The following is a 45,710-nucleotide window of genomic DNA, read 5'->3' as shown; positions in this document are numbered from 1 at the left end:
AGCAGCGCCGGCAAGGCGCCCATGCTGTGGCCCACGACGACGGTGGGGCGGTCCAGCGCGTCCAGCGCGCTGACGACGTCCTGTCCCAGGTCGACGATGGTGACGCGGGCGAACGCGGCGTCCTGCGGCAACGCGCCATGGCCGCGCATGTCCAGCGCCGCGCAGGCCAGGCCGGCCTGCGCAAAGTAGCCGAGATAGTGCGCGTAGCTCCAGGCGCCGTGATAGGCGCCCGGCACAAACAGCAGGCCGGGCCTGTCGTCCAGCGGGTCCGCGCCGATCAGCAGGCGGCCGCGGCCCGCATCGCGGACGGGCAGCCGGTCGGCCGCGCCGAAATCCAGCGGATCGGTGATGGGGGAGGGGAGTGTCTGGGCTGTGCTCATATTGCGGCCATCTTAAAAGCCGCCCTATGATGAGAAAACTTTATTTTTCATATGGTTTGATAAGTTTTCCAAATTTCTGACTCATGCGCCCGCTTCCCGACCTTTCCATCTCCCACTACCGGCACTTCCTGCTGGTGGCCGAACTGGGCAGCTTCCGCGCGGCGGCCGCCCGGGCGTTCCGTTCGCAGCCCGCGCTGTCCCTGTCCATCCGGGAAATGGAGCAGCGGCTGGGGCAACCCCTGTTCGAACCGGGCAACCGCGGCACGCTGACGCGCTTCGGGCAGGACTGCCTGCCGCTGGCGCGCGAACTGGTGGAACACCACGACCGCGTCGCGGGGGCGCTGTCGGGGCTGGCCACCAGCGGCGCCGGCAGCCTGACGATGGCGTCGGTCGCGTCCGCGGCCACGCATTGGCTGCCCGAACTGGTGGCGGCCTACCGCGAGCGCTATCCGGCCGTGGCGCTGCGCCTGTTCGACGACAACTCCGAAGGCGTCGAACGCATGGTGCTGGCGGGCGAGGTGGAACTGGGCGTGTGCAGTCCGGTGTCGCGCGACCGCCGGCTGTCCTTCGAACCGCTGCTGCGCGACGCCTTCGGGCTGGTCTGCCATCGCGGCCATCCGCTGGCCGGCCGCAAGTCGGTGACCTGGCGCGAGATCGCCGGCCTGCCCCTGGTCGGGACCATGGCGCATCGCCAACTGGCGGGCTATCCGCAAGCAGCCTTCATGCTGGACCGCCAGGTGTTCGTGTCCAACATGATGTCGCTCCTGGCCATGTTGGAGCGCGGCGTCGGCGTCACGGTGCTGGCCCGCCTGGGCGTGCCGCCGGATTCGCCGGGACTGGCGTTCGTACCCCTGTCGCGGCCGCGCATCGAGCGCGAACTGGGCATCACCCGGCTGGCGGGACGCAGCCTGTCGCCGGCCGCCGCGCGCATGGAGGAAATGCTGCGCGCGAAGGCGCGTCGCAGGTAGCGCAGTGTCGCTTGAATCCAACGCATTTTTGCGGTTTCCGGCCGGATGCCGGGCGCGTTCGCGGCAACACTGTTGCGCAATTGCACATGGCGCGGATCGTCGTTGATTCTTCCCAGGCCGCTCTTTAGAGTGCGTGGTGTCTGCCGCGCCAGGGGCGCGCCGGGGTGATCGGGGCGACGCGTCGGCAGGCGACTTGAGGAAGTCATGAGCAGTGTGTTTTTGCGTTCGGCAGGCATCGCCTGCACCATCCTGATCCTGGCCGGCTGCGCCGCCAGGAAGCCCGCCGCCATCACCGAGGCCCAGCCCGCGGAGCCGCCCAAGCCGGTGGCGTGCCAGCCCGCCAAGGCAGGCGACCCGATGATCGGCACGTGGCTGTCGAATTCGCGTCCGCGCGACGTCAGCGGCGACATGCAATCGCTGATCGTCCTGTCGGCCGACGGCACGATGTCCTACGAATCCCTGCTCAAGATCGGCCGCAAGACGCGTCCCGCCCTGCGCGAAACCGGCTGCTGGAGCGTGGCGGACGGGATCTACACCATGCGCACCACCAAGTCGGCCGGCGAGCCGGTGGACGCCAATGATCCGATCTACCTGAACCGCTATCGCATCGAAAAGGTCGAGCAGTCCAAGCTGGCGATGCGCGAGTTGAAGAGTGGCGGCATCCTCCTGACGGCGCGCCGCATGCCCGCGGGCTACCGGCTGGCTTACTGACCGTTGCGCCGGGCGGACACTTCGTCCGGCGGTTTCACCAAGATGGCCGGGCTGCGGTAAGGTGCGGGCTTCGACTTTCGCCCCGCCGCCGGTTTCCCATGCCCGCCATGTCTTCCGAAGCACGCGCAATCGCGCTGCTTGCATTGGCCGCTTTCGTCAGCGCCAGCGCTTTCCGTATCTGTGATCCCATGCTGCCGCAACTGGCGGCGGAGTTCGGCACCACGACCGGCCAGGCCGCGCGCGCCGTGACGGCGTTCGCCGTGGCGTACGGCGTCCTGCAGATGTTCTTCGGACCCGTGGGCGACCGCTACGGCAAGTACCGCGTCGTCAGCGTGGCCACGGTGGGGTGCGCGCTGGGCAGCGCGGGGGCGGTAATGGCCGGTTCGCTGGACATGCTGGTGTTCTGCCGCGCCCTGTCGGGCGCCGCGGGCGCCGGTATCGTGCCGCTGTCCATGGCCTGGATCGGCGACAACGTTCCGTACGAACGGCGGCAGGCGACGCTGGCGCGCTTCCTGACCGGCACGATTCTGGGCATGTCCGCGGGCCAGCTCGCCGGCGGACTGTTCGCGGACACCGTGGGCTGGCGCTGGGCGTTCGCCGCGCTGGTGGCGGGTTATCTCGTCGTGGGCGTGCTGCTGCACCTGGAAGTGCGGCGCCAGCGCGCGGCCGGCTTTGCGCAGGTGGACCCGAACGCGGTCAGGCAGGGCTTTGTCGCCCAGGCGCGCCTGGTGCTGGGGGCGCCATGGGCCCGCGTGGTGTTGGCGACGGTGTTCATCGAGGGCCTGCTGGTGTTCGGCGCCCTGGCGTTCGCGCCTTCGTACCTGCATGAGCGCTTCGATATTTCCCTGACCGCCGCGGGCGCGCTGGTGGCGGTCTACGCGGTGGGCGGGCTGATCTACACGGTCGTGGCCGGACGCATCCTCAAGCGGCTTGGCGAGCGCGGCCTGGCTGTCGCCGGCGGCCTGGTGCTGGGCGTGGCGTTCCTGTCGTACCTGCTGGGGCCGGTCTGGATGTGGAGCCTGCTGGCCAGCGTGCTGGCTGGTTTTGGCTACTACCTGCTGCATGCGACGCTGCAGACCAACGCGACGCAGATGGTGCCGTCGGCGCGCGGCACGGCGGTGGCGTGGTTCGCGTCCTGCCTCTTCATGGGACAGGCGGCCGGCGTGGCGCTGGCGGGCGCTGTGGTGGACGAGATCGGGCCGGCGGCGCTGTTCGGCGGGTCCGCGGTGCTGCTGCCGCTGCTGGGCGCGTTCTTTGCCCGGGCGCTGAAGGCGAGGGCGGCGATCCAGCAGGGGTGACCCCCAAGTCTGCGGCACGGCGGGGCGGCAGGATGCTGGCCTGAAAATACCAAGGGCCCTGTTCATCCGAAGATGAACAGGGCCCTTGTCTTGGTGTCTGGGTTTAGATGGCGGCCAGGCGCTTGAGCACCGTGTCCTTGCCCAGCAACGCCAGCACCGCATCGACGGCCGGCGTCTGGGTCTGGCCCGTGACCGCCACGCGCAGCGGGATGGCCAGTTGCGGCATCTTCAGGCCGCGGTCGGCCAGCACGGCCTTGATCAGGGCGGACAGGGACTCGCGGGTCCAGTCGGCGTCCTGGGCGCGCTGCGCGAAGTCCGCCAGCGCTTCGCGCGCGGGCGCGGTCAGATGCTGTTCGGCCAGTTCAGCCGGGGCCGCCTTGAATTCGGCGCAGAAGAGCATCGCGCCGTCCGCCAGTTGCTCCAGCGTTTCGGCGCGGTCCTTCAGGAGGCCCATGACGCCCGGCAGGTCGATTTTCTCGGGATGGCCGCCGCGCGTTGCCACGCGCGTCGCCACGCGCTCGGCCAGTTCCGCGTTGTCCATCTGCTTGATGTAGTGGGCGTTGACCCAGTTCAGCTTCTTGGGATCCCACTGCGAGGCCGACTTGGACAGGTGCTTGGTGTCGAACCAGGACACCAGCTGTTCGCGGGTGAAGAGTTCGTCGTCGCCGTGGCTCCAGCCCAGGCGCGCCAGGTAGTTGATCATGGCCTCGGGCAGGTAGCCCTCGTTGTCGTACTCCATGACATTGACGGCGCCGTGGCGCTTGGACAGCTTTTCGCCGTCCGGGCCCAGGATCATCGGCACGTGGCCGTATTCGGGCAGGTCGGCGCCGAGCGCGCGCAGGATGTTGATCTGGCGGGGCGTGTTGTTGACGTGGTCATCGCCGCGCAGGACGTGGGTGATGCCCATGTCCCAGTCGTCGACCACGACGCAGAAGTTGTAGGTGGGCGTGCCGTCGGGACGCGCGATGATCAGGTCGTCGAGTTCGGTGTTGTCGAAGCTGATCGTGCCCTTGACCATGTCGTTCCAGGACGTGGCGCCGTCTTGCGGGTTCTTGAAACGCACGACGGGCTTGCGGCCTTCGGGGATAGCCGGCAGCGTTTTGCCGGGCTCGGGGCGCCAGGTGCCGTCATAGCGCGGTTTGTCGCCGCGGGCGCGGGCGGCCTCGCGCATGGCTTCGACTTCCTCGGGCGAGCTGTAGCAGTGGTAGGCGGTGCCGGCGGCCAGCATCTGCGCCACGACCTCGCGGTAGCGGTCCATGCGCTGCATTTGATAGAACGGGCCTTCGTCGGGCTGCATGCCCAGCCAGTCCATGCTGTCCAGGATGGCCTGGACCGCTTCCGGCGTGGAGCGCTCGACGTCCGTGTCTTCGATGCGCAGCACGAACGTGCCCTGATGATGGCGCGCGAAGGCCCAGGAGAACAGCGCGGTGCGCGCGCCGCCCAGATGCAGGAACCCCGTGGGCGAAGGCGCGAAACGGGTACGAATGGGTTTGGAGGCGTTGGAAGTCATAGGTGGCTATGTTAGCGGCTGCGGCGCCACAAATCGGCGTCGGGCAGTGTCCTCATCAAGCGGACAGCGGGCTTGTCTTGATACGATGAACGGTATTTTAGATTAGTGTGAACAGGCCCTGGCCCGCCCCTCCTATGCTGCGACACGCTCTTGCGCCCATGTTCGAACCCGGATCGCTGGTGATCGTGGCCGACCGGCCGCTGCCTGCGGCCACGTCTCTGTCGCCCGCCCTGAAGGCGAAAACCACGATCGTCGCCGCCGAAACCGGCGCCGCGCCCGAGCTTCCCGCCACCCTGCAGGGACTCGCGGCCGGCGAGCGCCCCGATCTGGCCCTGGTTTGCGTGTCGCCCGCCGTCCTGCCGGAAACGCTGCGCCGCCTGTCGCCGCTGTCGCCGCGCGCGGTGATACTCCTGCCCCACGAACTGCCTGATCCCTATCCGCGCGGCACGCTGGCGCTGTGCCGGGCCTGGGCCGAGGAAAACCGCTGCGAATTGCTGGGGCCGCGGTCCTTCGGCGCGCAGCGGCCCCATGCCGGCCTGAACTTCAGCCAGCACCCGGTGCTGGCCCGATCCGGCCGCGTGGCGCTGGTGGCGCAGTCCCGCTCCATCATGGCCGCCGTCATGGACTGGGCCGAAGATGTGCACATCGGCTTTTCCACTGCGGTGTCGCTGGGCGACGAGGCGGTGGTGGGCCTGCCCAAACTGCTGGACTACCTGGCCAGCGACCCCCGCACCGACAGCATCGTGCTGTACCTCGAAGACGTCGGGCCTGCCCGGGAATTCATGAGCACGTTGCGGGCCGCTGCCAGCATCAAGCCCGTCATCGTGCTCAAGGCCGGCCGTTCCGATGCCGACGGCGCCGACGCCATCTTCGACGCGGCGCTGCGCCGGGCCGGGGCCGTCCGCGTGCGCTACTTCGTGCAGCTGTTCTCGGCGGTGAAGGTGCTGGGGTACACGCGGCGTCCCAAGGGCCGGCGCGTGGCGCTGATCTCCAACGGCAGCGGGCCCCCGCAACTGGCCATGGACCTGATCGGCCCGGACGCCGCCGTTCTGCGCGCGGACCTGGCGCCCGCCACGCGGCGCGCGCTCGCAGACATGCTCGAACCCGACGCCGCCACCGCCAATCCGGTCATCACCTATTTGCCCATGACGCCCGACCGCATCCGCGCCATCCTGGACGCGGTGCTGGACGACGCGGGCGTGGACGGCGTGCTGGTGCTGCTGGCGCCCGACGCGCTGGCCGACATGCCGGCCGTGGCGCGCGAACTGGCGCAGATCGCGCCTTCCGCCAAGAAGCCCGTGGTGACCTGTTTCATGGGCGACGCCGGCATGCGGCCGCTGCGGCGCATGCTGGACGACGCGGGCACGTCGGCCTTCCGCACGCCGGAATCGGCCGCGGACGCCTTCGGCGTGCTGGCCTCGCATCACTACAACCAGCAATTGCTGCTGCAGACGCAGCCGCCCGAGCCCGCCAGCCACGTGCCGGACCTGGCGGCTGCCCGCGAGATCCTGGCGCGCGTGCGCGCCGATTGCCGGCGCGAACTGAACACTTCCGAAATCCGGGTCCTGCTGGCCTTGTTCTATGTGCCGGTCCGCGACCTGCCGGCGGATGCGCCTCGCATCGAGTCCGAATCCCGCCCCATGGCGATCCGCGTGCGGCGCGATCCGCAGTTCGGTCCCGTCATCCGCTTTGGCGCGGGCGGTCCGGACGCCGTGCTGTCGCTGGCGGACCGGGGCATGGACCTGCCGCCGCTCAACGGCTACCTGGCGCGCCAGCTGATCGAACGCAGCCGGCTATGGCGCCGGGTGCTGGCGCCGCGCGTCGGCCATATGGCGGCCGAGGCCCTGCAGCAGGCGCTGGTGCTGGTGTCCGAGCTGGTGTCGGAACTGCCCGACATCGAATCCCTGGATATCGACCCCCTCTACGCGGGCGAAACCCATCTGCGCGCGGGCGGCCTGCGCATGACGCTGACCGAGCAGCCCGGCTGCGAATCGCCCCAGACGGCGGGCTATCCGCACATGGCGATCCACCCGTATCCGGCGCGGCTGGTGCAGGTGCGCCGTTTCGCGGACGGCATCCCGTGGGTGCTGCGCCCCATCCGCCCCGAGGACGGGGAAGCCCTGCAAGAGTTCATTCGGGGCCTCTCGGAACGGTCCCGCTACATGCGCTTCGTGTCGATGATGCGGGAACTTACCCCGCGCATGGTGTCCCGCTACACGCAGGTGGACTACCACCGCGAACTGGCGCTGGTGGCGGCCACCCAGGTGCCCAACCCCGCCAATCGCGGCCATCCGCGGGAAGTGCTGGTGGGCTTTGCCCACTACCTGCGCAACCCCGACGGCCGCGGCGCCGAATACGCGCTGGTGATCGGCGATGACTGGCAGCGGCGCGGGCTGGGACGCCAGCTCATGACCGCGCTGATCGACGCCGCGCGCGAGCAGGGCCTGGAATACATCGACGGACTGGTGCTGTCGACGAACCGGCCCATGCTGTCGCTGATGACCAGCCTGGGCTTCACCAACGACGCGGACCCCGAAGACCCGACCATGCGCCGGGTCTGGCTGAACCTGTCCTGACGCCCGCGGCGGCAGGCGGGTTCAGGCCGTCTTGCGGGGCGCCTGGGCAGGCTTGAGCCGTGCGGCGGCTTCGTCCACCGACAGCACGTCGCCGAAGAACAGCATCCAGCCGTGCAGGGCATTTTCGTGCTCGGCCGGCGTCACCGCGGCCAGCGCGTCGTCCACCATGATGGTCCGGAAATCGCGCATCATCGCATCGCGCGCCGTGGATTCGCAGCACACGTTGGTGACCGTGCCGGCGATCAGCAGCGTGTCCACGCCCAGCCCGCGCAGCAGCGGCTCCAGTTCGGACGAGCCGGGAGCCATCGCGCTGTAGTAGCGCTTGACCACGTGCAGGTCGGTCGACCGCGCGCGCAGGTCAGGATGCAGCTCGAATCCCGGAGCATCGCGCCGCAGCGTCTCCAGGCGCCGGGCGCTGCGCTCCGGCGTCAGCATGACGCCGTGATGGTGCGACCAGAACACGTCCGCGTTGTCGGACGCCGTCTGCACCCAGACGACGACCCCGCCGGCATCGCGCACGGCGCCGCACAGGCGGTTGATGGGGGCGATGATCTCGCGCGCCGGGGCGCATTCGCCTTGGTAGCCTGGCAGCGTGAAGTACTGCTGCATGTCGATCACGACCACCGCGGTGCGGGCGGCGGGAAGTTCGTCATAGGGGTGCAGGCAACCCTGGCGGGCTATGACGCGGTCCTGCACCCATTGCGGGAATTCCATGCTGCCTCCTTAGCCGTAGCGCCGCGCGACGGCGGCTTCGATGCGGTAGACGATCAGGTACATGACGCTGGAAATCAGCGCCAGCATTGCGATGGCGGTCATGACGATGTTCAGCTTGAACACCTGGCTGCCGTTCATGATCAGGAAGCCCAGGCCCGAGTCCGCCGACTGGAATTCGCCCACGATGACACCCACCAGCGCCAGGCCGATGTTCATCTTCACGGCCGCGATCAGCGTGGGGACGCTGCCGGGCAGCACCACCTTGGTCAGCACCTGCCAGCGGCTCGCGCCGAAGGTATGCGCCAGCTTCACCTTGTTCAGGTCGATGCCGCGAAAGCCCGCGTAAACCACCATGATGGTCACGAACACTGCGATGGCCACGGCCATGCCGTACACCGCGTAGTCCGAGCCCAGCCACAGGTAGAAGATCGGCACGAAGGCGATCTTGGGCATGGCGTTCGCCACCACCAGGAACGGGTCCAGCACTTTGTACAGGAAGTCGGACCACCACAGCGCCGCCGCGACCACGATGCCGATCAGCATGCTCAGCGCAAAGCCGACCAGCGTCGCGGACAGGGTCGTCATGATGTGCTTGCCCAGGTTGCCGTTGTTCCACAGTTCGATGAACGTGGGCCACAGCGCGCTGGGATAGCTGGTCAAGAGCGGGTTGAGGATGTGCATGCGCGGCAGGATTTCCCAGGCGCACAGGAACACGGCCAGCAGCAGCGCCTGCGCCACGCGGATGTTGCGGCGGCGCGCGCGGTCGCGGCGCAGGTAGTCCAGGTACTTCTCGCTGGGCGCGCGCACGGCGCGCAGAGGAACGGTGTTGGCGATCGGCGCGTTCATGGCTCAGCCCTCCACATGGACGTCCAGCTCGTCCCAGAGCTGTTTGAAGTACGTATTGAATTCCGGGCGCGAGCGCGCCTGGAAGGGCGTGGGCCGCACCTGGCCGTCGCCGTAATTGATGCGGTACTGGCTCTTGAGCCGTCCCGGCCGGCGCGACAGCACGATCACGCGGTCCGTCATGGCGATGGCCTCGCCGATGTCGTGCGTCACCAGCACCACCGTCTTGCCTTCGCGGCGCAGGATGTCCACCACTTCGTCGGAGATCGCCAGCCGGGTCTGCGAATCCAGCGCCGAGAACGGTTCATCCAGCAGGATCACGTCGGGCTCGGTCACCAGCGTGCGCGCCAGGGCCGCCCGCTGGCGCATGCCGCCGGAAAGCTGGCGCGGCGTGTGCGAAAGGAAGGCGCCCAGGCCGCATTTTTCAAGCAGGTGCACGGCGCGCGCTTCACTGCGCGCATCGCGCCGGCCCTGGATCTCCGCGCCCAGCATGACGTTGTCCAGGATGGTGCGCCATTCGAACAGGTAGTCCTGCTGCAGCATGTAGCCGATGCGCGCATTCGGTTTGGTCACCGCGTGCCCGTCGACCAGCACCGAACCCGACGTGGGCGGGATCAGCCCGGCGATCAGCGACAGCAGCGTGCTCTTGCCACAGCCGCTCTGGCCGATCAGGCTGACGAATTCGCCGGGCGCCAGCGAGAAAGATACGTTCGACAGGGCCTCGGTCTCGCCGTCTGGCGTGAAGTACGACAGGCAGACTTCGCGCAGCTCGATCTTCGCCGTGGCCGGCGCCGGCTTGAGGTTGTGGATGGCGGCTCCCATCATTGGGCCTTCTTGGCGAAATCGGCGACGACCACGTCCTCGTACTTCACGCGGGCGCTGTCCTTCATGACCGCGCTGGCGATGAGCATGTCCTGCAGCTGGTTCATGGCCTGCGGCGTCACCAGCGGGGACGTCTTCCAGATTTGATATTGCTTGTAGCGGTCGATCGCTTCGGCCACGGCCGCCTGGTCCATGCCGGGGAAGAAGGTCATGATCTGCGGGGCCAGCGTGGCGGCGGGCGTGTCCTTCACGTATTTTTCGGCGCGCGCCACCACGTCGGTCCAGGCCTGGATGACCTTGGGGTTGTCGCGGATGTATTTATCCGTGGCGGTGAAGACGGTGTAGTCGACCTGGCCCACTTCATGTCCCACCGAGGCGACGATGTGCCCCTTGCCGTTGCGCACCAGTTCGCCGGCTTCGGGCTCCAGGAAGATGCCGTATTCGCCCTGGCCCGCCATCCACGCCCCGGCGCGCGCCGGAATGCCGATGTTGTTCAGCAGCTTCACGTCCTTCTGCGGGTCCAGCCCGTGCTTGCGCAGCGCCGTTTCCAGAAAGACGATGGGGTTGGATCCGGGGCGAAAGCCGATGACTTCCTTGCCCTTGAGCATCGACCAGTCGAATTTCTCGATCGGCTTGCGCGACAGCAGGAAGAAGCCGTCGGTGGCCGTCAGCCCGGCGAAGATCTTCGGTTTGACCGGCGATTCGCTGTTCTGCACGTAGATGGAGGCCTCGGGCCCGATCAGCACGATGTCGGCGCTGCCCGACAGCAGGGCCGTCATGCCCTTGTCGGTGCCCTGCGAGGTCTTCATGGACACGTCCAGGCCGGCGTCCTTGAAGTAGCCCTGCGACAGCGCAACATACTTGGGTACGTAGAGAATGGATCGCACCACTTCTTCGTAGCGGATCTTCACGGGGGGATTCAGGGCTTCGGCCTGGGCGGCCAGGGGGGCGATCAGCGCGAGCAGCGCCGCGCCTGCCAGGCGGGGCAATGGCAAGGTCTTCACGGGACTTTCTCCTGCGTCTTGAATGTCGCGCCGATGTCCGGCGCAACACGGCCAATGGAATGGATCGACTACAACAACAGGGAAGCCCGAACGATGAGGCCCGGGCCGGTAAGGCTTGGATCGAATACTATATTCAAGACAAACAGGCGACAAGCATTTTAGGATTGGCGTTTTTCTCTATGGACGAGCGTAGCCGAACGCCAGAAAATTCTAGGCTGGAATACCAGTTGGTATACAAAATGGATTTTTAGGCCGGTAGCTGGCCTTGTCCATCGTAGGCGCGGAATGGCTTCGCGCCCATCGGCCAGGAACACGGACCGCGCCTTGCGCGCAGCCCGCCATCGTCCCTAGGCCGCAGGCCCCGTCACACCAGGACTTCGTTCAGGAACGCAGAGATGTCCGCCACTTCTTCGGCGCAGACCGAATGCGGCATCGGGTACGTGCGCCAGCGCACGTCGTAGCCCAGGCGCTTGAGTTCGGCCAGGGACGCTTCGGCGCGGGCCAGCGAGACGACCGGATCATATTGGCCATGGGCCATGAAGATCGGCGTGGCGTCGTTGGCGTGATTGCGCTCGGCCTGCGCCGTGTCCAGCAGCGGCAGGTAGCCCGACAGGGCCATCATCCCCGCCAGCTTTTCCGGCAGGCGCAGGCCCGTGTGCAGCGTCATCGCGCTGCCTTGCGAAAAGCCCGCCAGCACGATGTTCGACGTCGGGATGCCGCGGGCGTTCTCGCGCGCGATCAGCTTGTGGATGGCCGCTTCCGAGGCGCGGATGCCGCGGCCGTCTTCAACGCGCACCAGGTCCATCACCAGGATGTCGTACCAGGAACGCATCGCCATGCCGTTGTTGATCGTCACGCGCTGCACGGGCGCGTTCGGGAACACGAAGCGCACCCCGCGGCCGGCCGGAAGCCGCAGTTCCGGCACGATCGGCGCGAAATCGTTGCCGTCGGCGCCCAGGCCATGCAGCCAGATCACGGCGTGGGTGGGATTGGGGGCGGTTTCGATCTCGATGCAATCGAGCAGGTCGGACGGTGCGTTCATGGGCCGGTGGCGGAAATATCAGAGGGTGAGGGTTTTCAGGGCCTGGAACAGCGCGCGGTAATGCTTCTTTTGCGGTTCCTGGCCTTGCAGCAGCGCGGCGTTGGAGAGCTTTTCCTTGCGGGCGGCGCGAATCAGCGTGCGCAGTTGCTGCACGTCGGCCTGCGGATTGTTGTTCAGCAGGCGGGTGAGGGCGTCGTCGTCGTCCAGCAGGCGGTCGCGCAGCGCTTCCAGCCGGTGCATGGCGGCGGTTTCCTCGCGCGACCCGTTTTCCCAGATGTCGAGCTGCTTGCGGATGTCGTCGGCGGGCGCGTCGCGCATCAGCTTGCCCACGAAATGGACCTGGCGGCGCAGGCCTTCGCGGCCGGTGGTGCGCTGCGCCATGCGGATGGCCTCGTACAGGCGCTCTTCGAGCGGCAACTGCTTGAGACGATCGGGGGACAGCGCAATCAATTGCTTGCCCAGGTCCAGCAGGGCATGCATTTCGCGCTTGACCTGGGACTTGCTGGGACGGTCGTAGCCGTTCTCGTCGTAACCGTCGTCGACGGATTCTTCTTCAGGATGGGAATTCATGGAAAACTGCGCAATGACAGACTTGGCTATGATAACCGTCTCTGCAAATTGGACTGCAATGGTTAAAACCTCATCTTCCTTGCCGCTGGCGGCGAATCACGCGCGTTTTTCCGAACTCGTCGAGCAAACCCTGGCCTACGCCCGCCAGATCGGCGCTTCCGACGCCGCCGCGGAAGTCTCGGAAAGCCTGGGCCTGTCGGTCTCGGTACGCAAGAACGACATCGAAACCGTAGAGCAGACGCGCGACCGTTCGCTGGACCTGACGGTCTATGCGGGCCAGAGCCGCGGCTCCGCCTCGACGTCCGACTTCTCCGAGGCGGCGCTGCGCCAGACGGTCGAAGCCGCCTGGCACATCGCCCGCCACACCGCCGCCGACCCGGCGGCCGGATTGCCCGACGCCGACCAGCTGGCCACCGAATTTCCCGACCTGGACCTGCACCACGCCTGGGGCGTGTCCACCGAAGAGGCTGCCGAGCTGGCGCTGCGCGCCGAACGCGCCGCCCGCGACGTCGACCCGCGCATCACCAATACCGACGGCGCCAGCGTAGGCACCTACGAAGGCCAGTTCGTGATGGGCAACACGCGGGGCTTCCTGGGCGGCTATCCGTATTCGCGCCACAGCCTGTCCGTGGCGCCCATCGCGGGCCGCGGCAACGGCATGCAGCGCGACTACTGGTACAGCTCGGAGCGCGATCCGGCCAAGCTGGCTTCGCCCGAGGCCATCGGCCGCTACGCCGCCGAGCGCACGCTGTCCCGCCTGTCGGCGCGCCGCATCCGCACCGGCAAGTTCCCCGTTCTGTTCGAGGCGCCGCTGGCGCTGGGGCTGGTCGGCGCCCTGACCCAGGCCGTCAACGGCGGCGCGCTGTACCGCAAGGCCAGCTTCCTGGTGGACTCGCTGGGCAAGCCCATCTTCCCCAAGCACATCAACCTGACCGAAGACCCGCACATCCGCGGCGCCATGGGCAGTTCGCCCTTCGACGACGAAGGCGTGCGCACGCGCCGCCGCAATGTGGTGTCGGACGGCGTCCTGGAAGGCTATTTCCTGTCCTCGTATACCGCCCGCAAGCTGGGCATGGCCACCACCGGCAACGCCGGCGGTTCGCACAACCTGGTGTTCAGCTCCACGCTGACCAAGCGGGGCGATGACTTCGAAGCCATGTTGAAGAAAATGGGCACGGGATTTCTGGTCACCGAGCTGATCGGGCAGGGCGTCAACTACGTCACTGGCGACTACTCCCGGGGCGCGTTCGGCTATTGGGTGGAAAACGGCAAGATCCAGCACGCTGTGCAGGAAATCACCATTGCCGGCAACCTGGCCGACATGTTCCAGCAGATCGTCGCCGTCGGCGCCGATGTCATCTCGCGCGGCACCAAGACCACCGGCTCGATCCTGATCGAGCAGATGGCCATCGCCGGGACTTGATCCTGCGCTCCGGCGGCCCGCCAGGCGCCGCCGGAGATTCCCGCCGCGTCCTTGCAATCCCTTACCTGCTCGGGAATTCCTCTAGCCATTTCAGCAGCCTGCTCCGTGTAATATCCGGCGGGTATTGCTCGAAGTCCGGGGTGTTGCTGTAAAGGAGCCAAGAGATGCAACGACGTTCATTCTTGAAGCGCGCCGGCCTGGGCGCCGTTGCGGGAGCCGCGGTCAGCGCGCCCGCGTTTGCGCAGGACATGCCGTCGCTGAGCTGGCGCCTTTCTTCCGGGTTTTCCAGCACCCTGGACCTGCGGGTTGGCGCTGCCGAAAACTTCTGCAAGTTCGTCTCGGAATCCACGGGCGGAAAATTCAACATCCGGCACTTCCCCGACGGCGAGATCGTCGCCGCCCAGGACCTGCTGGAAGCCGTGTCCACCAAGAAGGTGGAATGCGGTCACGTGTCCTCTCGCCTCTACTACCCAAAGAATCCGGCGTTCTGCTTCGACGCGGTGGCGCCCTTCGGCCTGAACGCGCGCCAGATGAATGCCTGGATGAGCGAAGGCGAAGGCCTGCGGCTGACCCGCGAGCTCTTCAAGCCGGAAAAGATCATCAACTTCCCGCTGGGCAACACCGGCGCCCAGATGGGCGGCTGGTACACCAAGGAAATCAAGCGCATCGGCGACCTGAAAGACCTGAAGATGCGGGTGGACGGCCTGGCTGGCGACGTGCTGGCCAAGCTGGGCGTGGCGCCGCAGCAGGCGGATCTGGCCAAGCTGGCCGAGGCCTTCGAAAAAGACGGGCTGCAGGCAGTGGCGGGGGCGGGCGCCTATGAAGACGCCAAGCTGGGCCTGAATAAGGTAGCTAAGTATTACTACGCACCGGGCTGGTGGGCTGGCGGCGAGCAGTTGTCGCTCTATATCAACGAAGAGGCCTGGAACGCGCTGCCCAAGAACTACCAGGCCCTGGTGCAGGCAGCCGCGCAGGCCGCCCATGCCGCCGCTACGGCCCGCTACGACGCCCAGAATCCGCAGGCGCTCGCCCAATTGACAGCGAACGGCGCGCAAGTGCGCACATTTCCGCGTTCGATCATGGACCTCGCATTCGAGGCCACGCAGCAGGTCTACAAGGATTTGGGCGCCAAAGACCCCAAATTCAAGGCGATGCACGATAGTTACATGGGCTTTCGCGACAGCGAGATGCCATGGTTTCGCCTGACCGAAAGCGCTTACGGCCAGTACCTGGGCGTGGCGCTGTCGGGCAGGAGTTAAGGAGGCGCCGTTGCCGAATGGCATTCGGCGGGATGTAGGGTTTTTGCTAGTAACCACACGTTTTTTACAAAAAAATGGGCGGTTTTGAGGCTTTTGTTGAACGGCATTCGAGTTTCGGCCTGATACAAAGGAGTAATATCCCGGGTCTTGACGCGCAATCGTGCCGCCTTTACGCGGCATCCGACGTCAATCCGGCAGGATTACAACAGCCCGGATTACCAATATTCCGAGACAGACTTTAAGGTGGTAGAACCATGCAATCGAAGACCAAGAAGCTGCTGGCCGCGCTGATCGCCGCCGGCGTCGTCCCGGCTGCCCACGCAGCCGACATCAAGCTGGGCGTGGCGGAAGCCCTGTCCGGCGGCGCCGCCCAGTACGGCGTGTCGATCCGCAACGGCTTCCAGCTGGCGGCCGACGAAATCAATGCCGCGGGCGGCATCAACGGCAACAAGATCGTCCTGGTGATCGAGGACGAGCAAGGCAAGAAAGAAGAGGCCATCAACGTCTTCAAGAAGCTGATCTTCAAGGACAACGTCCTGATGGTCTTCGGTCCGACGCTGTCGAACTCGGCCCAGGCCGCCGACCCGGTCGCCCAGGCCGCCAAGACGGTCGCCTTCGGCACCTCCAACACCGCCGACGGCATCACGTCCATCGGCAACTACGTGTTCCGCAATTCGGTCACTGAAGCCGACGTGCTGCCGGCCACCATCGCCACCGTCAAGGCCAAGACCGGCCTGAAGAACGTCGCGGTGCTCTACGGCAACGACGACGTCTTCACCAAGAGCGGCTACGACAACTTCAAGAAGGCCCTGGAAGACCAGAAGATCCCGGTCACCACGACCGAAACGTTCGCCAAGGGCGACGTGGACTTCAAGGCCCAGCTGACCAAGATCAAGGGCACCAACCCCGACGCCATCGTGCTGTCCGCACTGCTGGCCGAAGGCGGCCCGATCATGGTCCAGGCCCGCCAACTGGGTCTGAACGTGCCCGTCATCGGCGGCAACGGCATGAACTCGGTCAAGATTTTCGACCTGGCCCCCGGCGGCGCATCGAACAATCTGTGGATCGGCAGCCCGTGGTCGATCGAAAACAAGGCGGCGGAAAACGTCAAGTTCATCGACGCCTACAAGGCCAAGTTCACCAACGCTCCCGACCAGTTCGCAGCGCAGTCGTATGACGCCATGTACATCGTGGCCCAGGCGCTGAAGAACACCAAGATCACCGGCGAACTGGCCAAGGACCGCGCTGCCCTGCGCGACGCCCTGCCGGCCGTGACCTGGAACGGCGCCACCGGCCCGTTCAAGTTCCGCCAGGCCAACGACCGCGCTGGCAAGCCCGCCGGCTACGACGCCGACCAGGCGCCGATCGTCAGCGTGACCAAGGACGGCAAGTACGTCATCGAGAAGTAAGCAGTACGCATCCCCGCGCGGGGGGATGCGCCTTGCGGACGGCCTTCCGGCTGCCCGCAAGGCGCTTTTTGTCGCAGGGCCAAACCAAGTAGAAAGCTTCCCAAGAAGCAAATCAGACCTCGCTGTGGGCACGGCGGGGTGGCCCTCTCTGATCTGGAAAGTCCCATCATGTTCGAACAACAATTCGTCAATGCCTTGTCGCTGGGCTGTGTGTATGCACTGTTCGCGCTGGGCTTCACGCTGATCTTCGGCGTGCTCGGGGTGATCAACCTGGCGCATGGCGCCGTCTTCATGGTTGGCGCCTACGCAGCACTGTTCGTGGTCGAGCAATTCAGCCTGCCCCTGTGGGCCGCGCTGATGGTCGCGTTCTTCGTTGCCGGCTTCACCGGAGTCATCATCGACTACCTGGTGCTCAAGCCGCTGCGCAAGCGCAACGCGCCCCACCTGATTCCCATGATCGCCACGATTGGCGTGGGCATCATCCTGAACAACGGCGCCCAAGGCATCTTCGGCGCCAGCAACCTGCGCTTCCCGCACGGCACCGTGCCCGAGGAAGTCATCGAGATCGCCGGCCTGCACCTGACCGTCATCGAGCTGGGCATCATCTTCCTGTCGTTCGCGCTGATGGCCGTGCTGATGTACGTCATGCGCCGCACGCAGTTCGGCCGCGCGCTGCGCGCCATCGCGGAATCGCCCAAGGCCGCCTGGCTACTGGGCATCAACGTCGAAAAGCTGTTCATCACCACCTCGTTCGCCGCGGCCGCCCTGGGCGGCGTGGCCGGCGTGCTGATCGGCCTGTACTCGAATGCGCTGTTCCCGCTGATGGGCCAGCCGATGCTGCACAAGGGCATCGCGGTCATCATCCTGGGCGGCATGGGAGACATCCGCGGCGCCATGTTGGGTGGTCTCTTCCTGGGCTTCGCCGAGGTGCTGTCCGTGGCTTACATCGGCTCCACCATGCGCGACGCGGTGGCTTTCGGCCTGCTGTTCCTGATCCTGCTGGTGCGCCCGCAAGGTCTGTTCGGCAAAGTGGTTCAACGCAAGGCTTAAGGTATGAGCGGATTCGAAAATTTCTGGGCCATCTATGGCAACCTGGTGCTGACGCTTGGCACCAACGCACTGCTGGCCCTCTCCATCTGGCTGACGCTGGCTTGCGGCATGCTGGCCATGGCCAACGCCGCCTTCATGGGCATCGGGGCGTACACCGCCGCGCTGCTCACCATGAACTACGACGCGCCCTTCACGGTCGCGCTGGCCGGCGGCATGGCCGCGCCCGCCCTGGTGGCGGCGCTGATCGGGCTGCCGACCCTGCGGCTGTCGGGGGTCTATCTGGCGATGGCCACGCTGGGCTTCGGCGAAGTGGTCCGCGTGACCATCCTGAACACCGAGTCCATCACGGGCGGCGCGCTGGGCTTGAACGGCATTCCGCAACTGACGCAGTGGTGGCACGTGCTCCTGGCCGTGGTCATCGTGCTGTTCGTGCTGTGGCGCGTGCGCGCTTCCAAGATCGGACGCTCCTTCGACGCCATCCGCGGCGACGAGACGGCGGCCGGCCTGATGGGCATCGACGTGCGCGCCAACAAGATGCTGGCGTTCGTCGCGGGCGCCATGATCGCCGGCCTGGCCGGCGCCCTGAACGCGCACCTGACGTTCTTCATCGGCCCCAACGAATACGGGTTCGACCGCGGCGTCGAAATCCTGACCATGGCCATCCTGGGCGGCATCGGCGGCCTGGCCGGTCCCGTGCTGGGCAGCTTCATCATTACGGTGCTGCCCGAGTTGCTGCGCGGATTTGCGGATCTGCGCCTGGTCGCGAATGGAGTGATTCTGGTGGTGATTGTGTTGTTCCTGCCGCAAGGCATCTGGGATCCGGCGCGCTTCAAGCGCTGGATGCGTCAAGACCGCCAGGGAGGGAAGCGCCATGCTTGAGCTGTCCTCCGTCTCCAAGAGCTTTGGCGGCCTGCATGTGCTGCATGACGTCAGCCTGTCGGTGCCCGAAGGCGCCATCTTCGGTCTGATCGGCCCCAACGGCGCCGGCAAGACCACGGTGTTCAACCTGATCACCGGCCTGCTGCCGCCCAGCGGCGGCTCGATCACGTTCCAGGGCGAGAGCGTGCTGCGCAAGAAGCCGCACAGCATCACGCGCATGGGCATTGCCCGTACGTTCCAGAACATCCGTCTCTTCAAAGAGATGACGCTGCTGGAAAACGTGGTGGTGGGCTCGTATCGCCACATGAACTACGGATTCCCCAGCCTGCTGCTGGGCCTGCCCGGCTACCGCGAACACGAGCAGCGCGCCCGCGAGCGCGCGCATGAGCTGCTGACGTGGATGCGCCTGGACCATAAGGCCAATGATCTGGCCGATAACCTGTCCTACGGCGAACAGCGCCGCCTGGAGCTGGCGCGCGCGCTGGCCACCGAGCCCAAGCTGCTGCTGCTGGACGAGCCCGTCGCGGGCATGAACACCGGCGAGCGCGCCGAACTCATGCACGAGATCCTGGCAATCCGCGACCGCGGCTACACGATCCTGATGATCGAGCACGACATGCGCTTTGTCATGGGCCTGTGCGAACGCATCGCGGTGCTGAACTTCGGCAAGATCATCGCTTGCGGCGGTCCCGAAGAGATCCGCAACAATGAGCAGGTCATCGAGGCCTACCTGGGCCGCGAAGACGACGAAGACACCGAACAAGCGGAGGCCGCACAATGAGCGCCATGCTGGAAGTCCGCGGACTCGAGGTCAACTACGGCCACATCGAAGCCGTGCGCGGCATCGACCTGGACCTGAACGCCAAAGAAATCACCGCCCTGGTCGGCGCCAACGGCGCCGGCAAGTCGACCACGCTGCTGGCCCTGTCGGGCCTGCTGCCCAAGGCGCGCGGCCGCATCCTCTTCGAAGGCGAAGACGTCACCAACCTGGCGCCGAACCAGCTCGTCTCGCGCGGCATCGTGCAGGTGCCCGAAGGCCGGGCCATCCTCACCACCATGACGGTGCTGGAAAACCTGGAACTGGGCGCCTACCGCCGCGGCCTCAAGAACGTCGGCTCCGATCTGGAATACGTGTTCAACCTGTTCCCGCGCCTGAAAGAGCGGATCAACGGCATGGCCGGCAACCTGTCCGGCGGCGAACAGCAGATGCTGGCCATCGGCCGCGCCCTGATGGCCAAGCCGCGCTTGCTGCTGCTGGACGAACCGTCGATGGGCCTGGCGCCTATCGTGGTGCAGGAAATCTTCCGCTCGCTGCGCGCCATCAACGCTGACGGCCTCACGCTGTTCCTGGTGGAGCAGAACGTCCGCCAGGCGTTGAAGATCGCGCAGCACGGCTACGTGCTGGAAAACGGCGCCATGGCGCTGACTGGCTCCGGCCGCGAACTGCTGGGCCATCCGCGCGTCCTGGAAGCCTACCTGGGCGCCTGACAGGGCAGGGGCGCTATGCGTCCCCGGTTGAATGTCCGCAACCGCCGCCCTTGCGTGGCGGGTGCGAACTGCCTGGATTCTTGCCGCTTGCCCATTTTTTGAGCAATCGTGTTAGAATTTCAGGCTTTCCCTCATTTTGATCTTTGCACGGGCGGATTCATAACGCTTAGGCGGGGGTCGATAAGGGCTTGAAAATTCTGGGTTTGTTTGAAAGAACCGCCTGGAGTTCGGGCCTAGTCTGGGAAAAAACGCTGGCAGGGATGTTCCGGCCAGAGCAAATTTTTATTCTTAGGAACCATCATGAAGACCTTTGTGGCCAAGCCGCATGAAGTCCAGCGTGACTGGTTTGTGATCGACGCCAAGGGCAAAGTCCTCGGTCGTGTGGCCAGCGAAGTCGCACGTCGTCTGCGTGGCAAGCACAAACCTGAATTCACGCCTCACGTTGATACCGGTGACTACATCGTCATCATCAACGCGTCCGATATCGTTGTTACCGGCGCCAAGGCGAAGGACAAGAAGTACTTCCGCCACACGACGTACCCGGGCGGTATCCGTGAAACGAACTTCGAGAAAATGCAAGAGCGTTTTCCCGGCCGTGCCATTCAGAAGGCCGTCAAGGGCATGCTGCCCAAGGGTCCTCTGGGCTACGCCATGATCAAGAAGCTGAAGGTCTATGCCGGTGCCGAGCACCCGCACACCGCCCAGCAGCCCAAGACGCTGGATATCTAAGGAAACGCCATGATCGGTAACTGGAATTACGGAACCGGCCGTCGCAAAACTTCGGTGGCTCGCGTTTTCATCAAAAAGGGCACGGGTAAGATCGTCGTCAACGGCAAGCCCGTCGACGAGTTCTTCGCTCGTGAAACCGGCCGTATGGTCGTGCGCCAGCCGCTGGAACTGACCGGCCACCTGGAATCGTTCGACATCAAGGTCAACGTGCACGGCGGCGGCGAAACCGGCCAGGCCGGCGCAATCCGTCACGGCATCACGCGTGCCCTGATTGATTACGACGCCACGCTGAAGCCCTCGCTGTCGCAAGCTGGCTTCGTCACGCGCGATGCCCGTGAAGTCGAACGTAAGAAGGTCGGCTTCCGCAAGGCGCGTCGTCGCAAGCAGTTCAGCAAGCGTTAATGCCCTGCAAAAAGCCCGCTTCGGCGGGCTTTTTGTTTATGGGCCGCAATGCCGCGGCGTTGCCGGCCCCGCGCGGAACTCCGCGCCCACCACCCGGTCGGACATAGGAATATTGCAGTGCCGTTTCCGGCACGCTGGCGCAATGTCCTGTTTCCCGAGCGATACAATCAGTACTCGTTCTCCGAAGAGCACACATCATGGCCCAAGCATCGAACACCCGCATCAAGGTTGGTATCGTCGGCGGCACCGGTTACACCGGCGTCGAACTGCTGCGCTTGCTGTCGCAGCACCCCAACGTGGAATTGACTGCCATCACGTCCCGCAAGGAAGACGGCCTGCCCGTCGCCGACATGTACCCCAACCTGCGCGGCCGTGTGAAGCTTGCCTTCTCTGCACCGGAAAAGGCGTCGCTGACGGATTGCGACGTCGTCTTCTTCGCCACGCCCCATGGCGTCGCCATGGCGCAAGCCCAGGAACTGATCGCCGCGGGCACTCGCGTGATTGATCTGGCCGCGGACTTCCGCCTGCAGGACATCCCCACGTTCGAACGCTGGTACAAGATTCCCCATACCTGCCCGGACATCCTGGCCGAATCCCAGTACGGCCTGGTCGAACTGAACCGCGAAGCCATCTCCAAGGCGCGCGTGATCGGCAATCCCGGCTGCTATCCCACCACCGTGCTGCTGGGCCTGGCCCCGCTGCTGGAAGGCGGCAAGTCGCTGGTCGATGCGCAAACCCTCATTGCCGACTGCAAGTCGGGCGTGTCCGGCGCCGGCCGCAAGGCGGAAGTCGGATCGCTGTTCTCTGAAGCCTCCGACAACTTCAAGGCCTACGGCGTGGCAGGCCATCGCCACCACCCCGAAATCGTCGCCCAGCTTGAAAAGATCGCGGGCGGCAAGGTCGGCCTGACCTTCGTGCCCCATCTGGTGCCGATGATCCGCGGCATGTTCTCCACCATCTACGCCCGCATCCTGCCGGAAGCGCGCGATACCGACTTCCAGGCGCTGTTCGAGCAGCGCTATGCGGATGAGCCGTTCGTGGATGTCATGCCCGCCGGCAGCCTGCCTGAAACCCGGTCTGTGCGCGCTTCGAATAACCTGCGCATCGCGCTCAGCCGCCCGGGCAACGGCGACCAGTTGATCATCATGGTGGTCCAGGACAATCTCGTGAAGGGCGCGGCCGGCCAGGCCGTGCAAAACATGAACCTGATGTTCGGTGTCCCGGAAACGGTCGGCCTGGACCAGGTCGCCATCCTGCCCTAAGGCCATCGCGGCCCGCGTGCGCGGGCCGCGGCGCTTGTTCTACATGTCCGCAGATCCCTCCCAGCCTCAGCCGCGCGCCGCCCACGGCGGTCTTGCGCGGCTGTGTGCCGTCCTGCTGCTGGGCGTACTTGTCGGCGGCGCGGCGGGCTTCTTTCATGCGCGCCAACTCTATCGCCCGCAGGACGCCATCGTGATCAGCGCCAAGCAGGCCGAGGCGCAGGAAGAGGCCATGCGCCAGCAGGCCACCCAGTTGCGCTATACCCAAGGCCAGCTGGACACCGCTGACGGCGAACTGGTCATCGAGCGTTCGGCGCGCCAGGAACTCGAAAGCCAGCTCCACGCCGCGCAGGCCGAAATCGGCCGAGTGCGCGACCAACTGGCGTTCTATGAACAGCTGTTGCCGCCCGGGCCGGAAGGCGCCGTGGATATCCGGGGCGTGCAGATCGACCGCGCCGGCGGCGGCCTGCGCTACAAGGTGCTGCTGATGCGCAGCGGCCGCAATGGGGCCGCGCCGTTTGCGGGCGCGTTGCGCTTCCAGGCCACCGGCATCCTCAAGGGCGAAACGGTCACCGTAGACCTTGCCCCCATGCAGGTCAAGGCCGAAACCGGGCCGGTCACCGCCACGGGCGACAACCTTGCCGCGGCGTCCCTGGCCCTGCAATTCGATCAATACCAGCGCAGCCAGGGCATGCTGTCCGTGCCCGAAGGATTTGTCCCCGAAAGCGTGACTGTCAGCGTCCTCGAGGGCGAAACCGTCCGGGCGTCGCGTAGTGTCAAGCTTGAACTTTGAGTCTGGTCAAGCCCTGAGCTATAGTGATGCTATACGAGCGGCGAGGCCGCTCACTGAAATATGGCCGTACCGGCCAGGAGTGAACCATGAATGCAGTGACCGAAACCGTCGACCTTCAGGCTCCCCCGCCTGTTCCCCTGGTGTTTACCGACTCGGCTGCCGCCAAAGTGAAAGACCTGTTGGCCGAAGAAGGCAACCCCGAGCTCAAGCTGCGCGTGTTTGTCCAGGGCGGCGGCTGTTCCGGCTTCCAGTACGGCTTCACGTTCGACGAAGTCGTGAACGATGACGACACCGTGCTGGACAAGGACGGCGTGCAACTGCTGGTCGACCCGATGAGCTTCCAATACCTGGTCGGCGCCGAGATCGACTACAAGGAAGACCTGGAAGGCGCGCAGTTCGTCATCCGCAATCCCAACGCCAGCACTACCTGCGGCTGCGGTTCCTCGTTCTCGGTGTAAACGCCGGGCAGGAAAGAAAAAAGCCCTTCGGCGTGCCGAAGGGCTTTTTGCATTGGGGCGCGGGCATGGCGGCCCGTCGCCGCGTCAGGCGGGATACAGCGCGCCCAGAATGCGCGCGCCGCGCGCGCCAGTGACCGCGGGAAGTCCCGCCGGCCTGCGTTCGACGAAAGCCTGCGCCAGCCACGCGAAGGCCAGCGCTTCGACTTGTTGGGCGGGCACGCCCAGCGTGTCCGTGGCGTGAACGGGGCGCTGCAGGCAATATGCCAATTCCTGCATGAGTCCGGCGTTGCGGGCGCCGCCGCCGCATACGAAGACTTCCTGCGTGCCCGCTGCCGCGCGGTCGATCGCGTTGGCGACGGTCCTGGCGGTCAGCCGCTGCAGGGTGGCCTGGACGTCCTGGGGCGCGGGCGTGGGGCCGCCGAACTCGGCCAGGCGGCTGTCCAGCCATTGCATGTTGAACAGGTCGCGGCCCGTGGATTTGGGCGGAGGCAGGCCGAACCAGGGCTCGCTGGCGATCAGTTGTTCGAGCAGGGGCGCCAGCACCTGGCCCGTGGCGGCCCAGCGGCCGCCGGCATCATAAGGCTTGCCCAGGTGGCGCTGGCACCAGCCGTCCAGGAAAACGTTGGCGGGGCCGGTGTCGAAACCGCGTGCGGGCTGTCCGGGCTGCAGCAGCGTCACGTTGGCGATGCCGCCCAGGTTGAGCACCGCCCGGCCCTGGCTGGCGCCGAAGATGGCGGCATGGAAGGGCGGCACCAGGGGCGCGCCCTGGCCGCCTGCCGCCACGTCGCGGCTGCGGAAGTCCGCCACCACGTCGATGCCGGTCAGTTCGGCCAGCAGCGCGGGCGCATTGAGTTGCAGCGTGTAGCCGCTGTCCGGCCGGTGCCGCACCGTCTGGCCGTGCGCCCCGATGGCGCAGACATCCGCTGTGGCGACACCCGCGTCCTTGAGCAGCGCCGCCACAGCGCGCGCATACTCCCGCGCCAGTGCGTTGGCCGCCAGCGCGCCGCGCGCAAGCTCGTCCGCGCCAGAGGTGTTCAGCGCCAGCAGTTCGCGTCGCAGATTTTCGGGCATGGGCAGGCTGGCGCTGGCCAGCACCTGCGGCTGCTGGCCGTGGACCAGGCGCGCCAGCACGCCATCGACGCCATCGACGCTGGTGCCCGACATCAGGCCGATGTAGAGCGTGGAACTCCCGTGCTGCTCGATTTGGGTGGAATTCACAGGCGCCTCTGAAGAAGAAAGGCGGCCCGGCGACAATATTGCGCGGGGCCGCCTTGATGGAGGGGGAGCTTTGCCAGTCCGGTCAGCGGCTGGCCACGTTGGTCAGCGCATCGGGCAGCGTCTGCTGGAACTCGGTCAGCAATTGAATCTGCTGCTTGTAGGGCGCGACCGCCTGGTTGAACGCGCGCACTTCCGCGGGCTCCAGGGCGCGGGCCACCGGCAGGTCGACCGACAGGGGGTCGATCGGCTGGTTGTCGACGCGGAACTCGTAGTGCAGGTGCGGACCCGTTGCCCAGCCGGTGGAGCCGACATAGCCCAGCAACTGGCCTTGCGAGACCTTCGAGCCCTTGGTGACGCCTTCGGCAATGCGGCTTTGGTGCGCGTAGAGCGTCGAGTACTTGCCGTGGTGCTTGACGATGACCACGTTGCCGTAGCCGTTCTGCCAGCCCGAGAATTCAACCGTGCCGTCCGCAGTGGAGTGGATCGGCGTGCCCGACGGCGCGGCGTAGTCCACGCCCTTGTGGCCCGTCCAGGTCTTGTGGATGGGGTGCATGCGCATGCCGAACGTGGAGCTGATGCGGCTGAACTTCAGGGCGGTGCGCAGGAACGCGCCGCGCAGGCTGGTGCCGTCGAAGTCGTAATACGAGCCGCTTTTTTCGTCGGGGCTGAACCAGACGGCGCTGAAGGTCTTGCCGCCGTTGATGAATTCCAGGGCCAGCACGCGGCCGGCGCCGGCGTAGCGGCCGTCGTGCGAGCGCACTTCGTAGACCACGCGGAATTGGTCGCCTTGGCGCAGGTCGCGCAGGAAGTCGATCTTGGCGCTGAGGATGTCGGCCATCTGCATGGTGACCGAATCCGGGATGCCGGCGGCATCGGTGGCGCCGAACAGCGAGGACTTGATGGTGCCGACAGCGACGCGCGTCTGGCGCTCGGTGCTTTCGGTGATTTCCTCGGCTTTGTAACTGTCGGCGGCGGGCGCCACGTGCAGCATGCGCGTCACGACCTGGCCGTCGCTCTCGTTGCCGGGGGTGTGGATGTAGCGCAGCCAGATCAGCTTGCCCTGCTCGTCCGTGGCGGCCTGAACCGAGCGGCCGGGATACAGCTTGTAGATGCTGCGGGCGCTGGCGTCGTGCGTCAGGAAGGACTGCAGGTTCGGCGCGTCCAGTTCCAGGCGCTGCAGCACCGCCGACAGCGTATCGCCGGCGCGGATCCGGGTTTCGCTGATGTAGGGGGCGGCGCTTGGGCTGCTGACTTCGACTTGTTCGGCGGTCAGCGGCAGAATGCTCTGGATGATGCGCGAGGGGGGGAGTTCGGTGCGGTCGGGTTGCTGCACCATGCCGAGAGCGGCGGCGCCTGCGAACAGACCAATTGCGGTGACGAGGAGAGTGCGGCGGAAAAGTCCCGAGCGATGCGGCTTGGGCTCGACCGGCGCAAATACGGCAGCAACTTTGCGTTTGATGCTACTCGCCAGTTCGTGGAGGCCACGAGTCATCGTGAAAATACCCTCTCAGGTGGCTAGAGCTCGCAGGGTGCGTGACACGAACGGCCCTCGCGCGCCACGTTTCCGGGGCAAGGGCTGGCGCGGGGCGCATCTTGTGAACAGCGGGTGGTAGAGCGATCACAACTGCGTACATATGACAGTTGCGTATGATTAGGCCGGTATCCTAGCTGATTCGGCTAGAATTTTCGATAGTTTTCGTCACTTTTTACACCTTTTTGTCGGCTGAAGCCGCATTGGTCCCCCTGCCATGTCACCCTCCGAAGCCCCCATCACCCCCGAAGTCGAAGCCGACCTGCGTATAGCCAAGCGCGGCTGCGACGAGCTCCTGGTCGAGTCCGAATTCGCCCGCAAGCTGGCCAAGAGCCGCGCCACGGGCGTTCCCCTGCGCATCAAGCTGGGGCTGGATCCGACCGCGCCGGACATCCACCTGGGCCACACGGTGGTTCTGAACAAGATGCGCCAGCTGCAGGACCTGGGCCACAACGTCATCTTCCTGATCGGCGATTTCACGTCCACCATCGGCGATCCCAGCGGCCGCAACAGCACGCGCCCGCCGCTGACGCGCGAACAGATCGAGGCCAACGCCAAGACCTATTACGCGCAGGCCAGCCTGGTGCTGGATCCCGCCCGCACCGAGATCCGCTACAACTCCGAGTGGTGTGATCCCCTGGGCGCGCGCGGCATGATCCAGCTGGCTTCGCGCTACACGGTGGCCCGCATGATGGAGCGCGAGGACTTCACCAAGCGTTTCAAGGGCGGCATCCCCATTTCGGTGCATGAATTCCTGTATCCGCTGATGCAGGGCTACGACTCGGTGGCGCTGAAGTCGGATCTGGAGCTGGGGGGCACCGATCAGAAGTTCAACCTGCTGGTCGGGCGCGAACTGCAAAAGGAGTATGGCCAGGAGCCCCAGTGCATCCTGACGATGCCGCTGCTGGTGGGGACGGACGGCGTAGAGAAGATGTCCAAGTCCAAGGGCAATTACATCGGCATTTCGGAGTCGCCCGATTCGATGTTCGGCAAGCTGATGTCGATTTCCGACACGCTGATGTGGCGTTACTTCGAGCTGCTGTCGTTCCGCTCTTTGGAGGACATCGCCGCGCTCAGGCAGGAGATCGACGGCGGCCGCAATCCGCGCGACGCGAAGGTCATGCTGGCCCAGGAAATCATTGCGCGCTTCCACTCCGCCAAGGCGGCGGACGACGCGCTGGCCGCGTTCGAAGCGCGTTTCCGCGACGGCGCCATCCCCGATGACATGCCCGAAGTGAACATTGGCGGCGCGCCGGTCGGCATCCTGAAGCTGCTGCGCGAAGCCGGTCTGGTCGCGTCCGGCTCGGAAGCGCAGCGCAATGTCGAGCAGGGCGGCGTGCGCGTCAACGGCGACCGTGTGGAAGACAAATCGTTGCAATTGCCGGCTGGGACTTACGTCGTTCAGGTGGGCAAGCGCAAGTTCGCGCGTGTTAACTTGAACCCGTAATTGCGAAGTTTTGATACGCTGAGGGTACAGACAGGGGCAGGGCGCCTTTGCGGCACTTAAAGGAGCACGACATGGAACTTTCGAGTTTGTCATTTTCCGATCACGAGTCGATTCCCGAACGCTACGCCTTCGGCAAAATCGACGCGCAATCGCACGTCGCGCTGGCAGACAACTTCAACCCGCAGTTTTCCTGGGACGACGTCCCCGCGGGCACGCAGTCGTTCGCCTTGATCTGCCACGATCCCGATGTGCCTTCGCGCCCTGACGACGTCAACCAGGAAGGCCGCGAAGTGCCGGCCGACCTGGCCCGCGTGGATTTCTTCCACTGGGTGCTGGTGGACTTGCCGGCCGACCTGCGCGAGATCGACGAAGGCGCGTTCTCCAACGGCATCACGCCGCGCGGCAAGGGCGGCCCGCTGGCGCCGATGGATGCGCGCCAGGGCATCAACTCCTACTCCTCGTGGTTCGCCAGCGACCACGACATGAGCGGCGAATACTTCGGCTATGACGGCCCGTGCCCGCCCTGGAACGATGCGCTGGTGCACCGCTACATCTTCACGCTGTACGCGCTGGACGTGTCCAGCCTGAACCTGCAGGGCGCCTTCACCGGCGAAGACGCGCTGCGCGCGATCCAGAAGCACGTGCTCGCCAAGGCTTCGCTCACGGGCACCTATACGCTCAATCCGACACTGGCGCCCAAACAGATCGGCGCCACGTCGGCCTGACGCCGCCTGGGCTATACGCAGGGCCGCATCATGCGGCCCTTTTTATTTGCACGGCGATCGCGATTTTCTCCCTGCATGCCGGGCGCCGCCGGGGGACGGTTTGCATGAAACTTTCTCAAGTCGCCATGAATGCCGTTTCTGCGTCCGGGGCGATGGCGTGGTTTTCGCGCCCGTCCGCCGCAATTTGCTCCGGTTCTGGCGTTTTTGGCGGCAATTGATCCCGCGCGACGGGGTAAACTACACAGCATTCTCCGGGTTTACCCACCCGACGCAGTTTTCTCCTTTCTTACCGCTTCAGGAAACCCCCGTCATGTTTGACCGCAACCTCACCCTGTCCAAGGCTGACCCGGACGTTTGGGCCGCCATCCAGAAGGAAGACGAGCGCCAAGAGCAGCACATCGAGCTGATCGCCTCGGAGAACTACGCCAGCCCGGCCGTCATGGAAGCCCAGGGCACGCAGCTCACCAACAAGTACGCCGAAGGCTATCCGGGCAAGCGCTACTACGGCGGTTGCGAATACGTGGACGTGGTCGAACAGCTGGCCATCGACCGCCTGAAGCAGATCTTCGGCGCCGAAGCCGCCAACGTGCAGCCCAATTCGGGTTCGCAGGCGAACCAGGGCGTGTACATGGCCGTGCTGAAGCCGGGCGACACCGTCCTGGGCATGAGCCTGGCCGAAGGCGGCCACCTGACGCACGGCGCGTCGGTCAACGCTTCGGGCAAGCTGTACAACTTCATCTCGTACGGCCTGGACGAAAACGAAGTCCTGAACTACGCGCAGGTCGAACAGCTGGCCAAGGAACACAAGCCCAAGCTGATCGTGGCGGGCGCGTCGGCCTATGCCCTGCACATCGACTTCGAGCGCATGGCCCGCATCGCCCGTGAAAACGGCGCGCTGTTCATGGTCGACATCGCCCACTACGCCGGGCTGGTCGCCGGCGGCGCTTACCCCAACCCGGTCCCGCACGCCGACTTCGTCACGTCCACCACGCACAAGTCGCTGCGCGGCCCGCGCGGCGGCGTCATCATGATGAAGGCCGAGCACGAAAAGATCATCAATTCCGCGATCTTCCCGGGCATCCAGGGCGGTCCGCTGATGCACGTCATCGCCGGCAAGGCCGTGGCCTTCAAGGAAGCGCTGGAGCCGTCGTTCAAGGACTACGCGCAGCAGGTCGTCAAGAACGCCAAGGTGCTGGCCGACACGCTGGTCAAGCGTGGCCTGCGCATCGTTTCGGGCCGCACCGAAAGCCACGTCATGCTGGTGGACCTGCGTTCCAAGGGCATCACGGGCAAGGAAGCGGAAGCCGTGCTGGGCCAGGCCCACATCACGGTCAACAAGAACGCCATCCCGAACGACCCTGAAAAGCCCTTCGTGACCAGCGGCATCCGCCTGGGCACGCCGGCCATGACCACGCGCGGCTTCACCGAAGCCGAAGCCGAGCTCACCGCCAACCTGATCGCGGACGTGCTGGACAACCCGCGCGATGAAGCCAACATCGCTGCCGTGCGCGCCAAGGTCAACGAACTGACCTCGCGCCTGCCGGTGTACGGCAAGAAGTAAGCAGGCAACCCTGGGCCCGGTAATGCCGGGCCCAGGGTTCCGCCACAGGGACGGCCCCGCCAGGCGCCGTCCTTTTTTTCGCCCGATGTTGGCGGGGTGAAGCCCGCGCCGCCCGGACTCGCCCGACTATTGGGGACGAATTCGTCCCTAATGAGGCTATGCAGGAGGCGCATCGTTACAATATGCTCAATTATTGCTTTCAGCGCCTTTAGGGATCACACATGCGGTGTCCATTTTGCGGCAATGCCGAAACGCAGGTCGTCGACAGCCGGGTCTCGGAAGAGGGCGACGCGATTCGCCGTCGCCGCCGCTGCCTGTCCTGTGACAAGCGGTTCACCACCTACGAACGGGTGGAACTCGCCATGCCTTCCATCGTCAAGCGCAATGGCAGCCGCAGCGACTACGACCCCGCCAAGCTGCGGGCCAGCCTGAGCCTGGCGCTGCGCAAGCGTCCGGTCAGCACCGAAGACGTGGACGCGGCCGTCGCCCGCATCGAAGAGCAACTGCTGGCCAGCGGCCAGCGGGAAGTGCCTTCCGAACATATCGGCGAACTCGTCATGAACGAATTGCGCAAGCTCGACAAAGTGGCCTACGTGCGCTTTGCCTCGGTCTACAAGAGCTTCGAGGACATTGGCGAGTTCGTCGAGGCCATCCGCGAAATGCAGGGGCCGCTGCTGCCAGGCAAGCTGCGCAAAGAATAGGCCGCCCCGCGCGGTCCGGTTTTGCAATGAACGGCGCCTTGGCGCCGTTCATTGCATGGGCGCCCCACCAGGTGCCCCACCAGGTGCCCCACCAGGTGCCCCACCAGGTGCCCCACCAGGTGCCCCACTAGGCGCCCCGCGCATCAGGCTGGGCGTCAGCGGCTGGAACTTGCGCCACACGCGGCGCATGTGCTGCGCCGATCCGAATCCCGACTTCTCCGCCACGCGTTCCAGGTCGAGGCGGGTGTCGCGCAAGAGGTCGCGCGCCAGCGCCACCCTGATCTGGTACAGGTAATCCATTGGCGTGCAGCCGGCGTGCTCGCGGAACAGCCGCGTCAGGTGACGAGGGCTGGTGTGCGCCTGGTCCGCCAGCGATTGCGCCGACCAGGGGGCGGAAGGATCCCGCACAACCGCGTCCTGGACCCGGTGCACGCCAGGATGCATGTGGCTGCGGTGGTCCAGCCACGGCGACAGGGCGGAATCCGTGCCGGCGCGGCGCTGATACACGACCATGTCGCGCGCCACTTCGCAGGCGACGCGCGGACCGCAATGGCGCGACACCATGTGCAGCGCCAGGTCAATGCCGGCCGTGATGCCCGCGCTGCTGACCAGATTGCCGTCCTCGACGAAGATGCGGTTGTCCTGCACGCGGGCGCTGGGATCAATGGCGGCAAGCTGCTCCAGGCAGGAGTGGTGCGTGGTGCAATCGCGCTGCCGGGTCAGGCCTGCCGCGGCGGCGAACAGTGCGCCCGCGCATACGGTCATCAGGGTGAAGCCGTCAGCGGGGTGGCGGACGGCCAGCCAGTCCACGATGGCGCGCGCGTCGTTGTCCTCCAGGCGGGTGTGCTTGCCGACCACGCCGGAAATGATCACCAGCGCATTGCGCGGCAGGGCCGCAGGTAGCGGCTGGACCTGCGCAAGATGCAGGCCCGGAATGCCGCTTTCGACATCGCGGGAGGGACCGCAGAAGTGCTGTTCGAACGCGCCCGGGCAGAGCTTGTTGGCCACACGGAAGGCTTCCGCCGGACCCGCAAGGTCCAGCAAAACGATGCCCCGCGGAACGACGAAGTACACGGGCGTCATGCGCGCCTCCTGCGGCGGCTTACGCCGCCAGCGCCTCGGCGGCGCGCACGATGCGGGCAAACCGTCCTTGCAGGACGAGTTCGGTGCGGTCGCGGATTTCCGCCGGCGTATAGTCCTTGCCGGACGGGCTTTGCATGGCGAAGGTCAGGGTGGCGTCCGTGGGGAAGACCACCTTGAAGCCGGCATCGCTGGCGTGGCGAGCGGTGGTTTCGCAGCATTGCTCGGTGCGGATGCCGGCCACGATGACGCCTTCGATGCCGTGGCGGGTCAGCCAGTCGTGCAGCGACGCGCCGCTTTCATCCTTGGCGAACAGCGAGGAATGGACCGTCTTGTGAAACACGGCGGTGGGGGCAACTTGCAGTTCCTTGAGCGTCCTGACGTGTCCGGACGCCAGCGAAAAGGGGTTGGCGGGGTCGCTGGACGGGCTGGTGTGGAACACCTGCAGGACCGGAATGTCCCGGGCGACGGCCGAATCTATCAGCGGCTGGATCTGCGAGATAAACGCCGGATACTCGGCTTCGTTCCAAAACGGACGTTGCCGGAAGGATTCCTGGACGTCGATGACGATCAGTGCCTGTTTCATTGCTGGGGCCTCCTGGCCTAGGTTTTTTAGGGGCGATGGAGCTATTTTTACCCTGATCCGGCGCCTTTGCGAGCGCGATCCGGGACCGCGGACGTCCCAAAACGGACATCCGGCGGCGGGGCGGCGGGCAGCCTGGCAAGGAACGCTTGGATGGTCCCGGGCGGACATACAATCCTGGGCATGAACACTCCAAGCGACACCGACGACATTTTCTGGATGCGGCGCGCCCTGGCGCTGGCGCAGACCGTCATGTGCACGACTGCGCCCAATCCCCGGGTCGGCTGCGTGATCGTGCGCGACGGGCGGGTGCTGGGCGAAGGCGCGACCCAACCGCCGGGCGGGCCCCACGCCGAGGTCTGCGCGCTGCGCGATGTCCAGGCGCGCGGCGAGTCGGCCGCCGGCGCCACCCTGTATGTCACCCTGGAGCCTTGCAGTCATTTCGGCCGCACGCCGCCTTGCGTGGACGCCGTGCTGGCAGCGCGGCCGGCGCGCGTGGTGGTGGCCATGGGCGATCCGAATCCCCTGGTCAATGGGCAGGGGCTGGCGCGCCTGCGCGCGGCCGGCATCGCTGTCACGACTGGCGTCTGCCGGGAAGAAGCGCTGGCGGTCAACGCCGGATTCATTTCACGCATGAGCCGTGGCCTGCCGTGGGTGTGGATGAAAATGGCGGCGTCTTTGGACGGCCGCAGCGCGCTGCATAACGGCATGTCGCAATGGATCACCGGCCCCGAAGCCCGTGCCGACGGCCATCGCTGGCGGGCGCGCAGCTGCGTGGTCCTGACCGGCATGGGCACCGTCCTGAAGGACGATCCACAGTTGAACGTGCGCGGCGTGGATACGCCAAGGCAGCCTCGCAAGGCCGTGGTCGACGGCCGTTTCGAGATTCCGGAGCAGGCTCGGCTGTTCGATGGCGCGCAGGTCATCGTGTTCACCGCGCGCGAGGACGCCGCGAAGGCGGCGCGCCTGGCCGACAGGAATGCCCGCGTGGTTTGCCTGCCGGGCGCCGAACCTGGCAAGGTCGACCTGGCCGCGATGATGCGCTGGATGGCGCAGGAACAGTTCAACGAAGTCCACGTCGAAGCCGGCGCGGGCCTGAGCGGCGCCCTCGTGGCCGCCGGCTGCGTGGATGAACTGCTGCTGTATCTGGCCCCCGTGCTGCTCGGCGACGCCGCCGGCATGGTGCGCCTGCCGATGCTCGAACATCTGGACGCCGCGCGGCGCTACGAATTCATCGAAACCGGACGCGTCGGCGCGGATCTGTGCGTGCGCGCGCGCGTGGCCGGCACATGGCGCGAGCTGATGCAGCGCGTGGAACTGCCCGCGCTGTCCTGATCCGCTGACTCTCTGCGGCGAACGCGCGCGTCAAAGCGCGCGTTTTTTCATTCAGACGCGAGTTTTTTTTCATGTCTCGCGCATCGTTGAATCATCAAGTATCCGCACTGTTGCAAGGGCTGTTAGCACTCGGCGCATGCGGCTGCCAATAGGCTGCAAGCCGCGCGCAGCCTGCATTTGCGCGAAGTCGATGAATGCCGCGCGGCAAAGCGCGATGTCGTTACGGCATGCGCTGGCGCGAATTTCGGCTGCGTTCGCGTCGCCGCGATTCTCTGCATCGTGCAAATGAATTGCCACAAAACCGTCAATTGGCTTTAGCATAGGCACATGACTTGGCGCTACGCGCTAACGGCAACCCCGCACAGTGCCGCGCGCCCTCGTCACCACGGATTCCCGTGCCGCGCATCGGCGTTGTTCATAACCGACCGGCACGCTGCTGAACGAAGACGCAAAGCGCCGTTCAGACCGCCCGCTGCGATCGCATAGCGGGCGCTGCCGGGTTTACTTCCCGGCTCATAAGAATCCACCGGGATATCGCTCATCCCTTCAATTCATTGCTGACCATTTCATGTGCGGCCGCGTCAGGCACGCAATATGCGGCGATATGCTGAAGGCGAACGAGTGAACTTGCTCACGTAAGTTGCATTCCCTGACGGAACTTGTATCCGACGGGTGCAGCCTAAACGGAAAGGGCCCGATACTGCTTATGGTTGATGTGTGGCGAAAGCAACATAAAAACCTGCTGAAAATGCTTATCGCGAGATTGTTTAGTAAAGCGCAGGCACTGAGGCACAATGGGCATGTAGGGACGTATTGAATTTTTCGCGTGTTGTAGGAGGTTTCCGTGCAAAACATCGTCGAAGGCTTCAAGTCGCAGTATGCAAAAGAGCAGGAGTCGGAGCTCTCTCTTGAGGAGTATCTGAACCTCGCCAAACGCGATCCCATGGCATACGCCAGTCCCGCTGAGCGCATGCTGGCCGCGATCGGCGATCCTGAAATCGTGGATACGCGCAACGACCCACGTCTTTCCCGTTTGTTTTCCAACCGGACCATCCGGCGCTATCCGGCGTTCCAGGAGTTCTACGGCATGGAGGACGTGATCGGCCAGATCGTCGCGTTCTTCAAGCACGCCGCCCAGGGCCTGGAAGAGCGCAAGCAAATCCTTTATCTGCTGGGACCGGTTGGCGGCGGCAAGTCGTCCATCGCGGAACGGCTCAAGTCGCTGATGGAAAGCTATCCCATCTACGCCTTGAAGGGATCGCCGGTAAACGAGTCCCCGCTCGGTCTGTTCCATCCTGAACGGTTCGGCGACACGCTCGAAAAAGAGTACGGCATCCCCCGCCGCTATCTGACCGGCATCATGTCGCCCTGGGCCGTGAAGCGGCTGAAAGAGTTCGACGGCGACATTTCCAAATTCCGCGTCGTGCGTCTGAACCCGTCGGTGCTGCGGCAGATCGCCATCGCCAAGACCGAACCGGGCGACGAGAACAACCAGGACATCTCCTCGCTGGTCGGCAAGGTCGACATCCGCAAGCTCGACCGCCACTCGCAGGACGACCCGGACGCCTACAGCTATTCCGGCGGCCTGTGCCTGGCCAACCAGGGGCTGCTTGAGTTCGTGGAAATGTTCAAGGCGCCGATCAAGATGCTGCACCCGCTGCTGACGGCCACCCAGGAAGGCAACTTCAAGGGCACGGAAGGCTTCTCCGCCATCCCGTTCAACGGCACGATCCTGGCGCACTCGAACGAATCCGAATGGCAGACCTTCCGCAACAACAAGCACAACGAGGCCTTCCTTGATCGTATCTACATCGTCAAGGTGCCTTACTGCCTGCAGGTCTCTGAAGAGGTCCGCATCTACGAAAAGCTGCTGCATCACAGCTCGCTGTCCGAAGCGCCTTGCTCGCCCGGAACGCTGGACATGATGGCGCAGTTCTCGGTGCTGACCCGCCTGAAGGAACCCGAGAATTCCAGCATCTATTCCAAGCTGCGGGTCTACGACGGCGAAAGCCTGAAGGACGTGGATCCCAAGGCCAAGGCGCTGCAGGAATACAAGGACTATGCCGGCACGGACGAAGGCATGACGGGCGTGTCCACGCGCTTTGCATACAAGATCCTGTCCAGCGTCTTCAACTATGACCAGACGGAAGTGGCCGCCAATCCGGTGCACCTGATGTACGTGCTGGAGCAGCGGATCGGTCGCGAAGACTACCCCGAGGAAATCCGCCGGCGCTACCTGGAGTTCATCAAGGGCTTCCTGGCGCCGCGCTACGCGGAGTTCATCGGCAAGGAAATCCAGACCGCCTATCTGGAGTCCTATTCCGAATACGGCCAGAACATCTTCGACCGCTACGTGACGTTTGCGGATTGCTGGATCCAGGACGAGGAATTCCGCGATCCCGAAACCGGCGAAAGCTTCGACCGCAGCGCGCTGAACGACGAACTGGAAAAGATCGAGAAGCCGGCTGGCATCGCCAATCCGAAGGACTTCCGCAACGAGATCGTCAACTTCGTGCTGCGGGCGCGCGCCAACAACAACGGCCGCAACCCCACCTGGACCAGCTATGAAAAGCTGCGCGAGGTCATCGAAAAGAAGATGTTCTCGAACACGGAAGACCTGTTGCCGGTGATCTCGTTCAACGCCAAGGCGTCGGCAGAGGACAAGACCAAGCATCAGAGCTTCGTGGATCGCATGGTTGAAAAGGGCTACACGGAAAAGCAGGTCAGGCTGCTGTGCGAGTGGTATCTCCGTGTGAGGAAGTCTTCCTGAGCGAGGTGAATCATGAATTCACTGATCGATCGCCGTCTTAACGGGCGCAATAAAAGCGCCGTTAACCGGGAACGCTTTCTTCGGCGTTACAAGGACCAGATCCGCAAGGCGGTCCACGGGATGATCCGTGACCGCTCCATCCAGGACATGGATCAGGGCGGGGAAATCAACCTGCCCGCCCGCGACATTTCCGAGCCGACGTTCCGGCACGGTTCGGGCGGCGACCGGGAATTGGTGCACCCGGGCAACCGCGAATTCGCCAAGGGCGACACCTTCGACCGGCCGCAGGGCGGGCAGGGCGAGGGCGGCTCCGAACCGGGAGAAGGCGAATCGGTGGACCAGTTCACCTTCAGCCTGTCGCGGGCAGAGTTCCTGAACCTGTTTTTCGAGGACCTGGAACTGCCTCACCTGGCGCGCAACCAGCTGGGTGAAGTCAGCCAGAAAAAGTGGCAGCGCGCGGGCTACACCACCACCGGCTCGCCCAGCATGCTGAGCATCAGCCGCACGCTCAAGTCGTCACTGGCGCGGCGGGTGGCCCTGAGCGTCAAGGCGCGCGCCGACCTGGAAGATGCGGAAAAGGCGTTGGCCGACGCGCAGGCGGCGGGGGCGCCCGCCGCCCGGATCCAGGAGCTGGAACAGGACGTCGAGGACTGCCGCGAGCGCCTGGCCCGCGTGCCTTTCCTGGACGACCTGGACCTGCGCTATCGCAACCGCGTGTCGGTGGCCATCCCCATGGCCCGCGCCGTCATGTTCTGCCTGATGGACGTGTCCGGTTCCATGGACGAAGGCAAGAAAGACCTGGCCAAGCGCTTCTTCACGCTGCTGTACCTGTTCCTGTCGCGCAAGTACGAGCACGTGGACCTGGTCTTCATCCGCCACACCGACAATGCCGAGGAAGTGGACGAACAGACCTTCTTCTACGACCCCAAGAGCGGCGGCACCATTGTGCTGTCGGCGCTGGAGCTGATGCGCGAAATCCTTGAAAAGCGCTATCCGCCCGCCGCCTGGAACGTCTACGCGGCGCAAGCCAGCGACGGCGATTCGTTCGGCGCCGACGCGGGCAAGAGCGCGCGCTTCCTGGCCGAGCACCTGCTGCCGTCGACGCGCTACTTTGCCTATATTGAAATTCCCGACTCGCAGGAGGCGCGCAAGAGCAGCCTGTGGGCGGAGTATGAACAGAAGCTGGAGCCGCACTTCGTCATGCGGCGCATCTGCGACCGGGGCGAAATCTTCCCCGTGTTCCATGACCTGTTCAAGAAGGAGACCGCATGAATGCCATCGTGGGTGCTCTCGTGGAGCCGGAATTGACCGGCGGAGCCCGGCCGATCTCCCAGGGTTCCGAATGGACGTTCGAGCTGATCCAGTCCTATGACGACGCGATCTCCCAGATTGCGCGCGAGTACGGACTGGACACGTATCCGAACCAGATCGAGGTCATCACCTCGGAACAGATGCTGGACGCCTACGCGTCGGCCGGCCTGCCCATCGGCTATCCGCACTGGTCGTACGGCAAGGAATTCATCCGCAACGAACAGTTCTACCGCCGCGGCATGCAAGGGCTGGCGTACGAGATCGTCATCAATTCCAACCCCTGCATCTCGTATCTCATGGAAGAAAACTCCATGACGATGCAGGCGCTGGTGATCGCGCACGCCTGCTACGGGCATAACTCGTTCTTCAAGGGCAACTACCTGTTCCGCCAGTGGACCGACGCCGACGGCGTGCTGGACTACCTGGTGTTCGCGCGCAAGTACGTCATGTCGTGCGAGGACCGCTACGGCATCGACGCGGTCGAGGCGCTGCTGGATTCGTGCCATGCGCTGTCGCACCACGGCGTGGATCGCTACAAGCGGCCGACGCCGGTGTCGTACAAGGAAGAGGCCGCCCGCCAGGCCGAGCGCCAGGAGCACGCCCGCCTGCAGTACAACGACCTGTGGCGCACGCTACCCCGCATGGAAGCGGACAAGGACACGCGCGCCGCCGCTTCGGTGTTCCCGCCGGAACCCGAAGAGAACCTGCTGTACTTCATCGAAAAGTATTCGCCCAAGCTGGTGCCTTGGCAGAAGGAACTGGTGCGCATCGTTCGCAAGATCGCGCAGTACTTCTATCCGCAGACGCAGACCAAGGTCATGAACGAAGGCTGGGCCACGTTCTGGCACTACACCATCCTGAACCGGCTGCACCAGAAAGGGCTGGTGAACGACGGCTTCATGATGGAGTTCCTGCAGAGCCACACCAACGTGGTCAGCCAGCGCGGCTTCGACGAGCGCGGCTACGGCGGCATCAACCCGTACGCGCTGGGCTTCGCAATGATGTCCGACATCCGCCGCATCTGCGAAGCGCCCACGCCCGAGGACCGCCGCTGGTTCCCGGACATCGCGGGCGGAGACTGGCTCAAGACGCTGGACTTCGCGATGCGCAACTTCAAGGACGAGTCGTTCATTTCGCAGTACCTGTCGCCGCGCCTGATCCGCGAATTCCGGTTCTTCGCGATTTCCGACCACCAGTCCAATCCGAAGCTGGAAGTGGCCGCCATCCACGACGACGAGGGGTACCGCGACATCCGCCGCCTGCTGGCCGCGCAGCACAACCGCGACAATCAGGTGCCGGACATCCAGGTCATCCGCTTCAACCGGGACACCGACCGCTCGCTGGTGCTGCGCCACCTCAAGAGCCGCGGCCGGCCGCTGGCGGGCGAAGATGCCGAGCAGGTCATGAAGCATCTGGCGCGCTTGTGGGGATTCCGTGTCCGGCTGGAAGAAACCGAGCCGGACGGCACGATCAGCTCCTACCGGGAGCAGGACCCACCGGCGTCCGTGTAACGGCGCCGGCAGGGGAAGGGACGCGCGTAGTGCGTCCCTTTTTATATGCCCGCTTGCTGTGCCCAACGGCAATCTGCTAGAATCGCGGATTCGCATTTTTCGCAGCGCAGAAATGGCTGCCAAAGTGCAGATAGGACAGGTGGCCGAGTGGTTGAAGGCGCACGCCTGGAAAGCGTGTATACGTCAAAAGCGTATCGGGGGTTCGAATCCCCCTCTGTCCGCCAAGAATACATTCGCAGAAATGCGTAGAAGTCCAAAAACCCGCATCAGCTAAGGCTGTGCGGGTTTTTTGTTTCCAGCGCCTTTTCCCAGCCGCCCCAAGGGCAGGGCCAGCGCCACCCCGCCCAGCGCCAGGCCTGCCGCAATGTCGGCCAGATCGTGCTGCCAGGTCGTCACGGTCGAAATCAATATCAGCAGACACCAGCCATGCCAGGCCAGCCGCGCGGCGGGATGGGCGCGCAGGTGCGGGAGCCAGGCGCGCCACACCAGCAGCAAGACCGCCGCGTGCAGCGAGGGGAACATGTTGACCGGCTGCTCGAAGGCGCGCAGTTGGGAAAACAGCATGCCGGTCACACCGTCCGGCTGCGGCAGGGTGCGAACATTGAATGTGGGCGCCAGCACGAAGCTGGCAAAGCAGGCCAGCTGCACCGCTGCGATGCGCGCGGCGAAGGCGCGCAGGCCCCGCACCGTGTCGAAGGCGAAGAATGTGCACGGGAACATCAGGTTCAGCGCCAGATACGGCCAGATGGTCCAGGCCCAGAACGGCACCGCGGCATCCCACGGTCCATGCCAGGAGGCAGGGTGTGCGCTGGCCGCGGCCATGCGGTTGCTGGCGCTGTACCCCAGCATGAACAGCAGGCTCAGCGACAGCATCCAAGCCAGCGCTTCGCGCCAGGGCTCGGCGTCCGCCTGCGCGGCGCTGCCCTTACCGCTAGAATCCATATCCGGTTCCCTAAGTGAAGACGACTCGCTTTCGATGAACGATCATTCCGGCGCGCTGCTCCTGGCTTCCAGTGACTGGGTCAATCACCCGGCCTGGACGCTGATGGAACAGCAACACGATGGCCAGCTTCTGCTCGTGCTGACGGCGGGCTCCGATGAGAGCTATATCGTAGACGAGGCCGCGCCCGACGATGTGGCGCGGCAAGTGCTGTCCGCGTGGCAAGCGAATCGCCTGGCCGCGCTGCTGGACGATCCGCGCTGTGGCGCGGCGGCACGGCAGATTCAACGCGCCGGTGCGCTGACGCCAGCGCGCGCGGCGCGTCCCGTCACGGGCTACCGGATCCATTGGCTGGGCAATCCGCTGCCCGGCCTGGCCGATGTGCTGCAGCCGCAGCCCGACGCGGCCGGCGGCAGCGAGAACGCCATTGCCCTCATCGTGCGCACGAACGCCAGCTGGCAGGAAGCGCTGGCGCAATACGCCAGCCTGCGCCCGGCCACGCCCCATCTGTTTGTCGACGCGGCCTTTCACCATACGGTCTGCATCGGGCCTTACGTCGTCCCGGGACAGACCGCCTGCCTTGCCTGCCTGGGCAACCGCGTGGCGCACCGCTGGGGCGATCTGCCCATGCCGGCCAGTCCCGCCGCGTGCCGTCCTGAACTGCTGGCGGCGCTGCTTGCGCCACTGCTCTCGACGGACCAGGGGCTGCTGCCGTTTGTCGAATACAGTGTCAGCCTTAACCTGCAGACATTGGCCAGCACGCGCGACAAGGTGTTCCAGCTGCCCTGGTGCCCGGTGTGCGGCTCGGCCGCTGCCGCTTCCACGGGAATGCTGGACATTCCCTGGCTCGCAGGCAGGTAGGTCATCCAAGGAGTCAGCCAGTCATGTATCGCATGCCCAGCCAGTTTGACCCCGACGGGCGCCAGGATCATCTGGCGGCCGCGGGCGGCGGTTCGACCTCCACCACATGTTCGAGCTGCGTGGTGACCCTGGGGGCGGCCAGCGTCATTACGGCAACGATATTTGCCGATCTGGGCGCGCGGCCGCCTCAGTCGAATCCGCCCGAGAGCCCGGTTCCGGCGCCTGCGCCGGAGATCCGGCCGCCGGCGCAGCAAGAAGCGCCTTCTGGCATTCCCGCCTTCGTCCAGGACCGGCCCCCGATGACGGCCGGCACGCGCAGGCTGCTGGGCGCCCTGGCCCTGGGGCTGGCCACGCTGGCAGGCTTGGCAGGCTTGACCGTCGGCCTGGGATTCGCGGCCATCCTGTTCTGCGCGGTTTACATCGGCATTTTCTGCACGGTGTACGAGCGCGCGAAGCGGTCGCCGGGGCGCGGCGCCATCGTGGCGGTGGTGATGTTGGCGGCCATTGCCGTCTGCGCGGCCTTTGAGATGTACGTCTGGATGTCGAACCTGTGACCCTGCCCGGGCCCCTGTCGCGCCATCTGCTGGATAGGGCGGCGGGCACGCGTTGCGGCCTGGTGCTGCCGGCGCATGGGGTCGAGCCGCAAGCCTGCGACACGCTCGGGCCTTTGCTGGACGGGCTGACGCTTGCCAACGCGGCAGTTCCCGGCGACCCCGTCAATGCGTGGCAGACGGTGTCGGGCGCGGTGGGTGTTGACGAGGATGCCGCACGACAAGGCGCGATCGCGGAAGCGCTGGAACGCCTGGCGGCGGCACGCGTCGACCTTCCTCTGCGCACCAGGGCGTCGCTCGATCCCGCCCTGCGGCTGGACGAAGAGGCATTCGCGCTGTTCAGCCCGGCGCAGCGCCACGCCGACGGTTTTCCCTGGCCCATGGTCCGCCGCGACACCGATCTGTTTGCGCCGGTGCATCACCTTGGCGACAACCGCGAACGTTGGGTTCCCCAGGAACTGGTGGGCCTGGGGCCGCGCGCAGGCGACGCGCGCATGCCATCCACGTCCAGCGGCCTGGCCGCCTGGCGCGACGCCGCCGACGGTCCCTGGCTGGCCGTGCTGCGCGCCGCGCAGGAGGTGCTGGAACGCGACGCGCTGGCGGCCACCTGGCTTAACGGGCTGGGCGGGCGGCGCCTGGATGCGCCGGCCCGGTGGCAGGATTTTGTCGCCGAGCGGGGCGGCGAACTGGCGGTGTTCGACCTGACGCAGGCCTGGAATCCGCATCCGGTGATCGCGGTGGCGGGCGGCATACCCTGTCAGGGGCGGCCTCGCCACGTGCTGGGCATTGCGTGCCGCGCCACTGCCGGCGCGGCCTTGCACAAGGCGTTGATGGAATGGGCGCAATCGCTGGCCTTCGCCGCGCATCTGGCCGCGCGGCAGTCCGGCAGCCTGCCGCGCGAACCCGAACGCCTGCGGCGCTTCGACGAGCACGCGGTGTTCTACACCCTACGTCCTGAACTCTGGCCGCAGACCGCGCTGCTGGCGCATGCCGAGTCCGCCGGCCGCGCAGCGCCCGCTCCCGTGGCCGACGAAGGCATCGCGTCGCCTGCCGAGGCGGTGCATGGGGTGGTTGAAGCACTAGGCGCGCATGGCGTCGACCTCTACTACCGAGAGCTGACGACGGTTGATGTCGCCGCCTGCGGCCTGCGCGTCGTGCGCGTGCTGTCGCCGCAACTTAGCGGCCTGCATGCCGATGAGCGGGCGCCGTTTCTCGGCGGGCGCTGCGGCGATGTTGCGTGGCGCTATCCCGGCAGCACGCGACACACCGATTTCCCCAATCCGCTGCCGCACCCCTTGGGCTGATGCGCATGACCGATCCTTCCGACGCGCCGCTGTTCAAGCTGTTCTGGCAGAACGGCGAACTCAATCCCACGCGTGCGGCCTTGCTGGGCCGACGCATTGCAGCCGACGCTGTGCGCCCGTCGGGCACGCCCGCGCCCAGGCATGGCGAGGCGGCCCAGCCTTTGCCGGATGCGCCAGCCGACGAGGCGCGGCGGTTGGCCCGCCGCGAAAGCTCGCGGCGCTTTGGCGCTGCGCCGGTTGCGCTGGAAGAACTGGGCCGGCTGCTGCACCCTTTGAGGGCGCATGTCGGCCAGCAGAACCGGCTGTTGCCGTCAGGGGGAGGCAAGTATCCCTTGCATGTCTATGTGGCTCTGCGCCATGTGGGGATGCCGTCGCCATGGCAAGGCCGCATCGCCTGGTACGACAGCGCCAGTCATGGGCTCGTCCCGGTCGGGAATTGTCCGGCCTGGCCCGCGCTGGCCGACATCCTGGGCGTAGACTGGCCCGAGCCGCCGGCCGCCGTGGTCTTCATGATTGGCCGGCCCGAGACCATACTGGCCAAGTACGGCGAGCGCGGCGGGCGTTTCCTGCTGATCGAGGCAGGAGTGTATCTGGGCGCCCTCGGCCAACAGGCGGCCGACATGGGATGGTCGGGCTGCGCGATCGGATCGTTTCACGATCAGGCGGTGCTGGGCTTGCTGGAGCTGGACGCGTCCCGGCATCTGGCGGTGCTGGCGTATGCGTGCGGGCCGCGCGATGCCGTGTCGGGTCTCGATGCAGACCTGGGCGCCGTCGCGGCTCCAGCGGGGGGATGAGAGGAACAGGTCCTGCTTATTGCTTCCATTCGTCGTGGCGGCTTGGGTCGGTGAAGCGGGCAAAAAAGCCATGGCGCGTTTCGGTCCTTTCGATCCGTGCTCCCGGACCGATGTACACGTCTATCCGGCTGAATGGCTCTTTGACTTCCAGACCTTTTCCGCGGGCAACCGGAAATGAGAGTATGAGCCACATGTCGGGAGGCGGATTCATGGTAGTGGGGATAAAGGCCGATTCTCCCGGCGACAAGGTGCGCTTCGAAATGTGTGAATCATCATCCAAGAAAAAGCCGATGGGCTCAGTGGCCTTCGCGGAGTAATGCAGCGCCACGATAGGCCTGCAAAACCACATGAACAGGATCCATAGAAGGAAACACACCCAGATTGCACGGCATGCCAAGTTCAAATAGCGCATCTTCATCTCAGCAGCGGCGGTGTATGCATCATTGCGCGAGCCAACCTCTCATCCAATAAAAAACGCAGTTCATCGCTTCCACTTGGCGTGGAAGCTTGGGTTGGTAAAGCGGGAGAAAAATCCATGGCGCGTTTCGGTCCACTCAATGCGTGCCCCAGGGCCGATATACACATCTATCCGGCTGAATGGCTCTTTGACATGCAGTACATCTTTGCTGTCAAACGGGAACGAGAGCATGACCAGCATGTCGGAAGGCGGATTCATGGCGGTAGGTAGCCATACTGATTCGCCAGGCGCCAAGCCACGCTTCGTTCTGTTTTCATCACTTTCGAAATAAAAGCCGATAGACGCTGTGGCTTTCGCGGAGTAATGCAGTGCTACGACTGGCCTGCAAAGCCACGCGAACAAGATCCAAGCGAGGAAGCCTGCCCAGATTGCGCGGCATATCCAGTTCACATAGCGCATTTTCATTTCTCGCCCAGTTTCAGGCAGGCGTGCACGCGTTTCGCTCGACGGCCATTGGCCCCCCAAGGCAACGGTACTGCGACAATTTTTTGAAGCAGGACCTCAACGGTCAATGCGTGAGGCGGAATCTCGTAGTAGAGCTTGGTCCCAAGCTTGATTGAAATGTGGTCTTGGATGTCATCTGCTCGCGCCGGCCATGGTCCCAGTTCAAGATTGTTGTGCTGGGGCTTGAAATTCCTGAGATTGTCCATGGCCTGCGCCAAACCCGCCCCATTGATCATTTCGGCTGCGTTGAAGCCCAGGGCAACCCCGACGTAGCCATAATGGATGTTCGACCAGATATCGAAGTAGTACTCGTAGTCGCCATACTTGTGCCAGCCCGCCTCTAACACAGTCGGGAATTTACGCTGCAGGATCCGCTTGTGATCCCAGGGCCTATTTGGCGCAACTCGTTCCGTCCACATGGCATAGGCTGCCGCCTTTTTTGCCGTGGCGATTCCGTAGTAATCGGGTGGCCCGCCCAGGCGCAGGTACCAAGGCCTTGTGCGCCATTCCTCACGCCAATCCTCAGGATCGGCGGTATTCACCGCTGCTATTTTCCTGCCTTCTATGGTGAAAGGATTGGTCTTCATCTCGCGGACCATGTATTGGGCAATCGCCACCACGGTGTCGGCATGGGGGCAACCGGCAGGCCGCGCAGCGCCCGAGGGCGACCGTGCGGCCGCCGCGTCCAGAGTCCTCTTTCCCGCCCCGATGATCGCTTTTCCTTGCATCGTTGCTCCTGCATTGACCAGACTGCTTGAGTCTACGGATCGCGCGGGAGCAGACAATCAGCGTTGTCTGAAAATGGGGCATAAAAATTGGAGTCCCTTCACCGGTGTGGATTGCGATGAACAGGTTTTTCCTAGCGGATTCCTGCAATGCGCAGCGGGAACGCTTGGCCCCGTCCTGTTACTAAGCACACACGATCGTGTTTTGTTGACAGAGAATCCCGCCATGTCCGCCGACTACGCCCCTGTTCCA

45 protein-coding genes and 1 tRNA gene are annotated in these 45,710 nt (G+C 65.2%); 29 read left to right on the top strand and 17 right to left on the bottom strand.

Features of this window, described 5'->3' with window-relative positions; genetic code table 11:
• The coding region (locus KYC_RS13680) for an alpha/beta hydrolase (RefSeq protein WP_008163143.1) at positions 1–380 on the bottom strand (380 nt) is incomplete at its 3' end.
• 83 nt (positions 381–463) lie between these two features.
• Here KYC_RS13680 and KYC_RS13675 point away from each other — a divergent pair.
• From KYC_RS13675 to KYC_RS13665, 3 genes are all read left to right on the top strand, one after another.
• A complete protein-coding gene (locus KYC_RS13675) occupies positions 464–1,348 on the top strand; it encodes a LysR family transcriptional regulator (protein WP_008163139.1) in 885 nt (294 codons plus the stop codon).
• 204 nt (positions 1,349–1,552) lie between these two features.
• Entirely contained in the window at positions 1,553–2,059 is a 507-nt protein-coding gene (locus KYC_RS13670) for a hypothetical protein (protein ID WP_008163137.1), read from the top strand.
• A gap of 98 nt (positions 2,060–2,157) precedes the next feature.
• Positions 2,158–3,357, top strand: a complete 1,200-nt coding sequence (locus KYC_RS13665) for an MFS transporter (protein WP_008163134.1) — start codon at positions 2,158–2,160, stop codon at positions 3,355–3,357.
• Positions 3,358–3,460: 103 nt separating this feature from the next.
• Here the strand turns inward: KYC_RS13665 and gltX are convergent, their stop codons facing one another.
• Positions 3,461–4,867: a glutamate--tRNA ligase gene (gene gltX, locus KYC_RS13660; protein ID WP_008163131.1), complete on the bottom strand. Its 1,407-nt coding sequence runs from the start codon at positions 4,865–4,867 to the stop codon at positions 3,461–3,463.
• A gap of 134 nt (positions 4,868–5,001) precedes the next feature.
• Between gltX and KYC_RS13655 the strand changes: the two genes are divergently transcribed.
• Positions 5,002–7,443 carry a bifunctional acetate--CoA ligase family protein/GNAT family N-acetyltransferase gene (locus KYC_RS13655; RefSeq protein WP_043518375.1) on the top strand — a complete coding sequence of 814 codons (2,442 nt, stop codon included), beginning with the start codon at positions 5,002–5,004 and terminating at the stop codon, positions 7,441–7,443.
• A 21-nt stretch (positions 7,444–7,464) separates the two neighbouring features.
• On the opposite strand, the gene KYC_RS13650 is transcribed toward KYC_RS13655, so the two are convergent.
• The 6 genes from KYC_RS13650 to yjgA all read right to left on the bottom strand — a co-directional run bounded on the left by KYC_RS13650 (position 7,465) and on the right by yjgA (position 12,438).
• Entirely contained in the window at positions 7,465–8,157 is a 693-nt protein-coding gene (locus KYC_RS13650) for a cysteine hydrolase family protein (protein ID WP_008163128.1), read from the bottom strand.
• Positions 8,158–8,166: 9 nt separating this feature from the next.
• Positions 8,167–9,003, bottom strand: a complete 837-nt coding sequence (locus KYC_RS13645; protein ID WP_008163126.1) for an ABC transporter permease — start codon at positions 9,001–9,003, stop codon at positions 8,167–8,169.
• A gap of 3 nt (positions 9,004–9,006) precedes the next feature.
• The gene (locus tag KYC_RS13640; RefSeq protein ID WP_043518386.1) at positions 9,007–9,822 is read right to left on the bottom strand and encodes an ABC transporter ATP-binding protein; all 816 of its coding nucleotides are present in this window, start codon (positions 9,820–9,822) and stop codon (positions 9,007–9,009) included.
• A complete protein-coding gene (locus KYC_RS13635) occupies positions 9,822–10,826 on the bottom strand; it encodes an ABC transporter substrate-binding protein (protein ID WP_008163121.1) in 1,005 nt (334 codons plus the stop codon). The genes KYC_RS13640 and KYC_RS13635 overlap by 1 nt, the downstream gene beginning before the upstream one ends.
• A 364-nt stretch (positions 10,827–11,190) precedes the next feature.
• On the bottom strand, positions 11,191–11,868 hold the full coding sequence (locus tag KYC_RS13630; protein ID WP_008163119.1) for an alpha/beta hydrolase: 678 nt from the start codon (positions 11,866–11,868) through the stop codon (positions 11,191–11,193).
• Positions 11,869–11,886: 18 nt separating this feature from the next.
• Positions 11,887–12,438, bottom strand: coding sequence for a ribosome biogenesis factor YjgA (yjgA, locus tag KYC_RS13625; RefSeq protein ID WP_008163118.1), 552 nt, complete (start codon positions 12,436–12,438; stop codon positions 11,887–11,889).
• A 58-nt stretch (positions 12,439–12,496) separates the two neighbouring features.
• On the opposite strand from yjgA, the gene pmbA reads away from it, so the two are divergent.
• From pmbA to erpA, 12 genes are all read left to right on the top strand, one after another.
• Positions 12,497–13,861 (top strand): metalloprotease PmbA, encoded by a 1,365-nt coding sequence (pmbA, locus tag KYC_RS13620; protein ID WP_008163116.1) that lies wholly within the window; start codon positions 12,497–12,499, stop codon positions 13,859–13,861.
• Between the two features lie 164 nt (positions 13,862–14,025).
• Positions 14,026–15,120: a TRAP transporter substrate-binding protein DctP gene (dctP, locus tag KYC_RS13615; RefSeq protein ID WP_008163114.1), complete on the top strand. Its 1,095-nt coding sequence runs from the start codon at positions 14,026–14,028 to the stop codon at positions 15,118–15,120.
• A gap of 254 nt (positions 15,121–15,374) precedes the next feature.
• The gene (locus KYC_RS13610; RefSeq protein ID WP_008163112.1) at positions 15,375–16,529 is read left to right on the top strand and encodes an ABC transporter substrate-binding protein; all 1,155 of its coding nucleotides are present in this window, start codon (positions 15,375–15,377) and stop codon (positions 16,527–16,529) included.
• Between the two features lie 168 nt (positions 16,530–16,697).
• Entirely contained in the window at positions 16,698–17,579 is an 882-nt protein-coding gene (locus KYC_RS13605) for a branched-chain amino acid ABC transporter permease (protein ID WP_008163109.1), read from the top strand.
• Between the two features lie 3 nt (positions 17,580–17,582).
• Positions 17,583–18,458 (top strand): branched-chain amino acid ABC transporter permease, encoded by an 876-nt coding sequence (locus KYC_RS13600; RefSeq protein WP_008163107.1) that lies wholly within the window; start codon positions 17,583–17,585, stop codon positions 18,456–18,458.
• Positions 18,451–19,239: an ABC transporter ATP-binding protein gene (locus KYC_RS13595; RefSeq protein WP_008163105.1), complete on the top strand. Its 789-nt coding sequence runs from the start codon at positions 18,451–18,453 to the stop codon at positions 19,237–19,239. Before KYC_RS13600 ends, KYC_RS13595 begins: the two co-directional genes overlap by 8 nt.
• Complete coding sequence (locus KYC_RS13590) at positions 19,236–19,946, top strand: ABC transporter ATP-binding protein (RefSeq protein ID WP_008163102.1); 711 nt, start codon at positions 19,236–19,238, stop codon at positions 19,944–19,946. Before KYC_RS13595 ends, KYC_RS13590 begins: the two co-directional genes overlap by 4 nt.
• Before the next feature lie 300 nt (positions 19,947–20,246).
• Positions 20,247–20,675 carry a 50S ribosomal protein L13 gene (gene rplM / locus KYC_RS13585; RefSeq protein ID WP_008163100.1) on the top strand — a complete coding sequence of 143 codons (429 nt, stop codon included), beginning with the start codon at positions 20,247–20,249 and terminating at the stop codon, positions 20,673–20,675.
• Between the two features lie 9 nt (positions 20,676–20,684).
• Positions 20,685–21,077 (top strand): 30S ribosomal protein S9, encoded by a 393-nt coding sequence (rpsI, locus tag KYC_RS13580; protein ID WP_008163098.1) that lies wholly within the window; start codon positions 20,685–20,687, stop codon positions 21,075–21,077.
• A 197-nt stretch (positions 21,078–21,274) separates the two neighbouring features.
• The gene (gene argC / locus KYC_RS13575) at positions 21,275–22,339 is read left to right on the top strand and encodes an N-acetyl-gamma-glutamyl-phosphate reductase (RefSeq protein WP_008163096.1); all 1,065 of its coding nucleotides are present in this window, start codon (positions 21,275–21,277) and stop codon (positions 22,337–22,339) included.
• A gap of 43 nt (positions 22,340–22,382) precedes the next feature.
• Positions 22,383–23,129 (top strand): DUF6776 family protein, encoded by a 747-nt coding sequence (locus tag KYC_RS13570; protein WP_008163093.1) that lies wholly within the window; start codon positions 22,383–22,385, stop codon positions 23,127–23,129.
• A gap of 86 nt (positions 23,130–23,215) precedes the next feature.
• Entirely contained in the window at positions 23,216–23,587 is a 372-nt protein-coding gene (erpA, locus tag KYC_RS13565) for an iron-sulfur cluster insertion protein ErpA (RefSeq protein WP_008163091.1), read from the top strand.
• An 84-nt stretch (positions 23,588–23,671) separates the two neighbouring features.
• On the opposite strand, the gene KYC_RS13560 is transcribed toward erpA, so the two are convergent.
• Entirely contained in the window at positions 23,672–24,805 is a 1,134-nt protein-coding gene (locus tag KYC_RS13560; protein ID WP_008163090.1) for an anhydro-N-acetylmuramic acid kinase, read from the bottom strand.
• 82 nt (positions 24,806–24,887) lie between these two features.
• Positions 24,888–26,297, bottom strand: a complete 1,410-nt coding sequence (locus KYC_RS13555; RefSeq protein WP_043518372.1) for a M23 family metallopeptidase — start codon at positions 26,295–26,297, stop codon at positions 24,888–24,890.
• 256 nt (positions 26,298–26,553) lie between these two features.
• On the opposite strand from KYC_RS13555, the gene tyrS reads away from it, so the two are divergent.
• The 4 genes from tyrS (at position 26,554) to nrdR (ending at position 30,770) form a co-directional block, all read left to right on the top strand.
• The gene (tyrS, locus tag KYC_RS13550) at positions 26,554–27,783 is read left to right on the top strand and encodes a tyrosine--tRNA ligase (RefSeq protein ID WP_008163085.1); all 1,230 of its coding nucleotides are present in this window, start codon (positions 26,554–26,556) and stop codon (positions 27,781–27,783) included.
• 71 nt (positions 27,784–27,854) lie between these two features.
• On the top strand, positions 27,855–28,508 hold the full coding sequence (locus KYC_RS13545) for a YbhB/YbcL family Raf kinase inhibitor-like protein (RefSeq protein WP_008163083.1): 654 nt from the start codon (positions 27,855–27,857) through the stop codon (positions 28,506–28,508).
• A 310-nt stretch (positions 28,509–28,818) separates the two neighbouring features.
• Positions 28,819–30,069, top strand: a complete 1,251-nt coding sequence (gene glyA, locus KYC_RS13540; RefSeq protein WP_008163082.1) for a serine hydroxymethyltransferase — start codon at positions 28,819–28,821, stop codon at positions 30,067–30,069.
• A gap of 221 nt (positions 30,070–30,290) precedes the next feature.
• Positions 30,291–30,770: a transcriptional regulator NrdR gene (nrdR, locus tag KYC_RS13535; protein ID WP_008163080.1), complete on the top strand. Its 480-nt coding sequence runs from the start codon at positions 30,291–30,293 to the stop codon at positions 30,768–30,770.
• Between the two features lie 48 nt (positions 30,771–30,818).
• On the opposite strand, the gene KYC_RS13530 is transcribed toward nrdR, so the two are convergent.
• Together KYC_RS13530 and KYC_RS13525 are read right to left on the bottom strand one after the other, a co-directional pair.
• On the bottom strand, positions 30,819–31,853 hold the full coding sequence (locus tag KYC_RS13530; RefSeq protein WP_008163078.1) for a GlxA family transcriptional regulator: 1,035 nt from the start codon (positions 31,851–31,853) through the stop codon (positions 30,819–30,821).
• A gap of 19 nt (positions 31,854–31,872) precedes the next feature.
• Positions 31,873–32,436, bottom strand: coding sequence for a cysteine hydrolase family protein (locus tag KYC_RS13525; protein ID WP_008163075.1), 564 nt, complete (start codon positions 32,434–32,436; stop codon positions 31,873–31,875).
• Positions 32,437–32,616: 180 nt separating this feature from the next.
• Between KYC_RS13525 and ribD the strand changes: the two genes are divergently transcribed.
• Positions 32,617–33,768: a bifunctional diaminohydroxyphosphoribosylaminopyrimidine deaminase/5-amino-6-(5-phosphoribosylamino)uracil reductase RibD gene (ribD, locus tag KYC_RS13520; RefSeq protein WP_043518380.1), complete on the top strand. Its 1,152-nt coding sequence runs from the start codon at positions 32,617–32,619 to the stop codon at positions 33,766–33,768.
• A 69-nt stretch (positions 33,769–33,837) separates the two neighbouring features.
• Here the strand turns inward: ribD and KYC_RS29465 are convergent, their stop codons facing one another.
• A complete protein-coding gene (locus tag KYC_RS29465) occupies positions 33,838–34,089 on the bottom strand; it encodes a hypothetical protein (protein WP_139026515.1) in 252 nt (83 codons plus the stop codon).
• A gap of 532 nt (positions 34,090–34,621) precedes the next feature.
• Here KYC_RS29465 and KYC_RS13515 point away from each other — a divergent pair.
• From KYC_RS13515 to KYC_RS13500, 4 genes are all read left to right on the top strand, one after another.
• Entirely contained in the window at positions 34,622–36,538 is a 1,917-nt protein-coding gene (locus KYC_RS13515) for a PrkA family serine protein kinase (RefSeq protein ID WP_420796113.1), read from the top strand.
• A gap of 12 nt (positions 36,539–36,550) precedes the next feature.
• On the top strand, positions 36,551–37,810 hold the full coding sequence (locus tag KYC_RS13510; protein ID WP_008163068.1) for a YeaH/YhbH family protein: 1,260 nt from the start codon (positions 36,551–36,553) through the stop codon (positions 37,808–37,810).
• A complete protein-coding gene (locus KYC_RS13505) occupies positions 37,807–39,360 on the top strand; it encodes a SpoVR family protein (protein ID WP_008163067.1) in 1,554 nt (517 codons plus the stop codon). The genes KYC_RS13510 and KYC_RS13505 overlap by 4 nt, the downstream gene beginning before the upstream one ends.
• Positions 39,361–39,493: 133 nt before the next feature.
• Positions 39,494–39,584, top strand: a tRNA-Ser gene (locus KYC_RS13500).
• Positions 39,585–39,630: 46 nt separating this feature from the next.
• On the opposite strand, the gene KYC_RS13495 is transcribed toward KYC_RS13500, so the two are convergent.
• Positions 39,631–40,302, bottom strand: coding sequence for a phosphatase PAP2 family protein (locus KYC_RS13495; protein ID WP_008163065.1), 672 nt, complete (start codon positions 40,300–40,302; stop codon positions 39,631–39,633).
• Positions 40,303–40,336: 34 nt separating this feature from the next.
• Here KYC_RS13495 and KYC_RS13490 point away from each other — a divergent pair, with 34 nt between their 5' ends.
• The 4 genes from KYC_RS13490 to KYC_RS13475 are packed head-to-tail and all read left to right on the top strand — an operon-like array spanning position 40,337 to position 43,810.
• Complete coding sequence (locus tag KYC_RS13490; RefSeq protein ID WP_008163064.1) at positions 40,337–41,161, top strand: hypothetical protein; 825 nt, start codon at positions 40,337–40,339, stop codon at positions 41,159–41,161.
• Between the two features lie 23 nt (positions 41,162–41,184).
• Positions 41,185–41,715, top strand: a complete 531-nt coding sequence (locus KYC_RS13485; protein ID WP_008163063.1) for a hypothetical protein — start codon at positions 41,185–41,187, stop codon at positions 41,713–41,715.
• Complete coding sequence (locus KYC_RS13480) at positions 41,712–43,016, top strand: YcaO-like family protein (protein ID WP_008163062.1); 1,305 nt, start codon at positions 41,712–41,714, stop codon at positions 43,014–43,016. Before KYC_RS13485 ends, KYC_RS13480 begins: the two co-directional genes overlap by 4 nt.
• Positions 43,017–43,021: 5 nt before the next feature.
• On the top strand, positions 43,022–43,810 hold the full coding sequence (locus KYC_RS13475; RefSeq protein WP_202946586.1) for a SagB/ThcOx family dehydrogenase: 789 nt from the start codon (positions 43,022–43,024) through the stop codon (positions 43,808–43,810).
• A gap of 16 nt (positions 43,811–43,826) precedes the next feature.
• Here KYC_RS13475 and KYC_RS13470 read toward each other — a convergent pair whose 3' ends face one another.
• The 3 genes from KYC_RS13470 to KYC_RS13465 form a co-directional block, all read right to left on the bottom strand.
• Entirely contained in the window at positions 43,827–44,222 is a 396-nt protein-coding gene (locus KYC_RS13470) for a hypothetical protein (RefSeq protein ID WP_139026514.1), read from the bottom strand.
• Between the two features lie 69 nt (positions 44,223–44,291).
• Positions 44,292–44,693: a hypothetical protein gene (locus KYC_RS29460; RefSeq protein ID WP_139026513.1), complete on the bottom strand. Its 402-nt coding sequence runs from the start codon at positions 44,691–44,693 to the stop codon at positions 44,292–44,294.
• Positions 44,690–45,460: a polymorphic toxin type 44 domain-containing protein gene (locus tag KYC_RS13465; RefSeq protein WP_008163054.1), complete on the bottom strand. Its 771-nt coding sequence runs from the start codon at positions 45,458–45,460 to the stop codon at positions 44,690–44,692. Before KYC_RS13465 ends, KYC_RS29460 begins: the two co-directional genes overlap by 4 nt.
• Positions 45,461–45,710: the final 250 nt, after the last annotated feature.

Origin of the sequence: Achromobacter arsenitoxydans SY8, assembly GCF_000236785.1 — a bacterium.
Lineage (GTDB): Bacteria > Pseudomonadota > Gammaproteobacteria > Burkholderiales > Burkholderiaceae_B > Achromobacter > Achromobacter arsenitoxydans.
The sequence above is the reverse complement of the archived record's forward strand: the minus strand, read 5'-3'. Positions and strand labels throughout refer to the sequence as shown.

Excerpts from the sequence above, each read along its gene's own strand:
- KYC_RS13675 (WP_008163139.1), top strand. The coding sequence starts at position 464 with ATGCGCCCGCTTCCCGACCTTTCCATCTCCCACTACCGGCACTTCCTG.
- KYC_RS13670 (WP_008163137.1), top strand. The coding sequence starts at position 1,553 with ATGAGCAGTGTGTTTTTGCGTTCGGCAGGCATCGCCTGCACCATCCTG.
- KYC_RS13665 (WP_008163134.1), top strand. The coding sequence starts at position 2,158 with ATGCCCGCCATGTCTTCCGAAGCACGCGCAATCGCGCTGCTTGCATTG.
- gltX (WP_008163131.1), bottom strand. The coding sequence starts at position 4,867 with ATGACTTCCAACGCCTCCAAACCCATTCGTACCCGTTTCGCGCCTTCG.
- KYC_RS13655 (WP_043518375.1), top strand. The coding sequence starts at position 5,002 with ATGCTGCGACACGCTCTTGCGCCCATGTTCGAACCCGGATCGCTGGTG.
- KYC_RS13650 (WP_008163128.1), bottom strand. The coding sequence starts at position 8,157 with ATGGAATTCCCGCAATGGGTGCAGGACCGCGTCATAGCCCGCCAGGGT.
- KYC_RS13645 (WP_008163126.1), bottom strand. The coding sequence starts at position 9,003 with ATGAACGCGCCGATCGCCAACACCGTTCCTCTGCGCGCCGTGCGCGCG.
- KYC_RS13640 (WP_043518386.1), bottom strand. The coding sequence starts at position 9,822 with ATGGGAGCCGCCATCCACAACCTCAAGCCGGCGCCGGCCACGGCGAAG.
- KYC_RS13630 (WP_008163119.1), bottom strand. The coding sequence starts at position 11,868 with ATGAACGCACCGTCCGACCTGCTCGATTGCATCGAGATCGAAACCGCC.
- yjgA (WP_008163118.1), bottom strand. The coding sequence starts at position 12,438 with ATGAATTCCCATCCTGAAGAAGAATCCGTCGACGACGGTTACGACGAG.
- pmbA (WP_008163116.1), top strand. The coding sequence starts at position 12,497 with ATGGTTAAAACCTCATCTTCCTTGCCGCTGGCGGCGAATCACGCGCGT.
- dctP (WP_008163114.1), top strand. The coding sequence starts at position 14,026 with ATGCAACGACGTTCATTCTTGAAGCGCGCCGGCCTGGGCGCCGTTGCG.
- KYC_RS13610 (WP_008163112.1), top strand. The coding sequence starts at position 15,375 with ATGCAATCGAAGACCAAGAAGCTGCTGGCCGCGCTGATCGCCGCCGGC.
- KYC_RS13605 (WP_008163109.1), top strand. The coding sequence starts at position 16,698 with ATGTTCGAACAACAATTCGTCAATGCCTTGTCGCTGGGCTGTGTGTAT.
- KYC_RS13600 (WP_008163107.1), top strand. The coding sequence starts at position 17,583 with ATGAGCGGATTCGAAAATTTCTGGGCCATCTATGGCAACCTGGTGCTG.
- KYC_RS13595 (WP_008163105.1), top strand. The coding sequence starts at position 18,451 with ATGCTTGAGCTGTCCTCCGTCTCCAAGAGCTTTGGCGGCCTGCATGTG.
- KYC_RS13590 (WP_008163102.1), top strand. The coding sequence starts at position 19,236 with ATGAGCGCCATGCTGGAAGTCCGCGGACTCGAGGTCAACTACGGCCAC.
- rplM (WP_008163100.1), top strand. The coding sequence starts at position 20,247 with ATGAAGACCTTTGTGGCCAAGCCGCATGAAGTCCAGCGTGACTGGTTT.
- rpsI (WP_008163098.1), top strand. The coding sequence starts at position 20,685 with ATGATCGGTAACTGGAATTACGGAACCGGCCGTCGCAAAACTTCGGTG.
- argC (WP_008163096.1), top strand. The coding sequence starts at position 21,275 with ATGGCCCAAGCATCGAACACCCGCATCAAGGTTGGTATCGTCGGCGGC.
- KYC_RS13570 (WP_008163093.1), top strand. The coding sequence starts at position 22,383 with ATGTCCGCAGATCCCTCCCAGCCTCAGCCGCGCGCCGCCCACGGCGGT.
- erpA (WP_008163091.1), top strand. The coding sequence starts at position 23,216 with ATGAATGCAGTGACCGAAACCGTCGACCTTCAGGCTCCCCCGCCTGTT.
- KYC_RS13555 (WP_043518372.1), bottom strand. The coding sequence starts at position 26,297 with ATGACTCGTGGCCTCCACGAACTGGCGAGTAGCATCAAACGCAAAGTT.
- tyrS (WP_008163085.1), top strand. The coding sequence starts at position 26,554 with ATGTCACCCTCCGAAGCCCCCATCACCCCCGAAGTCGAAGCCGACCTG.
- KYC_RS13545 (WP_008163083.1), top strand. The coding sequence starts at position 27,855 with ATGGAACTTTCGAGTTTGTCATTTTCCGATCACGAGTCGATTCCCGAA.
- glyA (WP_008163082.1), top strand. The coding sequence starts at position 28,819 with ATGTTTGACCGCAACCTCACCCTGTCCAAGGCTGACCCGGACGTTTGG.
- nrdR (WP_008163080.1), top strand. The coding sequence starts at position 30,291 with ATGCGGTGTCCATTTTGCGGCAATGCCGAAACGCAGGTCGTCGACAGC.
- KYC_RS13530 (WP_008163078.1), bottom strand. The coding sequence starts at position 31,853 with ATGACGCCCGTGTACTTCGTCGTTCCGCGGGGCATCGTTTTGCTGGAC.
- KYC_RS13525 (WP_008163075.1), bottom strand. The coding sequence starts at position 32,436 with ATGAAACAGGCACTGATCGTCATCGACGTCCAGGAATCCTTCCGGCAA.
- ribD (WP_043518380.1), top strand. The coding sequence starts at position 32,617 with ATGAACACTCCAAGCGACACCGACGACATTTTCTGGATGCGGCGCGCC.
- KYC_RS29465 (WP_139026515.1), bottom strand. The coding sequence starts at position 34,089 with ATGCTAAAGCCAATTGACGGTTTTGTGGCAATTCATTTGCACGATGCA.
- KYC_RS13510 (WP_008163068.1), top strand. The coding sequence starts at position 36,551 with ATGAATTCACTGATCGATCGCCGTCTTAACGGGCGCAATAAAAGCGCC.
- KYC_RS13505 (WP_008163067.1), top strand. The coding sequence starts at position 37,807 with ATGAATGCCATCGTGGGTGCTCTCGTGGAGCCGGAATTGACCGGCGGA.
- KYC_RS13495 (WP_008163065.1), bottom strand. The coding sequence starts at position 40,302 with ATGGATTCTAGCGGTAAGGGCAGCGCCGCGCAGGCGGACGCCGAGCCC.
- KYC_RS13490 (WP_008163064.1), top strand. The coding sequence starts at position 40,337 with ATGAACGATCATTCCGGCGCGCTGCTCCTGGCTTCCAGTGACTGGGTC.
- KYC_RS13485 (WP_008163063.1), top strand. The coding sequence starts at position 41,185 with ATGTATCGCATGCCCAGCCAGTTTGACCCCGACGGGCGCCAGGATCAT.
- KYC_RS13475 (WP_202946586.1), top strand. The coding sequence starts at position 43,022 with ATGACCGATCCTTCCGACGCGCCGCTGTTCAAGCTGTTCTGGCAGAAC.
- KYC_RS13470 (WP_139026514.1), bottom strand. The coding sequence starts at position 44,222 with ATGCGCTATTTGAACTTGGCATGCCGTGCAATCTGGGTGTGTTTCCTT.
- KYC_RS29460 (WP_139026513.1), bottom strand. The coding sequence starts at position 44,693 with ATGAAAATGCGCTATGTGAACTGGATATGCCGCGCAATCTGGGCAGGC.
- KYC_RS13465 (WP_008163054.1), bottom strand. The coding sequence starts at position 45,460 with ATGCAAGGAAAAGCGATCATCGGGGCGGGAAAGAGGACTCTGGACGCG.